Annotated in this window: 66 protein-coding genes and 1 riboswitch (2 of these 67 running past the window's edge); of the genes, 6 read left to right on the top strand and 60 right to left on the bottom strand. The window is 46.7% G+C overall.

Annotation, left to right across the window (positions count from 1 at the left end):
• From ribE to RCO25_RS13620, 22 genes are all read right to left on the bottom strand, one after another.
• Positions 1–647, bottom strand: the 5' portion of a protein-coding gene (ribE, locus tag RCO25_RS13515) for a riboflavin synthase (protein ID WP_308996671.1). 13 nt of this gene lie to the left of the window's left edge; 647 of the gene's 660 nt are visible here — the first part of the coding sequence; it begins with the start codon at positions 645–647; its stop codon lies off the left edge, out of view.
• A 186-nt stretch (positions 648–833) separates the two neighbouring features.
• The gene (gene ribD, locus RCO25_RS13520) at positions 834–1931 is read right to left on the bottom strand and encodes a bifunctional diaminohydroxyphosphoribosylaminopyrimidine deaminase/5-amino-6-(5-phosphoribosylamino)uracil reductase RibD (RefSeq protein ID WP_308996672.1); all 1098 of its coding nucleotides are present in this window, start codon (positions 1929–1931) and stop codon (positions 834–836) included.
• A gap of 222 nt (positions 1932–2153) precedes the next feature.
• Positions 2154–2362: riboswitch (FMN riboswitch) on the bottom strand.
• Positions 2363–2395: 33 nt separating this feature from the next.
• Positions 2396–2827, bottom strand: a complete 432-nt coding sequence (locus RCO25_RS13525; protein ID WP_308996673.1) for a peptidylprolyl isomerase — start codon at positions 2825–2827, stop codon at positions 2396–2398.
• Between the two features lie 53 nt (positions 2828–2880).
• The gene (lysA, locus tag RCO25_RS13530; RefSeq protein ID WP_308996674.1) at positions 2881–4212 is read right to left on the bottom strand and encodes a diaminopimelate decarboxylase; all 1332 of its coding nucleotides are present in this window, start codon (positions 4210–4212) and stop codon (positions 2881–2883) included.
• A gap of 130 nt (positions 4213–4342) precedes the next feature.
• Positions 4343–5998 (bottom strand): spore germination protein, encoded by a 1656-nt coding sequence (locus RCO25_RS13535; RefSeq protein WP_308996675.1) that lies wholly within the window; start codon positions 5996–5998, stop codon positions 4343–4345.
• Positions 5999–6023: 25 nt separating this feature from the next.
• Positions 6024–6452, bottom strand: a complete 429-nt coding sequence (locus RCO25_RS13540; RefSeq protein WP_308996676.1) for a stage V sporulation protein AB — start codon at positions 6450–6452, stop codon at positions 6024–6026.
• Positions 6445–7095: a stage V sporulation protein AA gene (locus RCO25_RS13545; RefSeq protein ID WP_308996677.1), complete on the bottom strand. Its 651-nt coding sequence runs from the start codon at positions 7093–7095 to the stop codon at positions 6445–6447. Before RCO25_RS13545 ends, RCO25_RS13540 begins: the two co-directional genes overlap by 8 nt.
• 114 nt (positions 7096–7209) lie before the next feature.
• Positions 7210–7965: an RNA polymerase sporulation sigma factor SigF gene (gene sigF / locus RCO25_RS13550; protein WP_308996678.1), complete on the bottom strand. Its 756-nt coding sequence runs from the start codon at positions 7963–7965 to the stop codon at positions 7210–7212.
• Positions 7966–7984: 19 nt separating this feature from the next.
• Positions 7985–8431 carry an anti-sigma F factor gene (gene spoIIAB, locus RCO25_RS13555; protein WP_308996679.1) on the bottom strand — a complete coding sequence of 149 codons (447 nt, stop codon included), beginning with the start codon at positions 8429–8431 and terminating at the stop codon, positions 7985–7987.
• Positions 8428–8781, bottom strand: a complete 354-nt coding sequence (spoIIAA, locus tag RCO25_RS13560; RefSeq protein WP_308996680.1) for an anti-sigma F factor antagonist — start codon at positions 8779–8781, stop codon at positions 8428–8430. The genes spoIIAB and spoIIAA overlap by 4 nt, the downstream gene beginning before the upstream one ends.
• Positions 8782–9042: 261 nt before the next feature.
• Positions 9043–10194, bottom strand: coding sequence for a D-alanyl-D-alanine carboxypeptidase family protein (locus RCO25_RS13565; protein ID WP_308996743.1), 1152 nt, complete (start codon positions 10192–10194; stop codon positions 9043–9045).
• 264 nt (positions 10195–10458) lie between these two features.
• Positions 10459–11787: a pyrimidine-nucleoside phosphorylase gene (locus tag RCO25_RS13570; protein WP_308996681.1), complete on the bottom strand. Its 1329-nt coding sequence runs from the start codon at positions 11785–11787 to the stop codon at positions 10459–10461.
• 32 nt (positions 11788–11819) lie between these two features.
• Positions 11820–11981, bottom strand: coding sequence for an aspartyl-phosphate phosphatase Spo0E family protein (locus tag RCO25_RS13575; RefSeq protein WP_308996682.1), 162 nt, complete (start codon positions 11979–11981; stop codon positions 11820–11822).
• A gap of 111 nt (positions 11982–12092) precedes the next feature.
• Positions 12093–12932, bottom strand: coding sequence for a purine-nucleoside phosphorylase (locus RCO25_RS13580; protein ID WP_308996683.1), 840 nt, complete (start codon positions 12930–12932; stop codon positions 12093–12095).
• Between the two features lie 56 nt (positions 12933–12988).
• Positions 12989–14182 (bottom strand): phosphopentomutase, encoded by a 1194-nt coding sequence (gene deoB / locus RCO25_RS13585; RefSeq protein ID WP_308996684.1) that lies wholly within the window; start codon positions 14180–14182, stop codon positions 12989–12991.
• Positions 14183–14229: 47 nt separating this feature from the next.
• On the bottom strand, positions 14230–15120 hold the full coding sequence (gene xerD / locus RCO25_RS13590; RefSeq protein ID WP_308996685.1) for a site-specific tyrosine recombinase XerD: 891 nt from the start codon (positions 15118–15120) through the stop codon (positions 14230–14232).
• Positions 15121–15239: 119 nt separating this feature from the next.
• Positions 15240–15473 carry a DUF4227 family protein gene (locus RCO25_RS13595; RefSeq protein WP_308996686.1) on the bottom strand — a complete coding sequence of 78 codons (234 nt, stop codon included), beginning with the start codon at positions 15471–15473 and terminating at the stop codon, positions 15240–15242.
• Positions 15474–15550: 77 nt separating this feature from the next.
• Complete coding sequence (gene ald / locus RCO25_RS13600) at positions 15551–16693, bottom strand: alanine dehydrogenase (RefSeq protein ID WP_308996687.1); 1143 nt, start codon at positions 16691–16693, stop codon at positions 15551–15553.
• Between the two features lie 301 nt (positions 16694–16994).
• Complete coding sequence (fur, locus tag RCO25_RS13605) at positions 16995–17468, bottom strand: ferric iron uptake transcriptional regulator (protein ID WP_308996688.1); 474 nt, start codon at positions 17466–17468, stop codon at positions 16995–16997.
• A gap of 92 nt (positions 17469–17560) precedes the next feature.
• The gene (gene spoIIM, locus RCO25_RS13610; RefSeq protein ID WP_308996689.1) at positions 17561–18181 is read right to left on the bottom strand and encodes a stage II sporulation protein M; all 621 of its coding nucleotides are present in this window, start codon (positions 18179–18181) and stop codon (positions 17561–17563) included.
• A gap of 14 nt (positions 18182–18195) precedes the next feature.
• Positions 18196–18405, bottom strand: a complete 210-nt coding sequence (locus RCO25_RS13615) for a hypothetical protein (RefSeq protein ID WP_308996690.1) — start codon at positions 18403–18405, stop codon at positions 18196–18198.
• Positions 18406–19085: 680 nt separating this feature from the next.
• On the bottom strand, positions 19086–19649 hold the full coding sequence (locus RCO25_RS13620) for an NUDIX hydrolase (RefSeq protein WP_308996691.1): 564 nt from the start codon (positions 19647–19649) through the stop codon (positions 19086–19088).
• A 96-nt stretch (positions 19650–19745) separates the two neighbouring features.
• Here RCO25_RS13620 and mciZ point away from each other — a divergent pair, with 96 nt between their 5' ends.
• Positions 19746–19910, top strand: a complete 165-nt coding sequence (gene mciZ, locus RCO25_RS13625) for a Z-ring formation inhibitor MciZ (RefSeq protein WP_308996692.1) — start codon at positions 19746–19748, stop codon at positions 19908–19910.
• Between the two features lie 138 nt (positions 19911–20048).
• Here mciZ and RCO25_RS13630 read toward each other — a convergent pair whose 3' ends face one another.
• From RCO25_RS13630 to lpdA, 6 genes are all read right to left on the bottom strand, one after another.
• The gene (locus RCO25_RS13630) at positions 20049–21182 is read right to left on the bottom strand and encodes a M20/M25/M40 family metallo-hydrolase (protein WP_308996693.1); all 1134 of its coding nucleotides are present in this window, start codon (positions 21180–21182) and stop codon (positions 20049–20051) included.
• Positions 21183–21365: 183 nt separating this feature from the next.
• Positions 21366–22073 (bottom strand): lipoyl(octanoyl) transferase LipB, encoded by a 708-nt coding sequence (lipB, locus tag RCO25_RS13635; protein WP_308996694.1) that lies wholly within the window; start codon positions 22071–22073, stop codon positions 21366–21368.
• Positions 22074–22090: 17 nt separating this feature from the next.
• Positions 22091–23413, bottom strand: coding sequence for a dihydrolipoamide acetyltransferase family protein (locus tag RCO25_RS13640; RefSeq protein WP_308996695.1), 1323 nt, complete (start codon positions 23411–23413; stop codon positions 22091–22093).
• A gap of 110 nt (positions 23414–23523) precedes the next feature.
• Positions 23524–24507, bottom strand: coding sequence for an alpha-ketoacid dehydrogenase subunit beta (locus RCO25_RS13645; RefSeq protein ID WP_308996696.1), 984 nt, complete (start codon positions 24505–24507; stop codon positions 23524–23526).
• Positions 24507–25541 (bottom strand): thiamine pyrophosphate-dependent dehydrogenase E1 component subunit alpha, encoded by a 1035-nt coding sequence (locus tag RCO25_RS13650; protein ID WP_308996697.1) that lies wholly within the window; start codon positions 25539–25541, stop codon positions 24507–24509. Before RCO25_RS13650 ends, RCO25_RS13645 begins: the two co-directional genes overlap by 1 nt.
• A 98-nt stretch (positions 25542–25639) precedes the next feature.
• A complete protein-coding gene (lpdA, locus tag RCO25_RS13655; protein WP_308996698.1) occupies positions 25640–27067 on the bottom strand; it encodes a dihydrolipoyl dehydrogenase in 1428 nt (475 codons plus the stop codon).
• A 216-nt stretch (positions 27068–27283) separates the two neighbouring features.
• Here lpdA and RCO25_RS13660 point away from each other — a divergent pair, with 216 nt between their 5' ends.
• On the top strand, positions 27284–27577 hold the full coding sequence (locus RCO25_RS13660) for a DUF2627 domain-containing protein (protein ID WP_308996699.1): 294 nt from the start codon (positions 27284–27286) through the stop codon (positions 27575–27577).
• 82 nt (positions 27578–27659) lie between these two features.
• On the opposite strand, the gene coaD is transcribed toward RCO25_RS13660, so the two are convergent.
• Complete coding sequence (coaD, locus tag RCO25_RS13665) at positions 27660–28136, bottom strand: pantetheine-phosphate adenylyltransferase (protein WP_308996700.1); 477 nt, start codon at positions 28134–28136, stop codon at positions 27660–27662.
• 136 nt (positions 28137–28272) lie between these two features.
• Between coaD and RCO25_RS13670 the strand changes: the two genes are divergently transcribed.
• Positions 28273–28440 carry a mechanosensitive ion channel protein MscL gene (locus tag RCO25_RS13670; RefSeq protein ID WP_308996701.1) on the top strand — a complete coding sequence of 56 codons (168 nt, stop codon included), beginning with the start codon at positions 28273–28275 and terminating at the stop codon, positions 28438–28440.
• Positions 28441–28596: 156 nt separating this feature from the next.
• Here RCO25_RS13670 and spo0A read toward each other — a convergent pair whose 3' ends face one another.
• The 26 genes from spo0A to RCO25_RS13800 all read right to left on the bottom strand — a co-directional run bounded on the left by spo0A (position 28597) and on the right by RCO25_RS13800 (position 50416).
• Positions 28597–29409, bottom strand: coding sequence for a sporulation transcription factor Spo0A (gene spo0A, locus RCO25_RS13675; RefSeq protein WP_308996702.1), 813 nt, complete (start codon positions 29407–29409; stop codon positions 28597–28599).
• A gap of 296 nt (positions 29410–29705) precedes the next feature.
• Positions 29706–31034 (bottom strand): SpoIVB peptidase, encoded by a 1329-nt coding sequence (spoIVB, locus tag RCO25_RS13680; protein WP_308996703.1) that lies wholly within the window; start codon positions 31032–31034, stop codon positions 29706–29708.
• A gap of 123 nt (positions 31035–31157) precedes the next feature.
• Positions 31158–32870 carry a DNA repair protein RecN gene (gene recN / locus RCO25_RS13685; protein ID WP_308996704.1) on the bottom strand — a complete coding sequence of 571 codons (1713 nt, stop codon included), beginning with the start codon at positions 32868–32870 and terminating at the stop codon, positions 31158–31160.
• A 15-nt stretch (positions 32871–32885) separates the two neighbouring features.
• Positions 32886–33338 carry a transcriptional regulator AhrC/ArgR gene (gene ahrC, locus RCO25_RS13690; protein WP_308996705.1) on the bottom strand — a complete coding sequence of 151 codons (453 nt, stop codon included), beginning with the start codon at positions 33336–33338 and terminating at the stop codon, positions 32886–32888.
• Between the two features lie 20 nt (positions 33339–33358).
• Positions 33359–33823 carry a hypothetical protein gene (locus RCO25_RS13695; RefSeq protein WP_308996706.1) on the bottom strand — a complete coding sequence of 155 codons (465 nt, stop codon included), beginning with the start codon at positions 33821–33823 and terminating at the stop codon, positions 33359–33361.
• A gap of 185 nt (positions 33824–34008) precedes the next feature.
• Positions 34009–34839 (bottom strand): TlyA family RNA methyltransferase, encoded by an 831-nt coding sequence (locus RCO25_RS13700; RefSeq protein ID WP_308996707.1) that lies wholly within the window; start codon positions 34837–34839, stop codon positions 34009–34011.
• A gap of 16 nt (positions 34840–34855) precedes the next feature.
• The gene (gene dxs, locus RCO25_RS13705; protein ID WP_374992109.1) at positions 34856–36805 is read right to left on the bottom strand and encodes a 1-deoxy-D-xylulose-5-phosphate synthase; all 1950 of its coding nucleotides are present in this window, start codon (positions 36803–36805) and stop codon (positions 34856–34858) included.
• 67 nt (positions 36806–36872) lie between these two features.
• Entirely contained in the window at positions 36873–37787 is a 915-nt protein-coding gene (locus tag RCO25_RS13710) for a polyprenyl synthetase family protein (RefSeq protein ID WP_308996708.1), read from the bottom strand.
• A 2-nt stretch (positions 37788–37789) separates the two neighbouring features.
• On the bottom strand, positions 37790–38044 hold the full coding sequence (gene xseB / locus RCO25_RS13715; RefSeq protein ID WP_308996709.1) for an exodeoxyribonuclease VII small subunit: 255 nt from the start codon (positions 38042–38044) through the stop codon (positions 37790–37792).
• Entirely contained in the window at positions 38022–39398 is a 1377-nt protein-coding gene (xseA, locus tag RCO25_RS13720) for an exodeoxyribonuclease VII large subunit (RefSeq protein ID WP_308996710.1), read from the bottom strand. The genes xseB and xseA overlap by 23 nt, the downstream gene beginning before the upstream one ends.
• An 8-nt stretch (positions 39399–39406) precedes the next feature.
• Positions 39407–40267, bottom strand: a complete 861-nt coding sequence (folD, locus tag RCO25_RS13725) for a bifunctional methylenetetrahydrofolate dehydrogenase/methenyltetrahydrofolate cyclohydrolase FolD (RefSeq protein ID WP_308996711.1) — start codon at positions 40265–40267, stop codon at positions 39407–39409.
• Between the two features lie 49 nt (positions 40268–40316).
• Complete coding sequence (nusB, locus tag RCO25_RS13730) at positions 40317–40760, bottom strand: transcription antitermination factor NusB (RefSeq protein ID WP_308996712.1); 444 nt, start codon at positions 40758–40760, stop codon at positions 40317–40319.
• 137 nt (positions 40761–40897) lie between these two features.
• On the bottom strand, positions 40898–41128 hold the full coding sequence (locus tag RCO25_RS13735) for a DUF2273 domain-containing protein (protein ID WP_308996713.1): 231 nt from the start codon (positions 41126–41128) through the stop codon (positions 40898–40900).
• 14 nt (positions 41129–41142) lie between these two features.
• Entirely contained in the window at positions 41143–41700 is a 558-nt protein-coding gene (gene amaP, locus RCO25_RS13740) for an alkaline shock response membrane anchor protein AmaP (RefSeq protein WP_308996714.1), read from the bottom strand.
• Positions 41701–41801: 101 nt separating this feature from the next.
• Positions 41802–42209 carry an Asp23/Gls24 family envelope stress response protein gene (locus RCO25_RS13745; protein ID WP_308996715.1) on the bottom strand — a complete coding sequence of 136 codons (408 nt, stop codon included), beginning with the start codon at positions 42207–42209 and terminating at the stop codon, positions 41802–41804.
• A 135-nt stretch (positions 42210–42344) separates the two neighbouring features.
• Complete coding sequence (accC, locus tag RCO25_RS13750) at positions 42345–43700, bottom strand: acetyl-CoA carboxylase biotin carboxylase subunit (RefSeq protein ID WP_308996716.1); 1356 nt, start codon at positions 43698–43700, stop codon at positions 42345–42347.
• A gap of 53 nt (positions 43701–43753) precedes the next feature.
• Positions 43754–44245, bottom strand: coding sequence for an acetyl-CoA carboxylase biotin carboxyl carrier protein (gene accB, locus RCO25_RS13755; RefSeq protein ID WP_308996717.1), 492 nt, complete (start codon positions 44243–44245; stop codon positions 43754–43756).
• Positions 44246–44485: 240 nt separating this feature from the next.
• Positions 44486–45103: a SpoIIIAH-like family protein gene (locus RCO25_RS13760; protein ID WP_308996718.1), complete on the bottom strand. Its 618-nt coding sequence runs from the start codon at positions 45101–45103 to the stop codon at positions 44486–44488.
• 31 nt (positions 45104–45134) lie between these two features.
• Entirely contained in the window at positions 45135–45767 is a 633-nt protein-coding gene (gene spoIIIAG / locus RCO25_RS13765) for a stage III sporulation protein AG (protein ID WP_308996719.1), read from the bottom strand.
• A 31-nt stretch (positions 45768–45798) separates the two neighbouring features.
• Positions 45799–46554: a stage III sporulation protein AF gene (spoIIIAF, locus tag RCO25_RS13770; RefSeq protein WP_308996720.1), complete on the bottom strand. Its 756-nt coding sequence runs from the start codon at positions 46552–46554 to the stop codon at positions 45799–45801.
• 17 nt (positions 46555–46571) lie between these two features.
• The gene (gene spoIIIAE, locus RCO25_RS13775) at positions 46572–47819 is read right to left on the bottom strand and encodes a stage III sporulation protein AE (RefSeq protein ID WP_308996721.1); all 1248 of its coding nucleotides are present in this window, start codon (positions 47817–47819) and stop codon (positions 46572–46574) included.
• A gap of 5 nt (positions 47820–47824) precedes the next feature.
• On the bottom strand, positions 47825–48220 hold the full coding sequence (spoIIIAD, locus tag RCO25_RS13780) for a stage III sporulation protein AD (protein WP_308996722.1): 396 nt from the start codon (positions 48218–48220) through the stop codon (positions 47825–47827).
• Between the two features lie 39 nt (positions 48221–48259).
• Complete coding sequence (gene spoIIIAC, locus RCO25_RS13785) at positions 48260–48463, bottom strand: stage III sporulation protein AC (RefSeq protein WP_308996723.1); 204 nt, start codon at positions 48461–48463, stop codon at positions 48260–48262.
• 15 nt (positions 48464–48478) lie between these two features.
• On the bottom strand, positions 48479–48997 hold the full coding sequence (gene spoIIIAB / locus RCO25_RS13790) for a stage III sporulation protein SpoIIIAB (protein WP_308996724.1): 519 nt from the start codon (positions 48995–48997) through the stop codon (positions 48479–48481).
• Positions 48994–50046 (bottom strand): stage III sporulation protein AA, encoded by a 1053-nt coding sequence (gene spoIIIAA / locus RCO25_RS13795; RefSeq protein ID WP_308996725.1) that lies wholly within the window; start codon positions 50044–50046, stop codon positions 48994–48996. The genes spoIIIAB and spoIIIAA overlap by 4 nt, the downstream gene beginning before the upstream one ends.
• A 103-nt stretch (positions 50047–50149) precedes the next feature.
• Positions 50150–50416 carry a YqhV family protein gene (locus tag RCO25_RS13800; RefSeq protein ID WP_169081913.1) on the bottom strand — a complete coding sequence of 89 codons (267 nt, stop codon included), beginning with the start codon at positions 50414–50416 and terminating at the stop codon, positions 50150–50152.
• 134 nt (positions 50417–50550) lie between these two features.
• On the opposite strand from RCO25_RS13800, the gene RCO25_RS13805 reads away from it, so the two are divergent.
• Positions 50551–51264 (top strand): 2-phosphosulfolactate phosphatase, encoded by a 714-nt coding sequence (locus tag RCO25_RS13805; RefSeq protein ID WP_308996726.1) that lies wholly within the window; start codon positions 50551–50553, stop codon positions 51262–51264.
• A gap of 169 nt (positions 51265–51433) precedes the next feature.
• Here RCO25_RS13805 and RCO25_RS13810 read toward each other — a convergent pair whose 3' ends face one another.
• From RCO25_RS13810 to RCO25_RS13830, 5 genes are all read right to left on the bottom strand, one after another.
• On the bottom strand, positions 51434–52687 hold the full coding sequence (locus tag RCO25_RS13810) for an aspartate kinase (RefSeq protein WP_308996727.1): 1254 nt from the start codon (positions 52685–52687) through the stop codon (positions 51434–51436).
• 129 nt (positions 52688–52816) lie between these two features.
• Positions 52817–53374, bottom strand: coding sequence for an elongation factor P (gene efp, locus RCO25_RS13815; protein WP_053376760.1), 558 nt, complete (start codon positions 53372–53374; stop codon positions 52817–52819).
• Between the two features lie 28 nt (positions 53375–53402).
• Positions 53403–54476 (bottom strand): M24 family metallopeptidase, encoded by a 1074-nt coding sequence (locus RCO25_RS13820; protein ID WP_308996728.1) that lies wholly within the window; start codon positions 54474–54476, stop codon positions 53403–53405.
• 25 nt (positions 54477–54501) lie between these two features.
• A complete protein-coding gene (gene aroQ, locus RCO25_RS13825) occupies positions 54502–54942 on the bottom strand; it encodes a type II 3-dehydroquinate dehydratase (protein WP_308996729.1) in 441 nt (146 codons plus the stop codon).
• Between the two features lie 89 nt (positions 54943–55031).
• Positions 55032–55541, bottom strand: a complete 510-nt coding sequence (locus RCO25_RS13830) for a YqhR family membrane protein (protein WP_308996730.1) — start codon at positions 55539–55541, stop codon at positions 55032–55034.
• Between the two features lie 215 nt (positions 55542–55756).
• Here RCO25_RS13830 and RCO25_RS13835 point away from each other — a divergent pair, with 215 nt between their 5' ends.
• A complete protein-coding gene (locus RCO25_RS13835) occupies positions 55757–56719 on the top strand; it encodes a DUF1385 domain-containing protein (protein WP_308996731.1) in 963 nt (320 codons plus the stop codon).
• Between the two features lie 32 nt (positions 56720–56751).
• Positions 56752–56931, top strand: partial view of a hypothetical protein gene (locus RCO25_RS13840; RefSeq protein WP_308996732.1) — the 5' portion only. It continues 138 nt past the right edge of the window; only the first 180 of its 318 coding nucleotides appear in the window; it begins with the start codon at positions 56752–56754; its stop codon lies off the right edge, out of view.

The raw sequence follows: 56931 nt of genomic DNA on the forward strand, positions 1-56931 counted from the left end.
TTCTCCAACAGGAATGCCGTGCTGAGCTTGGACTCGGCTTTGGCAGCCTCAGGCTTTTTGAAATGAAGCAGATGATCGACATATTTGCCGATCACATCGCATTCTATGTTGACGGTATCGCCTGCATGCTTGTGCTGTAAGGCAGTCTCGCCAAGCGTATGTGGAATGATCGACACTGATAAGGAATGTCCGGAAGTATCCACAACAGTTAAACTAATACCGTCGATGGTTATGGAGCCCATAGGAATGACATAGCGCAGCATGTCGGAATCCTCTAATTGAATCTTATACACGACCGCGTTCGCATCCGAATTTCGATTGACGATTTTGCCAGTGCCGTCTACATGGCCTTGAACAATATGACCGCCAAATCTTCCGCCAGCTTGCATTGCACGTTCTAGATTCACTCGTTCACCAGCACGAAGCTGGTGAAGACTGGACTTACGGTACGTCTCTGGCATGACGTCAGCAGAAAACGATGAAGAGTCAAAAGATGTAACGGTTAAACAAACACCGTTGACCGAGATGCTGTCCCCAAGCATGACACCATCCGTCACATGAGTTGCCCCGATTACCAGTCGCATCGCCTCGCCCTGCTTCGTAATTCCTTTCATTTTCCCCACTTCTTCCACTAATCCGGTAAACATGAGCGTCCTCCTCAAAGGTTTTGCGACTGCAAAACCTACTTCGTAAGCATGATTCAAAGTTTTGCAAATTTATGTCGCCTGGTTCAGCGAACGTAAGATCTATTCTTCAATTTTAAGCGGCGATGTGCGAAAAAACAGACTTATAAGCTATGAACATTATTAGGTTTAACCCGCATGCCTTAACTTTTAATAAACGGGATATCCGGAGACGCAAATATCTTCGCCTGCCATTTCTACACTCACACGTTCCAATTGAACGGCATCTGCCATTTTCTCAAAACCAGCAAAAGTGAAAGCGCCTGGCGCGTCAACTCCGCCAATAATTTTTGCTGCGTAATAAAGAACGATTTTATCGATTAGACCCGCTTCCAGCATTGCACCGTTTAGTTGTCCCCCGCCCTCAAGCAAGATCGAACCGATCTCAAGCTCACCTAGCTTTTTCATACCGGCAATAAGATCAACCTTCTCATCAGACCCGCAAGTCACGACTTCAATGCCCGCTGCTTCCAAAGCATGTCGGCGATCTTCACTTGCTTGGCCAGAGGTCAAAACGATGGTACGAACGGAGCGATCGACTACTACCCGAGCATCCAATGGCAGCCGCAGTGTAGAGTCCACAATTATGCGCACGGGATCAATAGCCGGGACTGCTGCTCTCGTATTTAAGAGCGGATCATCTGCGAGCACAGTACCGATACCAACCATAATGGCCTCATGCTGATGACGCAGCGTATGAACCTGTTCCCGAGCAGCCGTCCCCGTCACCCAGCGGCTATCGCCAGTTCGAGATGCTATTTTCCCATCAAGTGTGCTTGCAGTCTTAAGGGTTACAAAAGGAAGACGCGTCGTAATGTACTTATTGAATTTCTCGTTAAGCTGCTGAGACCGCTGCTCGAGCACCCCTACCGTAACGTCGATGCCTTCTTCACGAAGCCTTGCAATTCCTCTGCCGGATACCTCTGGGTTCGGATCGCCGCTTGCGACTACAACCCTCGCAGCTTTTGCATCGATAATGCGCTCACAGCATGGCGGCGTTTTACCGAAATGACTGCAGGGCTCAAGTGTCACATAAACAGTTGCGCCTTCCGCCTCAGCGCCTGCCATTTGCAGGGCATGCACTTCGGCATGACCTGTGCCGCGTTTCAGATGCGTTCCAATTCCGATAATTCGTCCATCCTTCACCACAACACAACCGACGACCGGATTAATTCCGGTTTGACCAGAAGACTTTGAAGCCATCTCTAGCGCTAACCCCATGTAATACTCATCATTTAAAATGTCCATGAACAACAAAACACCCCTATCGGCAAACAATCCGACAGGGGTGATGAAAGACAAACTGAGAACTACGACAAAACCGATCGACGTTGTCGGCTTTAATGGCCGAATAATCGTAAACCGCAAAAGCTGCGATAACGGTTTGTAAAATACGCTAAAAAAACAAACCAACTCTACATGTGAAATAAAACACACACGCAAACAAGCGGAATGTTATAGCTGTCGAAGCATCCCCTTCTCCCATCCAGACTGTACTGTCGGTCCCGGATTTTCACCAGGTCCACCGTTCTAATTAGCTTCTATCGAAATTATCCGAATAAAAAGCTGCTTAGACCGGGTCACGGACTGACGAGCATCACAGGAGTTCGGTTATCCGATGCTCCTGTGTTTACTCGATCACCGCCGGTTAGGAATTTCACCTGACCCCGAAGGAAAGCTGCACTTACATAATTATAGTTAGTATATTAACACTAAATCGTTTCAACTTCAACCTTTTCCATTTTGTCTCCGCCTTTGAAAGCATCAACAAACTCCATACCCTTAGAAACCTTACCGAAAACCGTGTGACCGCCATCCAAATGCGGCTGTGGAGCGTAACCGATATAAAATTGGCTGCCGCCTGTGTTACGGCCGGCATGTGCCATTGCAAGCGTACCGCGCTCATGCTTGTTAGGGTTGATTTCGCAATTGATTGTGTAACCAGGACCGCCTGTACCATTTCCTTTTGGACAGCCGCCTTGTGCAACGAAGCCCGGGATTACGCGGTGAAATGTAAGACCGTTGTAGAAACCTTCGCTAGCAAGTTTTTCAAAGTTTGCTACTGTGTTCGGAGCGTCTTGATCAAATAGATCAATTAGAACCTCTCCGCCGTTTGCTAATGTAATTTTTGCTTGTTTTGCCATTGCTGCATCTACCTTTCTTTTATCCGAATAAGACTACGTTACCAATTTCGCCCTTATTTCGCAAGCGATGATTTTTGAAGTCTAGCCGGAATGACGTCATTGCATACGATATTTTCAAGCGACTCACGTTTAACCGCTAGGTCTGCTTGACCATCTTTAACGAAAACGACAGCCGGACGACGAATACGGTTATAGTTACTCGCCATTGCATAATTATAAGCACCTGTACAGAAAACAGCAAGCAGGTCACCATTTTCAGCTTTAGGCAATTCCAAGTCCCAAATCAGCATATCACCGCTCTCGCAGCATTTGCCGGCAATCGAAACCGTTTCTTCAGCAGCGTCATTTGCACGATTTGCAAGTACTGCTTCATATTTGGACTGGTAAAGGGCTGGGCGAGGGTTGTCCGTCATACCGCCGTCAACCGCAATGTATTTACGTACGCCAGGGATATGTTTGCTTGTGCCTACCGTATACAAAGTCGTTCCTGCATCGCCAACCATACTGCGGCCTGGCTCTACCCAAATCTCAGGCAGCGGGAACTCAGCGTTTGTGAAGTTTGTAATAATCGCTCCTGTAATTGCTGCTACATATTCGCTTATTGGAAGCGGAGTATCGCCTTCCACGTAACGAATACCGAAGCCACCGCCAAGATTGATTACCTTAAATGTAAGTCCAAGCTCGTTACGGATTGCAACCGCGAAATCAGCAACTTTATCAACCGCCATACGGAAGCCCTCAACTTCGAAAATTTGCGAGCCGATATGGGAATGAACGCCCAAAATAACTAGGTTAGGCAAAGCAAGAGCTTCTTGAATCGCTTGTTTCGCAGCACCGTTTCCAAGGTCAAAGCCGAACTTGGAATCTTGTTGGCCCGTAGAAATATAATCATGGGTATGTGCTTCTACACCTGGAGTAATACGCAGCAAGATGTTTACTTTCTTGCCTTTATCGCCAGCTAGTGCGTTCAACAGCTGGAGCTCCATAAAGTTATCGACTACGAAACAGCCGATTCCAGCGTCAAGCGCCATATTGATTTCTTCAGGTGTTTTGTTGTTTCCGTGGAAGTGGATACGCTCTGCCGGAAATCCAGCTTGCATAGCCGTATAGAGCTCGCCATCAGACACAACATCAAGAGATAACCCTTCTTGCTCGGCAATTGCGCACATAGCCATTACGCTGAATGCTTTGCTTGCATAGGCAACTTGAAATCTTAAACCAGAAACTTTGAAAGCCTCGACATACTCGCTCGCGCGTTGACGCACTAGAGCCTCATCCACAATATATAGTGGCGTACCAAACTCCGCAGCCAAATCAGCTACATCGCAACCGCCAATTTCCAAATGACCTTTTTCGTTAATTTTACTAGTTCCATGCAGGTACATATTTTCCCCTCAGCTTTCTTCTAACTGCAAGCAGGTAGAATGGATAGAATTTGCATCAATAGAACCAGTATAACGCAATTTCCCCGCCCTGCGTAATGGATAAATCAACATTTCATTTGCATTTTATGAATCACTCTGTTTTGGGCATCTTATCGCGCTGCTGCGGCCTCAAGTTATTTGGACGGGTTCGGTTGTACAAAACGGGCTGGCGGACCATGATGCTCCAAACCGCTCTCACATCAAATGGTATAATTGGCCACATATAGGGACGATTGAAGGAACGTTCCATAGTAAGCATCAGCATAATGGCTGTCGTTGCTATGACGAAGCCAGGCACGCTGAAGGCGGCCACCGAAATGATGAGCACCAATCGAACAATTCGGTTTGCGAGCCCAAGCTCGTAGCTGGGCGTTGCAAACATGCCAATCGCCGCAACAGCCATATACAAGATGACTTCATTCACGAAAATTCCGGTTTGGACCGCAATATCACCAATTAGAATCGCAGCAACGAGTGACATCGCCGTTGCGAGCGAAGTTGGGGTATGTACGGATGCCATCCGCAGTAAATCCACTCCGATCTCGGCAAGCAGGAACTGGACGACTAACGGCAGTTTTGCCGTTTTATTCGGACCTAAAAATTCTAGCGCCGGCGGCTTCAATTCAGGATGCATTACAAATAACAGCCATAGCGGCAGCATGAACAAGGAGGCAAAAATACCAATAAATCGCACCCAGCGTAAATAAGTACCGATAAATGGCGTTTGCCGGTTCTCCTCTGCATGCTGCATAAGATCTGAATAGGTAGTCGGTAGGGTCATAACGCTTGGCGAAGTATCAACGAATACCGCGACGTACCCCTCAAGTAAGTGTGCGGCAACCGTATCGGGTCTTTCCGAGTAACGGACGAGCGGGAACGGACTCCAACCCCGCTTAACGGTTGACTCTTCGAGCTGCTTATCCGCTAGCGGCAAGCCATCGATCTTCACCATCGAAATTTTATCTTTAATCGATTTGAGCAGCTCTTTATCAACGATATCATCGATATAAGCTATACAAACATCCGTTTGCGTCCGCTCGCCCACACGAACGATCTCGTAACGCAGCTGCGGATCGCGGAGCCGTCTCCGAACGAGCGATACATTTACCATTAACGTTTCCACAAAGCCGTCTCTGCTGCCGCGTACGACTTTCTCCAGTGACGGTTCCTCTGGTCCGCGCGCAGGAAAAGCCTTAGCATCAATCATTACTACGCTCGACTCGCCGTCGATAAACAACGCGGTTCCGCCGGATAACACGCCCGTCAGCATATTATTCCAATTATCTTCTTTTGTTACCTGAGCAGCTGGAACGTACAAGTCTAAAAAAGAATGGAACGCATGAGCCGAAAGATCTTCCGGCTGCAGGAATGTCAAACGCTTGAGCACCTCGGTCAGCAGCGTATCCTTGACCAAACCATTCATGCATAACATAGCTGTTCGCCGCTCACCGAATGTCATTTCTCTCACGACGACATCGAAGCTCGTTTTATAACCGATCTCATGTTCCAATCGCGCCAGCACTTCGTCTAAATCAGATGGAATCGGTTCTTTGTCCGGCTTTTCATCATTTTTTCTTGTAGATTCGGAAATCGCGCTCCCAATCTTTTTTCGTTTGTTTGAGTGAACAAATGATGCTTCATCTACCGCAATGCCCGATTCCTCCTGCTGCTGCTCCGGAATATTTAAAATGGGAGGCACGATGTGCCGATCCTTTCCCTGTCCTTCGGAATTCTGATTATCCTTCATTCGCCTTCACCTCGTCCTTTATGTATCACCATTGAAATACAAGCCAATCAAACAAAGAGCCTAATGTTTTCCCAAGTACCATAGCCATAACTAGCGCGACCATGTAATCAGATAAATTCATTCTTTTTGCCAAAATGGGAAGTACGTTCATTACCTCTGTCAAAGCTGCCGCAAGCATCCCAACAAATATCCCGTCAAACAGCCCTGCTGTGCTCAAAAATAAACCTGAAGGCAATGACAGCTTCCAATTCATGAAATCGGCAAACGTCCAATACAATGATCCGCAAATGACGGCTGTCTCGAACCACACTGACATGCGATATGCATTCGCAATCTGAGCAAGCCGAGGAATAAGATCAAGAACAATAAGCAAGGCGACCAATCCGCTTCCTACAGCAAGGCCGCCCGCCAGCCCAAGCAGTGCAACAAAAATATTAGCAAGCGCGCTAATCATGCTCTTTATCCTTTGTCTGGTCGTAATCCGATTTTTTGCGCATTTCATCGGCAATGACATATGCATTTACATTTTCTTGATACATATAAAGCTCTACCTCAAGCGGATTCGGTTCCTCATTGAATCTTTTCCGGAAGATGTGGTTAAAGAACAACACCATTCCAAGCCCTATCCCAAGCGAATAAGGAATTTGAAACCAAAGCGGATGATCCGTTCGTTTACCGGTAATCAGCTCGACAATGCGTATATGAACCTCCTTCATGCTGACATCTGTATGAAAGTTCATGATCGCGAGGCCAGCTCCGAAAAAAAGCAGAAGCCAAGCTAGAATAAGGATAGGAATCCGTGGCTTTACCGGTTTTTCCGCTATCATCACTAGCACCTGAGGGTCTCCATAGGCTTCGACAGTTATTCCTGGCTCAAGCTCGCGAATAGCTTTGACGATCTGCAGCAAATCGATCACGACGCGATTGCCGTCCGCTTTCTTATGCTCGTAAAGCACAAGTGACTTCAATTTTTTTTCGAGATTATCGTCCTTAGCCAGAAGCCTGGCTGCCTGACCTAAAGTGACCTGCTGATTTGGTTTCGTGTAGATTCGTTTTTTTAGACGCAGATAGAGGACCGAATGGTTTGGTATTGCCATCTGTCAGCTTCCCTTCTGCTTAAACTTTGGAGTATGTTTCCCTTTTAGTATGAGAAAAGGACGATTCGGATACTCATTCAAAATGAGGTAAAAAATAGAAAAAACCAAATCGCCTTAAAGGGCGATTTGGTCTTTTATGGACTGTAATATTTTTTTCTCGAGACGTGAAACCTGAACCTGTGATATTCCCAGCCTGCTAGCCACCTCGGATTGCGTTTTGTCGCGGTAATAACGTAAGTATACGATTAATCTCTCGCGTTCGCTTAGACCTTCTATGGCTTCAACAAGCGCAAGCTTGTCAAACCATCGATCTTGGGATTCATCCGCTATTTGATCCATTAATGTGATGGGATCGCCGTCATTCTCAAACACAGTTTCGTGTATTGAAGTTGGCGGTTTATTTGCTTCTTGGGCGAAAACGACATCCTCAGGTGTAATACCCAGCCGCTCCGCAACCTCACTAATGGTGGGCAAACGACCTAACGTTTTGGAGAGCTCATCCTTCATTTTGCGCACCTTATTGGCGGTTTCTTTGAGGGATCTGCTTACCTTTAACGTACCATCATCGCGTAAAAACCGTTGAATTTCCCCAATAATCATGGGAACCGCATACGTGGAAAACTTCACATCATAGGACAAGTCGAATTTGTCTACTGACTTAAGCAATCCAATGCAGCCGATTTGGAACAAATCCTCGGGCTCATAACCGCGATTGATGAACCGCTGCACGACTGACCAAACTAGCCGTATGTTGCACTGTACGAGTGTATCCCTTGCAAGCGTATCGCCGGATTGACTTAACGCAATAAGCCGCTTTACTTCCGCGTCATCCAAATATGGCTGGGCCGTCTGCTTTAGATTGACATCCATGAGGTTCAACCCCTATACGCTAATTGTAAAGCGCTTTTTTCGATTCGATTCGTTTCAGCATGGCTACGCGCGTCCCGCCGTCTATCTTACTTGAAACTTCAAAACGGTCCATAAAGTTTTCCATTATCGTAAAGCCCATCCCAGAACGCTCAAGCTCAGGCTTCGATGTGTATAGCGGCTGCCGAGCAAGTTCCAAATCTTCAATGCCACGGCCATTATCCGACACGGTAATCGATACGGAATCACCTTCGATTTGGGCTTCAATTTTAACCTCGCAGGTGGGATCATTCTCGTAGCCGTGAATAATCGCATTCGTTACGGCTTCGGAAATCGCTGTCTTTAAATCATTCAGCTCCTCGAGCGTCGGATCGAGCTGCGACACAAATGCAGCGACTGCAATTCGTGCGAAGGCCTCGTTTTCCGATCGGGCGCTGAAGGAAAGCGTCATTTCATTAGATCCGTTCATGACACCACCTCCAAACTGGAAATTGCGTTTCGCTCATTATCATGTATCGTCAAAATCTTGAACAAGCCCGACATTTCGAATAAACGATGAACATTTGGATTCACATCACAGACGACCATCTTGCCACCCTTGCTCTTCACCTGCTTATACCGTCCCAAAATGACGCCAAGACCGGAGCTGTCCATAAACTGCAGCTCCTTCAAGCTGAGAATGACATGCTCGCTGCTCCCCCGGAGAATGGCTTCCTCCATCTTATAACGCACGACATCGGCTGTATGGTGATCCAACTCGCCCCGAAGCCTTACGATCAGCACATTACGGTATTGCTCCAATTCAGTTTGCAGACTCATTATGCTGTTCATCTCCTCTAGGTTTTTTCAAACATAAGAAAGAATAGGTCAATCCTGTATACCTTCCTTACATTCCACCGTGCAACACGGGCTGATCTGCGGTGAGTCAGAATCAGACAGTTACACTTGCCGAGATAGAACTAGCAATTCTCCAAATTGATGGCCTTTTCCTGCATGCCGACAAAACTAGAAGCATACCGCTAACAGCTGACAAAATGCGAGTTGTTTTCAGCATATATTCGCATGGATTACCGCATTATGTTACGAGAATAATCCCGAGACGGATCGCTTAAGTAATTTCCACCAGCCAGCACGCTCGACCGATAGCGGCGCGTCCACGTCAAATTCTTTAAGCACTTGATTGCCTTGGTAGACTACGAGCTTGCCGATTGGCTGACCAAGTTGGACCGGCGCTTTAAGCGGACCGTCGATTTTCAGCTCATACCGAATGTCCTTGGTTTGGCTGCCTTTCTTCAAAAGCACGCTGTAAGCATGTTTAGCAACGAGCGGCAGCTCAGGTGCCACACCCTTCTCTATTTGCAGTGTCCCCATGGATTCGCCCTCTTTAATAATCGAGTGATTCATATATTGCGCGAACGTATAATCAAACATTTGGGATACTTCAGCGTTGCGGGTCTTCGTGTCAGGCTCGCCCATTACAACAGCTATAACACGCATGTTATCACGCTTGGCAGTTGCCGATAGACAATACTTTGCTTCACTCGTAAAGCCTGTCTTCAAGCCGTCTGCTCCGCTGTAGAACCGCACGAGCTTATTCGTATTTACAAGCCAGAAAGGCTTCTCAGACGTTTTACGCAAGTAATCCTGGTAAAGACCTGTATATTTTGTAACCTCGGAATGCTTCAGAAGCTCTCTAGACATCACGGCGATGTCATGCGCTGACGAGAAATGGTTCGCTACGGGTAATCCGTTTGGATTAACAAACTGTGTATCGTTCATTCCAAGCTGTTGTGCCCGCTCATTCATCATCGCAACGAATTGCTGCTCTGTACCAGCAAGCTTCTCCGCCATCGCCACGGAAGCATCGTTCCCAGATGCCAAGGCAATACCTTTAATCATATCATCTACGGTCATTTCTTCTCCCGGTTCAAGGAAAATTTGCGAGCCGCCCATAGACGCAGCGTATTCACTCGTCTGGACCTTGTCAGAAAGCTTGATCTTCCCGTCATCCAACGCTTCCATGATCAGCAGCAGCGTCATGATTTTTGTAATGCTCGCCGGCGGCAGCTTATCATGACTATTTTTCTCGTAAATGACCGTGCCGCTATCGGCATCCATTAGAATGGCAGATCGCGCAGAAGGCGCCAGATTTGCGTTAGGTGCTTGATTGGAAGGCGCAGGTCCGGGAGCCGGCGTCGGCTCCACAGCAGCATAAGCAGCTGCTGGCAGCATGAGCGTGAATGCGAGAATAATTAAACATAGCTTGATAGAACGATTTTTCAACTAGATCTCCTCCTGAAAAGTTTTGTGAAGCAAAACTTACTTCGAAAGCATTCTCTTAAGTTTTGTGAAGCAAACGAAGATGCCACACAATTCGCTTATATTTCTCTTTTCAGTGTTGACTCATAATCTGGAAATTATTCCAAATAGCTAGAATGATTTGCACAACAAAAATCCGCCCCTATATAGGAGCGGATTACTTTTATGTTTCCAGAATTAATAACGTTGTACGCCCTCAGCTGTAATTACCGATAGTAGCAAAGCTCGCGGCTCAGGCTTCTCAGCTGACAGGGAATATGCCTGCCTTACTTTTACAGCTACTTCTTTTGTGGCTTCATCAGCGTTCCGAACATGAAGCAGCGCAAGGGTATCCCCAGTATTGACGGTGTCTCCTACCTTTTTTCGAAGCGTAACACCAACGGCATAATCAATTATTGCATCCTTCGTGGCTCGGCCTGCGCCTAAAAGCATTGCAGCCAAACCTAACTGTTCTGCTTCAATGGCGTTTACGAAGCCCGATCCTTCGGCTGTCACCTCGATGATGATAGGTGCCTGCGGCAGTCTAGATGGATCATCGACAATCGATGCGTCACCGCCTTGAGCGGCTATGAAAGCTTTAAATTTCTCTAAAGCGGCTCCGCTCTTAATCTGGTCGCGAAGGAGCTCCTTCGCAGACTCTACTGAATCCGACTTCCCGCCCAATACGACCATGTGAGCGCCTAATGTTAGACAAAGCTCCGTAAGATCATCTGGACCGTTTCCTTTGAGTGTTTCAATTGATTCCTGCACTTCAAGGGCGTTGCCGATCGCGAAGCCCAGCGGTTGATCCATATCACTAATGACAGCAGCCGTATTTCGCCCGACTTCCGTCCCGATATCTACCATCGCTTTCGCCAATTGCTCGGAATCCTCCAGCGTTTTCATAAACGCCCCGCTTCCCGTTTTTACATCAAGCACAATGGCGTCTGCCCCGGCGGCAATCTTCTTGCTCATGACTGAGCTTGCGATCAGCGGAATCGACTCCACCGTAGCGGTAACATCCCTAAGCGCATATAGTTTCTTGTCCGCAGGCGCGAGATTTCCGCTTTGACCAATAACAGATAATCCGATATCGTTCACCTGCGTCATAAACTTCTCACGGGAGAGCTCTGTACGAAAGCCTTCAATGGATTCAAGCTTATCTATGGTTCCGCCGGTGTGACCTAAGCCGCGACCGGACATCTTTGCAACAGGAATGCCTACTGATGCAACCAATGGCGCAAGGATTAAGGTAGTTTTGTCCCCAACGCCGCCTGTACTATGTTTATCCACTTTAATTCCGCTAATGGGACCGAGATCTACCTGATCTCCCGAATTAGCCATTGCCAGCGTGAGCGCAGCCGTTTCCTTCGCAGTCATTCCTCGGAAAAAGACAGCCATTGCCCATGCCGAGAGCTGATAATCAGGAATATCTCCGCGAGAATATCCGTCAATTAAAAAAGTTAACTCAGAAGCGGTCAGCTCGCCACCGTCTCTTTTCTTCTGTATTATGTCTACCGACCGCATATTTCCCTCTCCATTCGCCATTCCGTCGTTAACTAACTATAAGCGCGTCGCTCCCTCTGCACCTGGACAATAATCTCATCAAGTGATTGGCTAAGCATAATTACGTCCAAATGCTGAAGGCTTTCATTCAATAGAGCCGCTTCTACCATCTTTTTACGCAACTGCTCCATCTGTGTGATTAATTGCTTGTCCATATTCTTTGTCCACTCCATCTTCCTGTAATCAGGGACATTATACGACGAAACATAAAAAAAACACTGTCATATTGAGTCGACGGAATTATTACAATTGTGTTACAAAAAATATTACATAGCTGCTATCAACGCAGTAACAAGTCCCAAAAATTGGGACTTGACTCGTTCAGTCGTTTCCATTACTTCCGCATGTGACAACGGCTGATCCAAAATACCTGCGGCCATATTGCTTATACAAGAAATTCCGACGACCTCAATTCCCGAATGACGCGCAGCTATTACTTCCGCAACAGTCGACATTCCGACAGCATCGGCGCCAAGAACTCTCAACATTCGAATTTCTGCCGGCGTTTCGTATGTAGGACCAAGCAGTCCCGCATAAACTCCTTCACGCAGCGTGAAGCCTTGGGCTGTTGCAATATCGCGTGTAATTGCTCTTAATCGTTTGCTGTATGCTTCGGACATGTCAGGAAAACGTACGCCTAACTCATTATCGTTCGGTCCGATTAGCGGGTTTTTTCCCGTAAAATTAATATGATCGGAAATCAACATCAGGTTGCCTGCTTCATAATCGGTATTGATGCCGCCCGCTGCATTGGTTACAAGCAATGTCTGTACGCCCAATGCCTTCATGACGCGAACCGGGAAAGCTGTAAGCTCCGGACCATAGCCTTCATACATGTGAAAACGCCCGCGCATGAGCAGGACCGTTTTTCCCGAAAATGTTCCGATTAACAACTCGCCTGCATGACCCTCTACCGTCGAGATCGGAAAGTACGGAATGTCATGATATTGAATCGATACGGCATTTTCCAAGTGGTCACCTAATACGCCAAGCCCCGAGCCCATAATTAAGCCAATCTCCGGCCGCTGCTCTGTTTTTGCTTGGATATAGGCTGCCGCTTCTTTTATATGTGCTGCCGTTAGTCCTGGTGATGTAATTGTAGTCATTTCAATTCCTCCTAAAATAAATTCAGTAACTCATTAATATCCTAATCCGCTGTTTTTTAAGCTTGTTTTTCTACGATCAATTCCGAGAGGAAGCTTCTTCCATTCGGAGGTGCCTGAACACCGAAATTATCAGCTATCGTTGCGCCAAGATCCGAGAAGGTTGAACGAACTGGAAGTAGGCCCGGCTCATTAAACGCAGGGCTGTATAAAAGAATAGGTACATATTCACGGGTATGGTCCGTACCTGGATGCACAGGATCATTCCCGTGATCGGCTGTCACGATAAGAAGATCTCTCTCGCCCAATTGCTGCTCCAAAGCAGGTACCGCCTGATCAAATTCCTCTAATGCGGCAGCATACCCTTTTGGATCGCGGCGATGCCCGTAAAGGGAATCAAAATCAACAAGATTCGTGAACAAAAGACCTTTAAACGGCTGCTTAAGCTGCTCAAGCGTTTTTTCGATTCCATCGGCATTGCTTTTTGTAGGCGACGAAGCCGTTATGCCCTCTCCATCAAAGATATCATTAATTTTGCCAATCGCGATGGAGTCAAAGCCTGCATCCTTCAAAGCGTTTAATACGGTAGGCTGCGGTGGCTTCACTGCGTAATCATGTCGATTCGGTGTGCGCTTGAAAGCGCCAGGCTTGCCTATGTATGGCCTTGCAATGACACGGCCGACCGTAAAACGGTCATCCATGGTGAGCTCTCGGGCAATTTCACAAGCACGGTAAAGCTCTTCGAGAGGAATGACATCCTCATGGGCAGCAATTTGAAACACGCTATCTGCCGATGTATAGACGATCCAAGCGCCTGTTTCCATTTGCTCCGCTCCAAGCTCGTCCAAAATCTCTGTACCGCTAGCAGGCTTATTGCCGATCACTTTCCGTCCTGTGCGTTCCTCAAAGGGAATAAGCAGCTCTGGAGGGAAGCCTTCCGGGAAGGTTTGAAACGGAACCGTCAACTTCAGACCCATAAGTTCCCAGTGCCCAGTCATCGTATCCTTACCTACCGAAACTTCGGCCATTTTTCCATAATAAGCAGTTGAAGATTCGGTTGCTGGCTGCCAATCATGAATCGGAGCGATTCGGTCAAGTCCCCATTTTCTTAAATGCGGAAGCTTCGTAGTTTGTACACTCTCCACGATATGACCAAGCGTATGGGAGCCTAAATCCCCAAATGTCTCCGCATCAGGAAGCTCGCCAATCCCCACGCTATCCAACACAATTACCGTGATGCGATCAAATTTCATATGTATGATTTCCTCCTCTGTGTCTAATCCATCCTTGCTCCCCTGCCTTATGCGCGCGGATGAGCACGGTTATATGTATCCTTTATACGCGTTGTGGATACCTGCGTATACTTAAGCGTAGTCGAAATGTCGGCATGTCCGAGAAGCTCCTGGACCGCTCTAATATCCGCCCCGTTATCCAGTAAGTGCGCAGCTACAGAATGCCTAAGGGTATAAGGGGTAATATCCTCATTGATTCCCGCTTCCTTCGCATGCTTCTTTATCGTCTTCCAAAACCCTTGTCTTGTCAAACGCGTACCTAAATGATTTAAGAATAAAGCAGATTCCGATTCTCTTTCCGTCAATAATTCAGTTCTTCCCGAATCGAGATAATCAGATAATGCTTTTGCCGCTAACCGCCCAAAAGGAACGATTCGCTCCTTAAGGCCTGTGCCAATACATTGAATAAATTCCAGCTGCATGTTGATATGTTCAATATTCAGTGCCACAAGCTCAGACACCTTAATTCCCGTGGCGTAAATGAGCTCCAGCATCGCTTTATCACGTTTTCCTGCTGCGCTGGCACTGTCAGGCGTCTCAAGCAATGTGCTGGTGACAGCGACACTCAATATGCTTGGAGGCTTTTTTTCCTGTTTAGGCGCTTCCATATAGATTGACGGGTTAGACAAAAGATAGCCCTGAGCGACTAAGTAGTGAAAAAAAGCCCGGACAGAAACAATATGTCTTGAAAGCGTCGCAGCTTTTCTACCCTGCTCCTTCAAATGAAGCATATACCTTGAAATAAGATGTCTTTGTACGGCAGTTATGTCATTAATCCCTTGCTCCTGCACATAATGAATAAACTGATTCAAATCCCGTTCATAAGAAGATAGTGTATTTTCGGACAACCTTCGTTCCGTTCGCAAATAATGTATATAGTGATTTAAATGAGCTTTCATTGGACTCCCTTTCACTTAAGACACACGGCATGGTTAACCATGCTTTTCTACAAAAATATTCAACATTCGACTCTATTAATCCTGCTTGCATGGATTTTCTGTACAATCTGCACAACAAGCTACTCGCCATACCAATAAAACCATCGGAGCCGATCAGCAACATCTTTGCTATCAGGTGAATCCGGATCTGTGAGAAAAACCTTCATCGCATCCCCTTTCGGTTCACGATAAGGATGTACAGGCGATATTGCATCCGCAAGCCAGCGGTAGCCGCCGGTGACAACGAAAAGCAATACGGTGAAAACCACAATAAAAACGATACGGCTCGTCCATCTGCGGATCGAAAAAACCATACAAACCAGCCCCCTTAGCATGCCGATACGATTGTTCGTCCGTATCACCATATGTGGAGGCTGGCACGAATATGCCATTAATCCTGCAAACCTTCGTAAGGCACGCTGTCCAACCATTTCTCAAGCGGTACATACGGAAGACCGGTTGCTGCGGCAACAGGCTCGTAGGTCACTCTGCCCGCATGTGTATTCACACCTTTTTGCAAAGGTATGCTTTTTCGAACAGCTTCCATGCCATGGCTTGCCAAATCGAGCGCATAAGGTATCGTTACGTTCGTTAAAGCAAACGTAGATGTCCGTGGCACTGCTCCCGGGATATTAGCAACCGCATAATGGACTACGCCATGCTTGATGTAGATTGGGTCCTTGTGCGTTGTCGGCCGATCGACTGTCGCGATAGAGCCGCCTTGATCAACCGCAACGTCTACGATAACCGAGCCTTTCTTCATGGCTTGCACCATGGGCTCCGTTACCAAATGAGGCGCGCGCGCTCCCGGTATGAGAACCGCTCCAATGAGTAAATCAGCTTTGGAAACCGCTTCGGCAATATGGTAAGGACTCGACATCAGCGTATGAACTCTCCCGCCAAAAATGTCGTCCAAATATCTCATTCGGTCAGCGCTTCTTTCCAGAATGACGACATTGGCCCCCATGCCTAATGCGATTTTTGCAGCATTTGTTCCCACAATCCCGCCGCCTATAATTACAACCTCTGCTGGCGGTACACCAGGCACTCCTCCAAGCAGTACGCCTCTCCCTCCATTAAATGCTTCTAGGAATTGCGCCCCTACTTGAACGGACATTCTTCCCGCCACCTCACTCATTGGAGTTAAGAGCGGCAGACTGCCATTGGCCAGCTGAATCGTCTCATAAGCAATCCCCGTGACACCTTTATCAATCAGCGCCCTCGTTAATTCGGGCGCTGCTGCCAGATGCAAATACGTAAACAGCAACAGTCCCTCGCGAAAATAAGCAAACTCCTCCGCAAGCGGTTCCTTCACCTTCATAATCATTTCGGCACGATCCCAAACCTCCGCAGCGGACATGATAATCTCGGCACCCTCACGTAAATAATCACTATCTTCAAATCCGCTGCCGCTGCCCGCCCCAGATTCCACAAGCACTTTATGTCCGGCAGAAGAAAGTACGGTTACGCCTGCAGGGGTTAAAGCAACTCGGTACTCACTTTGTTTGATTTCCTTAGGGACTCCCACAATCATATCTAATACCTCCATCAGGTTTCTTCTAATCAAGCGGCATAAAATATCGCTTTCTATGTTGTATGAGAGTGCGAGACGGAATGATCGTCCATTTGGAGAAGAGCAATGGCAAAATGTTCGCTCAGCATTTGTTACGTTTCTATACTTTGTTATATTTCAAAAAATATGTGCGCTCGTGCAACAATCATATATGTGTAAAATGGCTAATCCCATTGACTATGTAAGAAAATGTTTGAATGTTGGTTCCTTATAAAATGCCAAAACGGCTTTGCCGTCCAGTTATGCTGGGCAGCCAAGCCGTTTAAGTTTGATTTTCATTAGGGTTAGCGATATCGTTTTTCTCTTTGCAACGACGACAAATGCCTTGAAAGTCAAGACGATGGTCGATGACAAAAAATCCGTACTCCTGCTCTAGCCGTTCTTCTAATGGCAAAAGCCAATCTTCCTTAATCTCATCCATTGATCCACATTGCACACATATTAGGTGATGGTGATGATGCTTGTTGCTGTCCGTACGCAGATCGTACCTGGCTACCCCATCGCCGAAATTCAATTTTTCGACAACATGCATTTCGCTTAGCAATTCCAATGTCCGATAAACCGTTGCAAGTCCGATTTCCGGGGCCTTATCCTTTACTAGCATAAATACATCTTCAGCGCTCAGGTGGTCGTCTTCGTTCTCTAACAAAACACGCACCGTTGCTTCGCGCTGCGGGGTTAATTTGTAGCCCTGCGACTGCAACTGTTGTTTAATTTTCTCAATCCGGGCTTCCATGATTTCCCCCCTACCACATGTCTGCGCCTATTTCAGGAAACGTTACCTCTCATTATAGGTGCTACCATGCAGTAAAGTCAAACATTTTGGTGTCAGATTGTGGCACTCGCAGACGAAAGCAGCGGTGAAACCCAGCTGATTAATGCAGGTGAAATATACGCTTCAAACAGGGCTGCGCCCGCAAAAAAAATTAGCATCAGTATGGCCGTAGACGTAAAGGAGCCCAGCTGGGGAGCAAGCTCCCCCTTCTGCATAAGAAGCCTATTTTTGATAACAAACATGGAGAACGAAATCGCAGCTGCACTCATAATGACCATTGCCGGAACAGCTATCATGTTTTGCGGGGCAATCGAGACCAATGAAAATAGTACGCCTTTCCATGCATATTGATTGATGAGTGTTCCTACCGAAAATCCGACCAGTGCTCCCTTCAAGAAGTTAAGGGCTAGCACCCCCGGTATGCCGACAACTGTGATGCCCAAAAGCCACAATAACAGCAGCCATTTGCTGTGGAAGAAAAAACGATCCCAAAAGGAATGGACCGCACCTGAACCAATGCCGTCATTCATGAGCTGTACATATTGATCGACGTCTTGTGCAAGCTCCTGCTGCTGCTCAAGCGTAAGAGCATTGACCATTAACGCTCCGAAAATAACGCCCACGACAAAAAGTACGGATACGAATACATACAATGACAATTGGTTTTTTATCATGGTCACCAAACCTTTCACGAATGTGGAACCCAGCCCTTTATAAAGGATTTCTCCCTGCCCTCAAGGGTTATTATTTTTAAGAGCTTTTCTAAGAGCTTTTCTAAGAGCTTTTCTAAGAGCTTTTCTAAGAGCTTTTCGAACCCACCCAAACCCTCCCTTCCAAGGGAGGGCCCCAAGGGTTGCACCCTCTGGACACCCGCAACTCGACTAACGTTGTTGTTCATCCGGCACGTGTAACCTTTGTTTGAGGCGGATCGCTTTCGTCCCTGCGGGACACGCTTAACGTTTGATGGACGAGATTGGGCTACTTTTACGGGTTGATTACAAAATACATCTAAAAGTTTCAACCTCACCCAAACTTCCCTTCCAAGGGAGGGCCCCAAGGGTTGCACCCTCTGGACACCCGCAACTCGACTAAAGTTGGTGTTCATCCGGCATGCGTAACTTTTGTTTGCGGTGGATCGCTTTCGTTCCTGGGGGACCGCTTAACGTTTGATGGACTATGCTGGATCTGCGGATGAAACCTTTCGTTATCAATGAACACGATTTACTAGATATAACGGGAATTTCTCCAGCTATTTCGCTGGTATCAGCTGAATTTATGCAATTAACTGGAAAAACTCCTTCTAAAATTAATCGGTTGATCCAATTTGGCATATTCCAGCTCATTTAGCTGCAATTTTCAAGTTATTTTCTAACGAACTACATCTGCTGTTCTCAAAATTGAAATTTATAGATAAAACTAAACTTGGAGTCTATTTTATTTTCATCTATTTCAATAATCAGCGATTTCCTCATATGGGTAAGACATCGAAATCACACAAAAAGGGGTTGTCTTTTTTATTGTATTGTATGAAGAGTTATAGCGGGGTATGACGGGTATGTAGATAGAAAAGAAGGTCGGCTACAGCCGACCAGTTAGATTATATAGTTTCCAAGCATAGACAGCCAAAATCGTTTTCGCATCACTGATGCGACCCTCTAGTATGTAGGCTTCGGCTTGCTCTAGCGTAATGGCTTCAACTCTGAGATCTTCATCGTCGTCCGGGTTTTGCACGCCTTGCTCTACCTTGTCCGTGAAATAGATATATAGTTTCTCATCCGCGAAACCTGGGGAGGTGTAAAACGCGCTCAATAGCTTCAGTTCGTTGGAGCGGTAACCCGTCTCCTCCTCAAGCTCGCGAGCTGCAGCTGTTAACGGATCTTCTCCAGGGTCTAGCTTGCCTGCAGGAATTTCGATTTGAAATTTTTCAAGCGGTTTGCGAAATTGCTCAACCACAAGGAGCTTTCCGTCTAATAATGCCATAACGGCAGCCGCACCGGGATGCTTCACGATTTCTCTTGTCGCTGTTCTGCCATCCGCAAGCGTTACGGTATCAACCTGCAGAGTTATCATTTTACCTTCAAATATAGGCTCAGTATGAATGGTTTCTTCACGCCATAGAACAGTCGGTTGTTGCTCTTCCAATCGTAATCTCTCCCTTAATTGTTGTGTGTTTACTACGCATAACTTGTCCTGCCGCTGCATAACTATCATTATATCAAATCGACAGGGGCGAATAATATGAAACAATACATTGCGTTGAATCATTTACGATTAGTTGGCAAAGGTTGGGAAATTAGGCATCAGCTGCGCAAACTTTCAGCTTCATCTTTATCCAAGACACCTATGTCCGAATATACAGGCGTTATCAGCGTGCGCCGTGTTCCTTTAGAAAAAACAAATTAAATACGTCTTATAAAGCCAAAAGACAAAAACCCTCCATCCGCGTTCAGCCTAAGCTGAGCCGTATGAATGAAGGGCTTTCTGTCATGTTCGGCAAGCTAATGCAATTCAGCAATCGGCGAAAAATATTTTTTCATTTAATTATTCAGCTTGCGCTGCCTGTTTAATGATTTCTACCACAAGCTCGGTCGTTTTAACTAAGTCTTCGACCTTAATTTGTTCTTTCGTTGTATGAATATGTTCATAGCCAACGGCCAGATTGACAGTAGGAATGCCTAAGCCGTTAAAAATATTCGCATCGCTGCCTCCGCCCGAGTGGAACGTGCGCGGTGTGCGACCGATAGCAATGATCGCTTTTTTCGCCAGCTGTACGACCGGATCCTCATCATCATACTGATATGCCGGGTAAATTACTTCACTCTCCAGCTCTCCCCGCGCCCCAAACTCTTCCGCTGCGCTTTCTACCGCTTTTCGCATCGCTTCGATTTGATTGTCCAGCTTATACTGTACGATACTTCTCGCTTCAGCATCCAGCTTTACATAATCACACACGATATTTGTAGCGCCTCCACCTTCAAAACGGCCAATGTTCGCAGTTGTCTCCTCATCGATACGGCCAAGAGGCATTCTTGCAATCGCTTTTGCCGCAACTTGAATAGCACTTATGCCATCCTCTGGATTGACTCCTGCATGGGCCGAACGACCATACATTTTAATCGTTACCTTCGCTTGTGTCGGTGCTGCTACAGCAATATCCCCTATCGCTCCGTTCGAATCCAGGGCATACCCAAACTTCGCTTCTAGCTTTGATGAATCCAGAGCGCGAGCGCCCAGTAGTCCTGATTCTTCACCGACTGTAATAACAAATTGAATGCGCCCATGCGGCAGCGATTGCTCCTGTACAACACGTATAGCCTCAAAAATCGCAGAAATACCGGCTTTATCATCCGCGCCTAAAATCGTCGTGCCATCGCTCCGTATGTAACCATCCGCATCCAATTGCGGCTTAATGCCAACGCCTGGCGTAACGGTATCCATATGACAGGTGAAAAATATAGTTGGCGCTGCTGCTTCCGTACCTTCAGCTTCCCATATGGCAATCATGTTTCCTGCTCCATGACCTGTCTTAGCTGCCGCATCATCTTCACTAACCTTTAAGCCCAGCGCCTCAAATTTTTGTTTAAGCACACGGCTGATTTTTTGTTCATTTTTCGTTTCGCTATCCACTTGTACTAATTCCATAAATTCATTCACTAATCGGTCTTTTGCAATCATTAACGTTTCCTCCGTCCATTACTTTCGTATACAATAGAGTAAATGACAAGCTCAGAACATTCGATGATGTTCCAAATCAAGAAAGGGGTTTTCCTAATGCGCAGACAACGTTTGATTAGACTCGTTGCCATTTTAGTCGTAACCGCACTCATTGTAACAACCTTGTTGGCCGGTATTGGCTCGCTATTTCTTTATTAAATCCAATTCACATTTAAATTCTCTGACAAAATGAGGGAGCAGCTGCTTGGCCGCTTCCTCTACCGATAGCTCGAGACCCGTTAAATCATTGAAGGAGGTTACACCGTATTGTTGGATTCCGCAGGGAATGATCCCGCTAAACCCCTCCTTAGCAATCCCCGATTTAATATTGAGCGCAAAACCATGACTTGTAATAAAGCCCCGCCGACGCCGGGCTTTATTAAATTTCACTCCGATGGCTGCAATCTTGAGATTGCCAACCCACACTCCTGTATATTCCGGCTTTCTGCCCGCTTCTATTCCATACTCGCTAAGCCAATTAATAATGACCTGCTCCAGGCTTCGCAAATACGCATGTAAATCAAGACCCTCAGCTTCCAAATACAGAAGCGGATAGCCCACCAGCTGTCCTGGACCATGATACGTAATATCTCCGCCGCGATCGATTTGGAACAACGTAATCCCGCGTTCCTTTAGCTGTTCCTCATCGAGGAGCAAATGTTCTGGATGCTTGTCGGAGCCCATCGTATAAGTAGGCGGATGCTGAAGAAGGAGCAGCGATTGTTCCCGCTCCTCCTGGTCTATTTGCTTTACGTATGCTTTTTGCAGCTCCCACGCCTGTGCGTAATCGAGCATGCCGATATAATGGGCATCCAGCCGTCTCAAGCTTATTGCGTCAGCCGCTTCAGCCATGATGGTGTTCCCCTTTTCTAGTACAATTTGCTTTCTAAATTAAAACTTTCCAAATTATCCTTAACGCGCTGCAAGAAACGTCCGCAAATGACACCGTCCAAAATCCGATGATCAAGAGATAAGCATAAATTAGCCATGGAACGAACCGCAATCATATCATTAATGACAACAGGACGCTTCACGATCGATTCAAACGTTAAGATTGCAGCCTGCGGGTAGTTGATGATCGGATAGGACAAAATCGAGCCAAACGAGCCTGTATTATTAACGGTAAAGGTACCGCCTTGCATATCAGACAAGGTCAGTTTACCTTCTCTTGTCTTACGGGCAAGCTCTTCGATTTCTTTAGCCAAACCTGCAACGTTTTTGTGGTCGGCATTTTTGATAACGGGCGTAAGCACGGAATCTTCCGTTCCTACAGCTAGCGCGATATTGATGTCACGCTTCACTATGATTTTGTCTACCGCCCACATCGAATTCATGATCGGCACATCTTTAATTGCATTTACGACTGCTTTGAGCAAGAATGCTAAATAAGTTAAATTAATGCCCTCACGCTTCATAAAGTCGTCCTTAAGCTTGTTTCTAAGCAAAACAAGATTAGTCACATCCACTTCAATCATCGTCCAAGCATGTGGAATTTCAGTCACGCTTTGTCTCATGTTGCGTGCAATCGTATTGCGAATAGGCGTTACATCGATAAAATTATCGCCGCGGCCTGTTCCGGACGCACCCTCCACCTCGATTTTCGGGAACCTTGGTGTTTCCGTCAAGTGAAGACCAGAGGATCGAACCTGTGCGGCTGCGTCTACCGTACGCGGCGCAGGCGCTGCGTTATTTCCGCCTGATGACTGACTTCCCTTGCCTGCACCTGCTTCAAGATACGCAAGAACATCCTTGCGTGTAATGCGCCCGCCTAAACCTGTCCCGGGAACATCGGTCAGACGGATTGCATGTTCGGCTGCCAGCTGCTGTACGGCAGGTGAGAAACGATTGCGCATAGGGGCGTCTTCTACTACAGCTTCGTTTGTTTGAGGTTGTGCTGCATGTTTCGATGGAACCGACTTGGTCTCCTGACCGGCACCATCTGCGGATCCTTCTGTTTCGATAATGCAAATAGCTGTGCCAACTGGAACAGTCTCGCCTTTGCTTACCAAAATTTCCACGAGCTTGCCTGCAACGGTAGAAGGCAATTCCGCATTTACTTTGTCTGTAATAATCTCGCAGACCGGTTCATAGATATCGACCCAGTCACCTGGCTGCTTCAGCCATTTATCAATTGTGGCCGATACGAGCGATTCCGCAAGCTGCGGAACGACGATTTCCGTCATAGTTTTCATAATTCACATCTCCCTACTGGCCCAAGCGTAAACGGCTACTGCCGTCCTCTGGCGGCGCAGCATACGTTTCGCGGTGACATATAAGCTTAAACCTTATATCTTCGAGAATTCTAATAAAGCGCTAGCTGACGCATCGCTTCTTTTACTTTTTCTTTATTGAGCATAAAAAATTTCTCACCTGGCGGGTTGATCGGCATCGCCGGTACATCTGGTCCGCATAGTCTCATAATCGGTGCATCCAGCTCGTATAGCAGCTCTTCGGCTATAATTGCGGACACCTCAGCACCAACGCCGCCTGTCTTATTATCTTCGTGGATAATGAGCACCTTGCCTGTTTTCCGAACCGCTTCCAGTATCCCCTCTTTATCGAGCGGCTGAAGCGTACGCAAATCAAGAATATGAGCGCTTATGCCTTCACCTTCGAGCTCAGCCGCAGCCTGCTCTACAAAATGAAGCGGCAGACTATAACCGATAACGGTAATGTCGTCACCTTCGCGAAGAACATTTGCTTTCCCGATTGGAACAATATAATCATCATCGGGAACCTCGCCTGTGATGAGTTTATAGCATTTTTTATTTTCAAAATAAAGCACCGGGTCAGGATCACGTACAGCAGCCTTCAGCAAGCCCTTTGCATCATAGGCCCGGTATGGAGCAACGATTTTGAGACCAGGCGTACCAAAAAACACGGACTCCGGACATTGCGAATGATACAATCCGCCAAAAACGCCGCCGCCGATTGGCGCGCGGATAACAAGCGGACAAGTCCAGTCATTATTAGAGCGGTACCGTATTTTGGCCGCTTCGCTAATAATTTGATTCGTCGCCGGAAACATGAAATCCGAATACTGCATTTCCGCAATTGGCTTCATGCCGTACATTGCCGCACCGATCGCAACGCCAGCAATAGCTGACTCTGCGAGCGGTGTATCAAGCGTGCGCAGCTCGCCGAATTGCTCCTGCAGACCTTTGGTCGTTGTGAATACGCCGCCCTTAAGTCCAACATCCTCCCCGAGTACGAAGACATCCTCATCGCGTTCCATTTCTTCCTTCATCGCTTGCCGAATGGCGTCAATATATTCGATTACTGCCATTATTCCTTACCTCCTTGCTCAGCATCATCCGCATAGACATGCAGCAATGTAGATTCCGGCGTCGGGAACGGCGCTTTGTCGCCATATTCAGTAGCCTCATCAAGCAGCTTGCGAATTTTGGCTTGAAGCTCAGTCTCAAGCTCCTCGTTCCAAATACCGCAATCTATTAAGTATTGTTTATATTTAGGTATGCCGTCTTTCGCCCGGTTGAGATCAACCTCTTCCTTCGTGCGATAAGCCAGATCATTATCTGAGGTTGAATGTGGAGAGATCCGGTACATTAACGCTTCAATTAGCGTCGGGCCTTCACCAGCAATGGCGCGCTCACGCGCATCCTTGACTACGCTGAAAACTTCAAGCGCATCGTTGCCGTCTACCTGGAAGCCGGGAAAGCCATAGCCGATCGCACGATCAGCGACCGTTCCTGCCAGCTGCTTATGTACAGGCACCGAAATGGCGTATTGATTATTTTCGCACATGAAAATAACGGGCAGCTTGTGTACGCCTGCAAAGTTGCAGCCTTCATGAAAGTCGCCTTGATTGCTTGAACCTTCACCAAAAGTTACAAAGCTGACCAGTGACTTATTTTTCATTTTCGCAGCAAGCGCTATGCCCACCGCATGCGGTACCTGCGTGGTTACTGGACTTGAACCTGTTACGATTCTGAGCTTCTTAGAACCGAAATGGCCCGGCATCTGGCGCCCGCCGCTGTTTGGATCTTCTGCTTTGGCAAATACTGATAACAATAAATCACGCAGCGTCATGCCAACAGAGAGCACAAAGCCATAGTCACGGTAATAAGGTAAAAAATAATCGTTTTCACGATCAAGCGCGTAAGCTGCGGCTACCTGAGCCACCTCTTGGCCTACTCCAGAAACGTGAAAATTAATTTTGCCGGCGCGCTGCAGCAGCAGCATGCGCTCATCAAACTTACGTGCGGTCACCATAGTTGCGTACATATCAATTGCTTGCTCATCGCTAAGCCCTAATTCCAAATGACGAACATTTTGCCCAGTGGAAGCAGATTGGGTCATAAGGTGTTCCTCCTTTTTTCAACTCTATTATAACCTGGTACTAAGACTTGATCATATATATTATAACTCCATTTGATTCAAAAAGAAAACAGTCTTCCTTAGAACGATATTGCATTGCCATCAACCGCAAGCATCGCTTCACCAAGCGCCTCTGCAAGCGTCGGGTGTGGATGGATCATTTGTCCGACCTCCCAAGGCGTCGCGTTTAGTACGCTTGCCAGCGCAGCCTCTGATATCAAATCAGTGGCATGGGCGCCTATCATATGAACGCCAACGATGTCATTCGTCTTCCGATCGGCAATTACTTTTACAAAGCCATCTTTCTCTCCTAATACGAGAGCTTTGCCGATCGCTTGGAACGGTATTTTTCCCGTTTTAATATCATGGCCCTTCGCCCGGGCTCCATCCTCTGTTAAACCGTAGGAAGCTATTTCAGGACGAGAGTAAATACATCTTGGAATGAGATGCGCCTCTACAGCTGCCGGCTTCTCACCGCATATATGCTCAACAGCAATTAGCCCCTCGTGTGCAGCAGCATGCGCGAGCTGAACGCCGCCTATGACATCACCGATCGCATAAATATGCGGCTCGCTCGTTTGACCGAACGCATTGACTTCAATCATTCCGTTTATTGTGCGAATATCCGTATTTTCAAGGCCGATTCCTTCCACATTCGCTTGACGGCCAACAGAAACCAGTAGTTTCTCGGCCGTTAGCACGACATCTCCATCCGTAGTAGCAGCTACGATAGAAACTTCGCCGTTCTCACCTTTATACTGGTCAGTTTGCAGCTGTACGCCTGTAAGTATGCGTACTCCCCGCTTGCTCAAAAGTCTAGTAAGCTCCGCAGACACCTCAGTGTCCTCACCTGGCAGCAAACGCGAACCCGCCTCCACCAACGTGACTTGTACACCGAAATCCTGCAGCATTGAAGCCCACTCAACGCCGATTACACCTCCGCCGACAATAATGATTGAGCTGGGCAGCTCGTCCATCACAAGCGCTTCGTCACTAGACATAATGTATTCACCATCCGGTATCAAACCTGGCAGTGAACGGGGTCTTGAGCCTGTCGCGATAATGAGATTGGTTGAAACAACCGATTCCATTTCTCCATCTGGCAGCTCAACCGCCAACGAACCGCTGCGAGGTGAGAAAATGGAAGGTCCGATTACTCTTCCTTTGCCTTGAATAATTTGAATCCCGTTTTTCTTCATCAAGCTTTGAAGTCCGCGGAACAGCTGATCTACCGTTTGCGCTTTGCGGTCCTGCACTTTCCCGAAATCCAATGAAATAGCTCCGTCAGCGACTTGTATGCCATATGAGCTTGCTTCAAGTAAGGTTGTATAAACCTCAGCACTGCGCAGCAGCGATTTACTTGGAATACATCCTTTATGTAGGCAAGTGCCTCCGAGTTTGTCCATTTCAATAATCGCAACCGATTTCCCTAATTGAGCAGCACGAATGGCCGCCGTGTATCCGCCAGGTCCGCCCCCGAGTACTGCTACGTCTACCTGTATTGCCATAATATCATTCCCTCCGTTATTACCTTCAATATATGCTGGTGTTGCCTATTCTTTTCATCCCCAGAAGTGCCCATTGGCATTGTAACATGACATTCATCCCTATTGTACCTGTTTTTACCGCTGAAGGCATCGTCGTTTATGAAATAGACACTCTTAGCTTAAAAAGGTATGATAGAGCTAACTGTATATTTTGACCGATAAGGAGACACTGTATTTATGAAATTAGTTGCTGCCCGATTTATTGCAATCCTCATGTTGGTAATTCCCGGCCTGCTTGCATGCTTTGGTTTTTTAAAAATGAAAGATTCTATATTCGTTTATTTTTCTGAATTTGGTGACACAACCATTACGCCTGATTTTGAATGGCTGAAATTTTTACTCGGCTTTATTATGTTCGCGGCAGGCGCAGGCTTTATCGCAGGCTGGACTTTTTTCCGGGATCGAAAACGCAATTATGTAGCTCCACGCTTCAAACAGAAGCGACCTCGCCCGCCAAAACCGCAAAGCTAATTTATTAATAACTTAAACCGCCAAACAAGGATCTAAATGATCCCTGTCTGGCGGTTTTTTTCATTTGCTTGCATGTTGATGGCTACTCCACGTAATCCAGCATCTGCAAATATGCTTTGGGTACCATATAGGAAGCAGCAAGTTCTGTCTTGTCTGACATCAAAAACATTCTGACTAGCGAGCTGCTTGTTTGCATGTAGTGCGTATAGGGCGATAAATAAATCGTATCCGCCATCGTCGTATTTCGGATATATTGCTCAAGCTGCAGCTCATATTCAAGATCCGTCGCATTCCGGATACCCCGAATGACTACGTTAATATCATGTTTATTAATATAATCCGCTACTATTCCCTCATAAGGAATAATTTGCAGCTTTTCGTCCTGTGGAATGGACAACGCAACAAGCTCTGTTCGCTGTTCAATTGTAAAATGATGTCTTTTTGAACGGTTGTTTGCAACTATAATGTGAACCTCGCTAAATAATTGAAAAGCTCTCTCGATAACAGATACATGGCCAAGCGTAATGGGATCAAAGCTCCCTGCATATACCGCTCTCATCCTGTCACCTCTATTCGATTAATTTACATTGCGATGATGATTATTAAATAAAATTACATTTGTCAGCATTCCATTTTATGATCTCTAAATACATCAGGATTATGATAAGACTATCCTAAGAAGAAGAGGTGCAAAGATGATCATCGTGTTCGACGTTACCGTAGATGGTAAAGTAAAAGAAACGATTCAGCCAAAGACACAACGCCTAAAAGAAATTCATAGCTTTATAAAAGCAGAATCTACAGGATTAATCAAGAAATATGGAAGCAATGTTTATTTAAACCGAAGAGTTGTTTACAACTAAGGCATACTGACAGGGCCTTTTTTTGTTTTTACGGAATCTATTTTCATATCGCATTAAACAGAAAAAACCGAGACAATAATTGTCCCGGCCTCCGTCGTGATATCAGTATCGTTCACCTTCAAGATCTGTAACCCCTTACAAATCCCCCTCTTACTCTCAGCTTACTTTATGCTCAATCCGCAGCTTATCAGCCACCATCGCAATGAATTCCGAGTTCGTAGGTTTTGATTTGCTAATATTGATTGTATAACCGAACAGGTGTGAAATACTGTCGATATTGCCGCGCGTCCAAGCGACTTCGATCGCGTGACGGATCGCACGTTCTACGCGGGATGGTGTTGTTTTGAACTTTTCGGCGATAGCAGGATAAAGTGTTTTGGTAATTGCGCCAAGGATTTCGATGTTGTTGTACACCATCGTAATGGCTTCACGCAAATATTGGTACCCTTTAATATGCGCTGGTACACCGATTTCATGAATGATGCTCGTAATATTTGCATCTAAATTTTTTCCTTTAGCAATGGGAACAACATTTGACTTCAGCGAAGAGGAGCTCGTCGTGAAGCTGCCTGTTGAGGAATACGTTGGATTCCCAGCCAACTGACGTATGCGATTAGCTAAAATATCCATATCAAATGGCTTTAAGATATAATATGAGGCACCAAGCTGTACCGCTTTTTGCGTAATATTTTCTTGACCAAAAGCAGTCAACATAATGATTTTTGGCATTGGGGATAAATTCATTTCTTTCAAACGCTCGAGAACACCCAGTCCGTCTAAATGAGGCATAATAATATCAAGGATAAGTACATCTGGAATCTTTCTTGTTTCCTCCAAATGTCTAAGAACCTCTTCTCCGTTGTACGCGACTCCACTCACACTCATATCACTTTGTTCTGATATGTATTCCGATAACAGGTTAGTAAATTCACGGTTGTCATCTGCTAATAATACTTCGATCTTATGCAAGTTGTGGTCCTCCTCTAAATGATATTGATGATTACGCTCACTAGTTGTCTGCTTAAAGTTTTCGACATGTGGAGTTGAATTCCTTCTGTCGAAAATTATTTTTCTTTATTTTTTTGTGGCGATTCGATATAATAAAAAATTTATTACATGGAATGATCCGATTCGTTCTTCTTCGACAAAATTCATGGCCATTCCGTTCATTCACGCGGTTTTTAATTTAGCTGGTTTTCTTCATAAAAAAACGTCTGCTTTAGCTTAGTATCAGCTTAAGCAGACGTTTTGTTATCAAACGTTAATTATGCAGCTTCACCGATATATCCATTTGCTGATTTCAACAGTACACCTGCATCTTGAAGCATCCACTCGATAAAGCAGCCATAACCAGAAGAGGGATCATTGACGAATACATGGGTTACAGCTCCAACTAACTTGCCATCTTGTATTATGGGGCTGCCCGACATTCCTTGAACAATACCACCGGTCTTACTCAACAGACGCTTGTCCGTTATTTTGATAACCATGCCTTTCGTTGCCGGACCAGATTGCTTGGATACGTGAACGATCTCGATATCAAAGCGTTCAACCTTCTGTCCATTCACAACAGTCAAAATTTGCGCCGAACCTTCTTTCACATCTTCGGCAAATGCGACGGGAACCGATTTCTCGCTGTAGCTATGCGTTGGAACTTCATTCATTTTGCCGAAGATACCAAATGGAGTATTACGCTCCACATTGCCTAATATTTTGCTTTCTTTCACAAAATGTGCTCTTTTTTCTCCCGGCTCGCCATTTTGGCTTTTGTTAATAGACGTAACGCTGGACTGTAAGATCTGGCCTTCTCCAACATCGATAGGGGTTTGCGTGTCCATGTCTGTAATTACATGCCCGAGTGCTCCGTAAACTCCTTGATCAGGAGCATAAAAAGTCAGCGTGCCTACTCCCGCAGCCGAATCACGGATATACAAGCCTAATCTCCAAGCCTTATCCTCCGCATCAAAAACGGGGTTCAGGAGCGTTTTGTTTAACTGCCCGTCTCGCTTGTAAGTGACCTCAAGCGGCCGCTTATCATTGCCAGCCTTCTCACTTAGCTCTGCAACCCTGTGAACTTGATTAATGCTTGTTCCATTGATCTTCACAATCAAATCACCTAGACGGAGTCCTGCGGCCTCGCCTGGGGATTGTTTCATCCCGTCACTTCCAGCCACTTGATGATGACCTACAACTAAAATGCCGGATGATTTGACTTTGACGCCAATCGTTTGACCTCCTGGAATAACACGTAAATCAGGTACCACATTAACTTTTACAGTTTTAAATGGAATTTTACCAAATAATTTCACTTTCATCTTGGTTTGACCGCTTTGACTCGATTGAAGTGACAGTGGTTCGTTCAAATTTACGGATAAAGAATGACTGGTTGATCCGTTAATCTGAAGCATTTGTGGGTCGACCGTTACTTCTGCATGAACGGGCACTCCGTATTGTAATCGTTTCAGCTGCCCGGAGAATAAACGAAGTTCATTCGGGATTGCGGCAAAATGTTGAAACGGTGTGGAGCTTCCGATCACGCAAATGAAGAAAACGAGAACTAGGCCAAACCATCGCTTCCTTTGACTGGAGTTCAATGATTTCACGCTCCCTGTAATTCCATCGCATGACGAAAAAGGTTAAGTCGCCATTGGCGTACCTTTAAGTTACCCTCACCCGCATGTTTTATGTCCGCAAAAAGATTCCCGAATTGGCTTCCATTACGCCCCCTTCTGTCTATGAGCCAAATCAAGCATTTCTTGTGCATGATGCCTTGTTTTTTCCGTAACTTCCACACCGCCGAGCATACGGGCAAGTTCATCAATGCGTACTGTATCAATCAGCTCGCTAACGGAAGTCGAAGTTCTTGCTCCAATAACCTGTTTGCGAATTTCATAATGATGATCGGCCATGCATGCCACTTGAGGCAAGTGAGTAATCGAGAAAACCTGGCACTTTAATGCGAGCTTAGACATTTTCTCTGCAATGGCTTGTGCTGCCCGTCCGCTAACTCCGGTATCAACCTCATCGAAAATAAGCACAGGGACTTGATCGATTTCCGCAAAAATACTCTTAAGGGCGAGCATAATTCGTGACATTTCTCCACCGGAAGCAATCTTGCTTAGCTGCTTCATCGGTTCGCCCGGATTAGTGGAGAGCATGAATATCGCTTCGTCCATGCCATTCGAATGAAGACGAATTTGCTTCGTCTCACCGGAGCCTCCGACAGTGGTATCAATTTGGACACAGAACTTCGCTGATGGCATTTGGAGCTGTCTCAGCTCATTCTCAATCGCCTCAGACAGCTTTGTAGCAGCATGTTCTCGCAGCTGAGATAATTCCTGAGCTAATACCAAAGCCTGATCGTACAGTTTTGTTTCTTCTAGACGAAGCTCCTCAAGCAGCTGGTCTCTATTTTCTATTTTGTCGCGATCAATTATTGTCCGATCTAAATAAGCCAAAATATCTGGAATCGTCTCGCCGTATTTACGCTTCAAACCATTGATCAAATCAAGCCTGTCTTCCACTTGGGAAAGCTGATCAGGATCAGAATCAATTCCATCTCTATAGTCGCGCAGTTGGAATGCAGCATCCTCTGCTTGATAAAAAGCAGATTGCAGCTGTTCTAGCAACGGGTTTAATTTAGCAGGATCATAGGTTTGTATATCGATCAGTTTCGCAACTGCCTTACTAACCATATCAAGCCCTTTGCCTCCATAAAGCAAATCATAGGCTTCAGAAACCGAATCCATTCTTTTCCCCGCGTACATTAGCTTGCGCCGTTCTTCAGCTAGCAATTCATCCTCTTGCGGCTTTAGCTGTGCGTTCGTGATCTCCTCTATCTGAAACCGATAAAGATCAAGCATTTGTACATTATGTCTGGTCGAGTTTTCTAAATCCCGTAGCGAAGCCCTTGCCTGTTGCAAACTACTGAATACGCTGCGATAAATCTGTTTGCGTTCGATGAGCAAATCGCCGGCAAACAGATCAAGCCACTCCAAATGCTGCTCTGTACGAAGCAGCGATTGATGCTCATGCTGGCCATGTATGTTTACAAGACATTCGCCGATTTCCCTTAGCATGGTCATTGTAACGAGCTGCCCATTCACTCTGCTGCTGCTCTTCCCGTGTGCTGAAAGCTCTCGTCTAATGACCAGCATCTCTTCACATGAAGCATGTACGCCCAGTTTGTTAAGCACGCCCCATACCGGATGGTTGCCTTGAAGATCGAATAAGGCCTCCATCTCGGCCTTGTCACAACCATATCGAACCATGTCTGCGGAGCCTCTGCCGCCTACAAGCAAGCTAAGTGCATCAATTAATATCGATTTGCCTGCACCTGTTTCTCCTGTCAACACATGAAAGCCATGATGAAAAGTAACGTTCACTTCTTCAATTACCGCTAAATTCCTTATAGACAACTCACGCAGCATGGTTAAATACCTCCCTTAGTTCAACAGCTCAAGTATTCGTTCTACGACTTCGCCGCTTTGCGTCTTCGTCCGGCAAATCATCAAAATTGTATCATCTCCGCATATTGTACCCATAACCTCTGACCACTCCATGTTATCAACTAATGCGCAAATCGCATTCGCAGACCCAGGCAGACACTTCATCACTACGAGGTTATCTGTATAGTCGATATGTACAAAATGATCAAACAAAGCACGCTTTAGCTTATGGATCGGATTTTGTTTCTGATGCTCATGAGGAATGGAGTACTTGTACCTTCCTTCACCTGCAGGAACTTTGATGAGCATTAATTCCTTCATATCACGAGAAACGGTTGCCTGAGTCACTTGCATACCTGAACCGCGAAGTGCCTCCACCAGCTCCTCCTGCGTCTCAATTATGCTATTGGTAATAATTTCTTTGATTCGATACTGACGAATCCCTTTCATGCAAAAACCTCCGTGAATTATTATTCTGAGATGTGAAACGTGATTTTTCGAATGAGCTTTTCTTTCGCATCCACGAACAAAACACCGTCGCATTCCGGGAGAAGGAGCGAATACACGAGTAATCGGTCTCTCACTCCGCTTGGCGTCCAATCGATCGGCATGCGATCACGCGCAGTCTTCACGATGAACGTGCGATTATCCATTTCCGCAATATAGTCAATATATAACCGACTTCCCTTCCCAAGCGGAATATCATTCAGCTTGATCGGTATCGGCACTAAATGCTTGCCTGAGCTTACCTTATATCCTGCTTGCTCCAACAATATAATATTTTCATCATCTGCCGCAAGCGCGCCGCCTTTGCCTAGCTTTAAACGATTAACGCTCGCAGGTTCATGCAGCCAACGGTGAAAGACCCTAAACAGCCAGACCAAAAATAAACCGCCTGCAAACAGCATAATTATTAAATCCCCGTACGTCCCCATAAGCATCCCCCATTCGTAAATGGATTGTTATCTTAATCGTTCGCTATGCTGGGGGCTTTTTCCTTTATGCGGAGACTACCGAACGTTTGTTTGCTTTTCTATAGTTTATCAAAAGGTGCATACTGCTGTAAAGTAAAAAAGATGCCGGCAGCTAAAACACTGCTCGACACCTTCCTAGTTAACTATTATTTATTCGTAGTAAAGGTTTCATTCGCTTGTTTGACTAAATCAGCCAACGATTCATCGTTTGGAATTGCGGCATTCGGCTCAGCTGACCAAGTCCAATAAGCCAAAAACTCGATATTGCCTTCTCCTCCAGTAATTGGAGAGAAGGTGATATTCTGCAAAGAATAACCAAGCTCCGCTGCAGTAGTCAAAACCGTTCGGAGCACATCTCTATGCACGCCGGAATCGCGAACGACGCCCGATTTACCGACTTTCTCACGGCCGGCTTCAAATTGCGGCTTAATTAGCGCGACAATGCCGGAACCAACCGACAATAATGTAGATAATGCAGGCAATATATGCTTTAACGAAATAAAGGATACATCAATGCTTGCAAACGTTGGCTGCGGACCTAACAAGTCAGCAGGCTGTGTATACCGGAAGTTGGTACGTTCCATAACGTGGACGCGTTCATCTTGTCTAAGCGACCAATCAAGCTGATTATAGCCGACATCAATCGCATAAACATAGGATGCCCCGTTCTGGAGTGCACAATCCGTAAAACCGCCTGTCGAAGCACCAATATCAAGCATTACGCGGCCGTTCAACTCAATCCCGAATACCCGTATGGCTTTCTCAAGCTTCAAGCCCCCACGGCTAACATAAGGATGAAGTGCGCCTTTAACCTTTATGTCCGCTGTTCTAGGTACTTTCATCCCGCTTTTGTCAACAGGCTCATCATTTACAAGAACAAGACCCGCCATCAAAGCGGCTTTTGCCTTTTCCCTGCTTTCATAGAAGCCGCGCTCAACCAGCAGCACGTCTATCCGTTCTTTCGCTGTTGTTGTCATCTTTCTCCCTCAGTCGTCACTGTTGTCCAGTAACCCGCTTCATACGCCTTGGATGCATTGTTTTCAATTCGGTAGCCACTCGCTCAGCAGTTAACCCGATTTCTTTTCTTTGTTCCTGGATGGTTCCATGCTCGACAAATATATCAGGTACGCCTATGATCCGAATTGACAATCCGTAAATGCCTTTGAGTGAATAAAATTCCAGCACCGAGCTTCCAAAACCGCCAAGCTCAGCATTCTCTTCCAATACGATCATATGCTTGCCCTCAGCTGCCAGGGCTAGAAGCATTTGTTCGTCAAGCGGCTTAATAAATCGTGCATTTACAATTTGAACGTTAATGCCTTCACGCTTGAGAAGTCCTGCAGCTTCTTCGGCAACTTGAAGCATAGGTCCGATGGCTAATATTACGCCTGAATCACCTTCGCGTACCGTTTCCCATTTTCCGATAGGAAGTGCTTGGGGATTAGGATCCATCTCTACGCCTAAACCCGCGATTCGAGGATAACGTACAGCGATCGGTCCGTCGTCGTAATCGACGGCTGTCTTAAGCATCTGTCTAAGCTCATTCTCATCCTTAGGCATCATAATGACCAAATTGGGAATATGTCTCAAAAAAGATATGTCGTAAACGCCATGATGCGTTTCGCCGTCCGGTCCAACAAACCCCGCACGGTCAATCGCAAAAATAACATTGAGATTCTGACGGCAAATATCGTGAACGACCTGATCGTATGCACGCTGCAAGAATGTCGAGTATACAGCAAACACAGGCTTCATGCCTTCCATGGCAAGCGCCGCGGACATTGTTGCCGCATGCTGCTCAGCAATTCCGACATCTATCATCCGGTTCGGGAATTTTGCCGCAAAAGGAAGCAAGCCAGATCCGCCCGGCATAGCCGGCGTAACAGCTACGATCCGATCATCCTTCTCAGCGAGCTCGATTAGCATTTGACCGAATACGTCCGTATATACCGGCGGGCCTACAGCCTTAACGACTTGGCCGGACTCAATTTTGTATGGAGTAATGCCATGCCATTTGAAAGAATCGGCTTCGGCAGGCGAATACCCTTTACCTTTAACCGTTAATACATGAACCAGTACAGGTCCAGGCATCGAATCGGCTTGTTTCATAATATCGATCACTTGCTCAATATCGTGACCGTCAACTGGTCCAAGGTATGTGAATCCAAACTGCTCAAACAAAATGCCGCTGACAAGCAAATATTTCAAGCTGTCTTTGAACCTTTCAGCCGTCTTGGCCAGCTTGCCGCCAATTGCCGGAATTTTGTTCAATAACTGCTGAAGCTCGTCTTTCGCTTTATGATAATGACGATCTGTTCGTATTTTCCCTAGGTAATGATGCAAAGCACCGACATTCGGCGCAATGGACATTTCATTGTCGTTCAAGATAACGATCAAATCTTTTTTCTCATGACCGATATGATTAAGCGCCTCTAAAGCCATACCGCCAGTAAGGGCGCCATCGCCGATTACGGCAACTACGCGATTGCTTTCACCTTTCAAATCACGAGCTAGCGCCATTCCCATTGCCGCAGACAATGACGTGCTGCTGTGGCCGGCCTCCCAAACATCATGTTCGCTTTCAGCACGTTTGACGAAACCGCATAACCCTTTATATTTACGCAGCGTATCAAACCGGTCCATTCGACCAGTTAAAATTTTGTGCACATATGATTGATGTCCAACATCAAATATGAATTTATCTTCAGGACTGTTAAATAAATAATGCATGGCTAGGGTCAGCTCTACAACTCCTAAATTCGGAGCGAGATGACCACCCGTAACGGAAAGCTTCTCAATAAGGAACTGACGGATTTCAGCGGCCAGTTGCTCTAGTTGAGCGGTTGACAAAGCTTTCAAATCTTGAGGTCCGTTAATCTGGTCAAGCAGCACGTTACTTTCCTCGCTTTCGCGGACAGCTAATATATACCGTCCCATGAACATCTACATTTTTCCTATTATAGCATACTGCGATTTTTTTCCCAACCAAAATGGAAAAAGCACTTCATTCTCAATGGTCCCGTTGAACGAGATAGTCCGCAATTTCAAGAAGTCGGTCTGGCATTTTAAACTCTGCTTCCAGTATGGACGACTTTGCTTCTTGGGTTAATCGCTCAACCTGAGCTTTGCTCTCTTCTATTCCGATAAGGAAAGGATAGGTTACCTTATTTTGTGCAACATCGCTATTCGTTTTTTTACCAAGCTTTTGCTCGTCTCCAATCAGATCGAGAATATCATCCTGAATTTGGAATGCAAGCCCGATATTGCGCCCATAACGAGCAAGAAGCTCAAGCTGTTTCTCCGTCGCCCCTCCGATACGGCCCCCTGCCGTTACCGAGAAAGCGATCAAATCGCTTGTTTTGTGAAGATGAATATACTCCAGTTCTTCAATGGAAGTAATACCTTGCTCGCCAAGCATATCGGCTACCTGTCCGCCAACCATGCCGGGTGCGCCAGCAAGCTTGGCTAAGTCCTCAACAATGGCAAGAGCAGTATCAGCGCCGATGCCTCCTTGACGTGCAGCCTGAGGAATAAGATGGAATGCGTGAGTAAGCAGCGCATCTCCTGCCAATATCGCCATGGCCTCGCCAAACACCTTATGGTTCGTCAGCTTGCCCCTGCGATAATCATCATTATCCATTGCAGGCAAATCATCATGTACGAGAGAATAAGTATGAATAAATTCAACCGCACAGGCAACAGGCATCGCAGCGTCAATGATTGTCGCTTTGCCATGTACCGCTTCGGCAGCCGAGAGAACGAGGGCTGGTCTAAGACGTTTGCCGCCAGCTTCTAACGAATAAATCATCGCTTTCCTTAGTCGCTCGGGAACATCCCATGAGCTAGGCAACGATTGTTTAAGCGAAGCTTCAATTTGCTGCGCGCATTGCGATAAATACGTTTTTATTGCGACCTTCTCGTTCAAGCTTATTCCCCTTTATCCTCGTTCACGTCTGTAAACGGTTTTTTCTGAAAACCTTGCTCCGTCTCTATCAACAATTCAATCTTACGTTCAACTTGCTCAAGCTTGCCCCCACAAAGCTGCGATAGCTTCATGCCTTCTTGAAACAGCTCGATTGCGGTCTCAAGAGGAACGTCGCCGTTCTCAAGTTTAGATACAATAGAATCTAATCTTTCCATCGCTTGCTCAAAAGTAAGCTCACTCTGATTCTTTGCTGCCATCCATCCGAGCTCCCCTCAATGAGTCTACATGACAATCCAGCTGGCCGTCTGCTACCTTCACCTTAACGATATCGCCAGGCTTCACATCTTGAATCGATTTAATCAATCGTTGTTCCTGCTCGTCATAAACAAGACTATATCCTCGTGACATAACCTTTAATGGACTTAAAGCGTCAAGCTGCTTCATCGTGCTGAAAAGCTTATGCTTGTTCTCCTTAACGGATATGCTCATGGCATGCTCCAACTGTTTATGTGCTGTCTGCCACCTTTTCGAGGCAAAAGCCACCCTGTCGCCGGGATGATGACCTGCAAGCGTCGTTTGTAATCTGGCGAGCCTTGTATGTCCACGATCGGTTATTCGCTTTGTACGCTGCTCCAGACGTTCTGTCAAACGATCCAGTCGTTCGGCCTGCTCCAATAAATACTTCCGCGGATATAAGAAAAAAGGTGAACGACGAATGCGCTGTAGTTTTTCCTTTTCGTCTTGAACACGATAACGAATACCTTGCACGAGCCGCTGCTGCTGACGGCGAAGCTGCTGCTGCAATTCTGCCGTACTCGGTACAGCAAGTTCTGCCGCAGCTGTCGGAGTCGCAGCTCGCAAATCCGCAACAAAATCCGCTATCGTAAAATCCGTCTCATGCCCCACAGCGCTGATTACCGGAATCACGGAAGCCGCAATGCTTCGTGCGACAGCTTCCTCATTGAAAGCCCAAAGCTCTTCCAGTGATCCGCCGCCTCGCCCAACTATTAATACGTCAGCCTCGCCAAAACGGTTCATTGCTTCTATCGCTTTAACGATAGCAGGCGCAGCCTGCGTCCCTTGCACCAACACGGGGTAGACAAAGATTGGTATTAAAGGATAGCGTCGTTGTAAGGTTATTATGATGTCTCTAACCGCCGCCCCTGTCGGAGAAGTAATGATCCCGATTGCACGTGGAAAAAGAGGAATTGGCCGTTTTCGAGATTGCGCGAAAAGCCCCTCATTACTCAGCTTGCTTTTCAGCTGCTCGAAAGCAAGATACAAGCTTCCAATTCCGTCCGGCTGCATGGAATTGACATAAAACTGATAATTGCCATCGCGTTCGTAGACGGAAATGTTACCTCTGGCAATTACCTTGGTCCCTTCTTTAGGGATAAAGGGAAGCCGCTGGTTTTGCGAGGCAAACATAATTGATTTTATTCGGCTGTCGCTGTCCTTCAGCGTAAAATACATATGACCGCTGGAGTGATGCGTGAAATTAGAGATCTCACCGCGCAGCCACACATCGCCTAGAAGCAAATCCGACTCCATTTTCATCTTAATGTAGCGGTTAAGCTCTTTTATGGAATAAATTCGAGGCTGATCTGCCATGCCTGCCATCACTCCTTGATTCCGTTAGCCCTTTTTGCTGCTGTAATTGTATTTTTCATTAGCAGGGTAATGGTCATTGGACCCACTCCGCCAGGTACCGGCGTGATATAGCCCGCTGTTTCCAAGCAATCCTCAAAATCAACATCGCCAGCCAACTTCCCGTCAGGTAAACGGTTAATGCCTACGTCAATGACAATCGCGCCTGGTTTAACGAAATTACTTCCGATTGCCTTAGCTTTACCTATCGCAACGACGAGAATATCTGCTTGCTTAGCAATCTCTTCCATGTTAGCCGTACGGGAATGACAAATCGTCACTGTGGCATTCTCGCGAAGAAGCAGCATGGCTACTGGTTTGCCGACAATATTGCTTCTGCCGATTACAACGGCATGTTTTCCAGCTATGTCAACGCCGCTGCGCTTAATTAGCTCGATCACGCCTGCTGGCGTGCAAGGCAGCAAGCTGTCATCGCCAATAACTAGATTGCCTACGCTTTCCGGATGGAAGCCATCTACATCTTTATCCACGCGAATGGCATCAATAACGGCCTTCTCGTTAATATGCTTAGGCAGCGGCAGTTGAACGAGAATCCCGTTTATTGAGTCTTGATTGTTAAGTCGGTCAATAACTGCAAGCAGTTCTTCTTCGCTGGTATCAGCGGATAAACGATGGACCTCGGAGTAAAAACCGAGCTGCTGACATGCTTTTTCCTTCGAACCTACATAAACCTTAGAAGCAGGATCCACCCCAACGAGTACAACCGCTAACCCGGGAATAATACCTTTTTCTTTCAAGGCTGCAGTTTCCGTAATCATTTCCTCACGGATAAGGTCGGAAATTTTCTTTCCTTCAATGATTTGTGCGCACATAGCTCCAGTCTCCTTTAGCATCGATGAATGTGTGGATTTTGTATCTCAATTAAGATTTCAGTTCTTCAATCTCCAGAAGCAGTTTACCAAGCACTCCGTTTACGAACTTGCCCGATTCCTCTGTGCCAAAATGCTTAGCAAGCTCAATCGCTTCGTTAATCGTAGCCTTCGGCGGTACATCATCCCGGAATACCATCTCATAGCAAGCAAGTCTCAGCACTTGACGGTCAACACGCGATAAACGGTCGATCTGCCAGCCTGTCAAATACTGCTGCAGCATCCCGTCAATGGCTTGTCTGTGTTCCATTACGCCAGATACGAGCTCACGCGAGAACTCGTCCGTGCTGCTTGCCTCGGAAGGGTCTGCGCCGATTTCATTTTCATGACGAAGCTCATCCATCAGCATATCGACCGCATCCGATGCCGAAACCTCGTTCATTTCCATTTGATACAAGCTTGAAATTGCTATTTCTCGTGCTAATCTTCGTTTCATGTTACCTCCGCGGCAGCTTAATGCCGATAAAATGATTTTATTCTTTTATACTCTTTATTCCAAAAAAAACCTATGATCTCCTCCCTGCCCCGAATTAGCGGCTTTCCGAAATCCGGAGTACGGAGGAGACCACAGGATCATCTAAACGGCCGAAATCTTTCTAACAACGAATACCAAAGCCGCTGCCATGGAAAGATAGGTCCGCTGCTTGTTTCCTTCTGAACGCCGATCCAATAACCAATTGAGACAAGAAGCCCTACAAAAAGCATGTCCCAAAAACCGACAAACAAATAAAGCAACCCGAAAAACAGCCCTATCGCGGCGCCAGCTGCGCGTTTTCCATAGATGGCCCAGAAATCTCTCCACATCAGCAAACTCACCTCTATTCCACGCGACTCTTAAATGTGCCTGTTTGAATGATGTTTGCAACATATACCGCTACGTTTGTTACAGGTATACCCGCTATATCCTCCACATGCTCTTTCACCGTGCGTTGAATCTCTTCCGTAAGCACCGGTATTGAGCTTTCGCCATCTACGACAGCACGTATTACGATATCAAGTCCGGCATCCGTTGCCCGAATGCGTGCGCGTAAATCCTTAACGCCGCGTTGACGTGATGCTGCCTTCAATGCCAGGTTCTCAATGGTTTCAATAGAAATTCGAATGTCCCCGAAGTCGGTTCTTTGGTCGATCGAAGGAGCGGAAGCCGAACCGCGATGCAGCGATACCATAAAAAATCTAAGGCTGAGTACAAAGAGGATGACACCTGTTGCGATCAAAGTGATTTTCAGTGAATCGAGCCGGTAGAGCTCATCTATCCAATCATTCAAGAGTCCACTGGACAACCAACCGAAACCAATGCACACCAGAACAACGGAAATACAGCCAATTACAATGCTATACAAAAACAAAAGCAGCTTGTCCACGACCTTAACCAAGCGTAGCGCCTCCTCCTGCCAAGCCGAATGAAAACCCCCTTGCGCCGAGCGGCATGCCCATTCACGAGGGGGTTGTACGGGATTTATTAAACCAGCTTTATTTATTTAACTCTGTGTAGAAAGTCTTCTTCTTCCGGTTTATCAGGCGTCTTGAAATGTACATCGTGAATATGTACGTTCACTTCAACAACGTGGAGTCCCGTCATCATTTCGATCGAACGTTTCACATTCCGCTGAATTTCCGAAGCGATTTCCGGAATCCGATTGCCATACTCAACGATAATAGATACATCAACCGCAGCTTCACGCTGACCCACTTCAACTTTTACACCTTTGGATAAATTTTTACGACCAAGAAGCTCAACAATGCCTCCAGCAAACCCGCCGCTCATTCCCGCGACGCCATCCACTTCAATCGTAGCTAATCCAGCGATAACTTCAATAACTTCAGGTGCAATTTGAATCGTGCCAATGTCCGTTTTCTCATACTCCGCAGCGATCGTACTCATGATGGCTGTACACCTCCTTAAAGTTGCGCGTACTCGGCGAAAAGCCAAGCAATTAACCGCATCTTGTTAATATACTATAACATTCGGCAAGAAATATGACAAACTATACTACTTGTTCACATTTTTGTCGTAACCTCACTCGGTAGCGTTAATATCATGCTCCTCGAGGAACTTAATGTCGAAGTTTCCGCTCACGAATTTTGGATGATTCAAGAGCTTTAAATGGAAAGGAATCGTTGTCCGAATGCCTTCGATGGCAAATTCGGATAATGCCCTTTTCATTCTTGCAATGGCTTCTTCACGTGTCGCGCCCCACACAATTAGTTTCGCGATCATCGAGTCGTAATGCGGTGAAATCGTGTAGCCGGGATATACTGCGCTATCCACTCGCACACCCGCGCCACCCGGCGGCAAGTAAAAAGGAATTAATCCTGCAGACGGCATGAAATTTCTTTCAGAATCCTCTGCATTCACCCGGCATTCGATGGACCAGCCATTGATTTTCAAATCGCTTTGAGCGAACGAAAGCGGATTTCCTTCTGCTACGGATATCATTTCTTTAATCAAATCTACGTTAGTGATCATCTCGGTTACGGGATGTTCAACCTGTATGCGCGTATTCATTTCCATGAAATAGAAATTACCATCCGGTCCAAGCAAAAATTCAAGCGTTCCGGCTCCGGAATAGTTAACAGCTAGCGCAGCGCGAACTGCTGCCTGTCCCATCCGTTCCCGAAGCTCGGGCGACAGCACGGAACACGGTGCTTCCTCGACGAGCTTTTGACGTCTGCGCTGAACGGAACAGTCACGCTCGAACAAATGAACGGCGTTGCCGTGCTTATCAGCCATAATCTGAATTTCAACATGCTTCATGCCCGTTAAATATTTCTCCAGATATACGCCAGCGTTACCGAAGGCCTTCTGTGCCTCCTGCTGTGCAGTTGATATTTGTGCAACAAGCGTCGTCTCGTCATCTGCAATTCGAATGCCTTTGCCGCCGCCGCCCGCCGTTGCTTTAATAATCACGGGATATCCGATTTCACGTGCAACGCGGATGGCTTCCTCCATGTTCTCAACAAGTCCGTCTGAACCTGGAATGATCGGCACATCAGCCGTTCTCATTGTCAGCTTGGCGACAGCTTTGTCACCCATCTTATTGATCGCTTCCGGGGATGGCCCGATAAATGTGATGTTGCATGACTCGCAGATCTCCGCAAAATCAGCGTTCTCAGCAAGGAAACCATAACCGGGATGAATCGCATCACATTCGGTAATCGTTGCAACGCTCATAATGTTCGTTAAGTTTAAATAGCTGTCTTTCGATGCCGTAGGCCCGATGCAGTAAGCTTCATCGGCTAACCGGACATGAAGCGAATCACGATCCGCTTCCGAATAAACGGCAACAGTGCTAATACCAAGCTCGCGACAAGCGCGTATAATTCGAACCGCAATCTCACCGCGATTTGCAATTAATATTTTGTGAAATTTCACGTAGGAACCCCTTTCAAACGACAGTTTCCCTGTTCGGACGTTAACTCACTTCATTACTCTGGCTTTACAAGGAACAATGGCTGACCATACTCAACAAGCTGGCCATTTGATACCAAAACTTCAACGATTTCTCCGCGAACCTCTGCTTCCAGCTCATTCATCAGCTTCATCGCTTCCAAGATGCAAACGACACTCTTGTCACTGACGCGATCGCCGATTTTGACGAAAGCTGCTGCGTCCGGAGTCGGCGAGCTGTAGAATGTGCCTACCATCGGGGAAACAATTTGATGCAAATGATCTGTTGAAGGAAGGACTGCCGCAGCCTCTTGCACGGCTTGAGCCTGTGCAGCAGGAGCTGCTTGCTGAGTTTGTAAAGGTGCAGGCGCGTATGTATGCGTAACTGGAGCCGCTTGCACATTCACCACTTCTGTTTTCCCTGGCTTGCGGATGAGCAGGCGAGTCCCTTCGTTTTCAATTTCCAGCTCATGAACGGAAGTTTGATCAACCAATTTGATCAACTCTTTGATCTCGCTCAATTTGAACATGAATATTTTCACTCCTTAAATTTGCGATAGCTAAATGCTTCTACAGCACGCAACCCAATAAGGTTACCATGCCAATATAACCAATTCTTTCACATAACGTTTAACATTATATCATAAACAAGGCTGAACACGAATCATTTTTTGTTCGCTAGAAGATAACCACGAAAAAAAAGACCTTGGCATCACCAGCACATATGCTGGAACGCTAAGGCCTTTTCTCTATTGTGAAGCGTAAAATCTTTATGGAATATAGCGGACGGACACTTGATCCGCGCCGACCTCCATCGTGGTCATCACCAGTTTGATAATATCAGCAGCTTGCTTTTTCTCAAGTTTATCGCTGGAAACGACAACATGGTATTTATCGCTTTGCTCGTCGATTACGACATTTTCATAAAGCTTCAACAGCTCCGATTCAATGCCCGTCAGTTTAGAATTTTTTTCTTCAAGCAGTTCAAGCTCCGCGATCGCGGCGGATGCTTCTTCCGGTTTTTTCTGCGTGTCGTTAATTGCGGCCATGATTCTGTTATCTTCTTCGGTGTACTTGAGCTCCCGTTTTGCAAGCAGCTCGCTGAACAAGCCGCCCGCCGCCAACCCTTGCTCTTCAATCTGGTTCAATACCTCTTTGTCCGCATCGCTTAAGATTTCTTCACCAGCTGGCTGTTCCACTTCATTAACCACCAGGTCGTTTCCGCTAGCTGCCGCCTCAGTAGCATTGTTGGCAGCTTGCTCCGTTTGCGAGCCGTCTGTAAGTACGTCTGGTGACTCCACATCCTGCGTGAATAAGTAATAAGCCGATAGAACCACCATTAAGCTAAGCATCGATACAAGCCATACCGTTTGTCTTTTCGTGTTCATGAGAACACCCTCCCCAACATTTCAATTTGGTTTATTGCTTGCTTGGCACAACAGAAATTCGATTAATCGGCACGCTAATGCCTTTCTCCACCGCATTTGTGATGAGACGCCTGACCGTTGCATTTTCAGCGCCTTTAGCGACTATGAGAATTCCGCGTATACGCGGGTTAATCGTTTTTTTTACAATGGGCTTTTGGTCACCGGAAACCTCATACAAAACAACCTGTCCTTCTTTCGTAATGGAGGTTATATGCCGTTTCCCCCCGTTTGGGTCATTCTCATCTGTAACCTGCTGAGATTCCTGCGTATTTTGCACGATCTCTATTTCTTCCGTGGAATCGACGGTAACAAGCACATCCACGGTTCCTACTCCAACGATTTTCTCCAGTATATCTTTCAGCCTGGTCTCCATAGAGTGCTCGATTGCTGTAAACAAAGATCCAGCTGATGAATCCGAACTACTCCAAACCGTCTCGGATTGAGGCGGCGGATTTGGATCCTGCACCGAGGGCTCAACTCCCTTATATGGCAAAAATGAATTTAAAATCATTAGCGCTGCGCCAATCCCCCCAACGATTAGCAATATTCGCAGCGTCCGTACTCGCTTCGGGCCGCCTGGACCGCCGCCAACCGCTGATTCTAAGCTTTCCAGCCATTTGGCCACCGCGCCTTACCTCCTCTCCATTCCCAGCCTATTACTTAGGCAACCGCTGCTCTGCTGGCTGCCTAATGATGATTTGATCCTCAGCCAATCCCCAGCCTTTCGTAATCAAGCTGCTTATTTGGGATACCGATGCAGGGTCTGCTCTTGACCATTTCCCATCTGCCTGCTCCGTCTCCTTAGATCGACCGTTCACAGCTTCTGTTTCTTGGCTGCTAGGAAACGAGCCGTCAGCATCTACTGGCTCGATATCTACATCGACGATGACAGGCTGAACCTCGTCCACTGGATCACCTTCCTTAACCAGGCTTTTATTCTGCTTTTTCGTTTGGAGCGTCACGGTTACTTGACTGATGTAAGGCGTCTGATGGCCGGATACGTTGACCCACTTGAGCGTTGCATCCACATCAGCTATCCCTTCGTCCGTTCGCTCGACCAACTCATTTAAAATAGAGGCCTCAAGCGTTCTTTCCGTTAATTTGGCGGCTTCTATGCTGCGTTTCTCGCTCATCGCTTCGGCATCTCGATTGATTTGACTTAGACCGGCCATCTGATTCTCGCCAGCCATCGCTGATTTACTCCAATTCTCCATGCCTTCATCCAACTTTCCTCCAATATCGCTTTGAATTAGCTTAAGGATCGGCGAGAGAATGGTCAGGAGGATAAATAAGCCGATAACGAGCCGCGCATAACGCTGCATCGCTCGATTTGGGAGCAGCAGTTCAACGAATACCGCCAGCAGAATGACTGCTATGATATCTCTCAGCCAGTCGCTTAACCAAGCAACCACAACCCTCGTCCCCTTCCTTACCTCACCATCAATGCCGCATTGCCTGCAGTCAAAATGATCGTTACCGCAAGAAAAAACATGAGACTGACTGCAGCCAGTGCTGCGAATACATAGATCATCGTCTTGCCTATCGTTTCCAGGCAGGTTACGATCGGCGAATCTCCAAGCGGCTGCATGACGGCAGCGGCAATATTATAGATAAGCGCCAGCGTCAATATTTTGATTGCAGGGAACGCGCTGATGAATAGCAGTACAATTACGCCAGCCAAACCTATGGCGTTTTTGGCGAGCATCGATGCTGAGATTACGGTATCCGCCGCATCGGAAAACATCCTCCCCACTACGGGCACGAAGTTTCCAGTGACGAATTTTGCCGTTCTCAGCGTAACCCCGTCTGTAACCGCGCCCGTTACGCCTTGTACCGAAATAACGCCAAGAAATACGGTTAACAGCACACCCATAATGCCGACGCTGATGTTCCTAAGCAGGTTAGCCAGCTGCGTAACCTTAAACTTCTCGGAAAGTGCGCTCGTGATATGAAGCACAGCAGAGAAGAAAAGCAGCGGGAATACCAAAGTATAAATGAGCGTGCCTACTGCATGGATCATAAAAATAATGAGCGGATGAAGCACAGAAACCGTCACGACGTTTCCCATTGAAGCAAGGAGCGTTAGAAGCAGCGGAACCATCGCCAGCATGAATTGAATCATGCTCTCGATTGCCCCCTTCGCATAACCCATTGCGACATGGAAGCTGTTCACCGCGATGATGATGAGAACCATGTAAGTAATCGAATAGGCAACCTTGCTTACCGCATTTCGTTCAAATGCGTTCTGAAGTGTCTCCAAAACCATGCTGAATACCGTTAGCATGACGATCGTTACGAGCAGCTTTCCGTTATAAAGCACCTCGTGCCACAAATACTTTACAAGCCCTTGCAGCATGTCCGTTAATTTAAGTCCGTCGCCTCCAGGCAAAATCATTTCCATAAAGCTAGGCACATGCTGATCCGGAAAGTAACCGCCATACTCACTTGAAAGCTTATTCCAGTACGACTCTACGGCCTCTGTTTCAAGATTTCCCAGCTGCTCGTTTGCCAGCTCTTGCGAAAGCTTATCAGCCTCCGCTTGATTGCCGGTAGGAAGCGCCGCGCTCTCATTGCTCATCGCATATCCAATGTGAGGTACAAAAGAAAATAAGAAAGTCGCAATTAATATAAATAGCAACAGCTTGGCTCTTTCTCGGGCAGGAGCGAGCTTTATCATTGGCATCAACTCCCATCCGGCAGCAGACCGATCACCGTCTCGACGATAACGCTGATAATGGGAACGGCCATTACGAGAATAAACACCTTGCCTGCAAACTCGATTTTGGATGCGATGCTTTCTTGACCTGCGTCTCTGACGATCTGGGCACCAAACTCCGCGATATACGCGATTCCGATGATTTTCAAGACCGTCTTCAAGTAAATGGAAGGGATACCTGATCGATTAGCCAGATCCTCAAGCACGGAAATGACAATTTCGATTTTGCCGATCAAATACAGGAATATGAACAATCCCGTAAATGCGGCGAGCAGAAAAGCGAACATCGGCTTTTGCTCCCGAAGGACAAGTATGAGTACCGTAGCCATCAGACCAAGTCCGACGATTTGAATCATTTCCACTTCGCTCACCTGCTTGCATGAACGTCCTTTAGAAGACGTCTACTGAAACAAAAATATCGATTTAATTTCCTGGAACAATTCATTGAGGAGCCGGACAACCATAAACAGAACGACTATAAAACCAATAACGGTAACCCATTGCGCCATATCTTCCTTCCCCATTTGCTTCAATACAGAATGTACCATTGCGATAACAATTCCGATCCCGGCAATTTGGAAAATGGCGCTCACATCCATGTTCATCTATGCGGCACCCCACTACACCATCAAAATGACGACCAGCACAGCAATCAAAATCCCGAGACTTTTCCACATCTTCTCGTAACGCCCCTGATCGTCTCTCGCTGCGTCCTCCTCAGCCTTCAGTTGCAATAACGCAAGATGGATATGCTTCATTTGATCTTCTTTATCGCTGATCCCAAGCGTTGAGCCAAGACGAATAAGGACAGCCTGCTCGTTTTTTTTCATCGAAGTCATATCCCACTGCGTTTTGATTGCCTGCTCCCAACTATCGCGGAAGCTAAAGCTCTCCGTTTCCCACACACCGCTGGCCGCTTTCCGGAATATTCCTGCGAGCGGTTCCGGCGTTGCTGATGCCGTTCTCTCCAGCGCTTCCGGCAGCGGTGTATGTCCGTAGCCGATTTCAGTCTCCAGACGCTGTAGGGCATGTGCGAGCTGCCGCAGCTGCCTTGGCCGTTCAGCGAATTTCGCAGCCTGCTGAAAGCCGATCATCGTCCCTGCAAACAAGAGCAGAACCGCGCCAATCAGCTTTATCACGGGTCATCAGCTCGATGTCTGCCTGTCAGAGCATGTACAGCATCCAGCGGTACAGAGCGGCTTAAGGTTGAGTGCTCGCGCGTGGATAGCCGTGCCGCGATCGCTTCTGCCGGTACTACACGGTGCATGATGCCCTGCTCCGTACGCTTTAGCTCAACCACATACGTGAATGCCCCTTCTTCCAGCAGCTTAAGCAATACCGGCCTGCCTCTTGCGTCCTGTAAATCATAGGCATGCGCGGTGGCGACTACGCTGATGCCCGCATGGCTGGCTTCCCGGATCGCTTCGCCGTCCTCAGGTCTGCCGATTTCGTCTATAATCAGCACCTCGGGCGACATGGAACGAACCAACATCATCATGCCTTCTGCCTTGGGACAAGCATCCATCACATCGGTTCTTGGACCAACATCAAAGGTGGGCACGCCGCGAACGCATGCCGCGATTTCCGAGCGTTCATCCACGATGCCGACCTTTCTTCCTTGCCAGCCGCTTGCTTCTAAAGTGGGCCATAAGCCATAGCTGACGGATCTGGCAATGTCCCGCACTAGCGTTGTCTTACCCTGTTGTGGTGGAGCTAAGATTAACGTAGAGTGCAGCGTCTTCCTTGTTCGGTCAATAAGCTTAGGCAAAAGATGGGCACTTGCGCCAATCACCTCTCTAGCTACCCTTATATTGAATGCGCCGATATCACGGATACCGCGTACCGAACCGCCGTCCAATATCGTTCTGCCCGCAAGGCCGATGCGATGGCCTCCTGATACGGTTATAAAGCCCCTTCGCAGCTCCTCCTCCATCGCGTATAAGGAATAATTGGTAATGCGTTCAAGCAGCTTGCGGCAGGTATCTGCCGAGGGCTTGTATGCTCCATCGGCAGCCTGACGCAGCGAACCGTCAATCATCATAAATCGAGACTGTCCTCGAAAGCCTATTTCAAGCGGCCGTCCCTCTCGAATCCGAATTTCCTCCAGCTGTTCCTGCATTGGTTCAGGAAGGCGCTCCAGCAGCGTCTTCAGCTCCAATGGCAATAAATGCGCTACGCGTGCCAGCATGTGATTATCACTCCCGGGTGTTTGTCCTTCGTAGTTCCTATTTGTATGCGTGCATCTCGAAAATATGTCTGCTTCGTTTGGGAATTGCTAGAGTTGAAATCTATTATTTTTTTAAAATACCGATCATTAAACAAATCACGCCTGCTCCAACCCATAAAAACTTGGACGGAGACAGCTTGTCAGACATCCCGACAAGCCCCACCGTTGTCGTTGCAATTAGAATGAGTGGACCTACTAGAGCAAGCGATGAATTTACGACAAGCGCTTTGTCGATTTGGTTTAATCTAAGCATCAACAGCGCGGCGCAAATTTCAATCGTTCCGGAAGTGAGCCGCAGCGAGGCCATCGTCAATACGATTTTATTTAACATGAACGCGAACCTCCTTTCTTAATCCAGATGTTCCTTATTCATATGCAGGCTTGTCTGGCTTTCATACCGGACACCTGCCCAGAGGCAAACGCATATCATAAGGTATTGAGCTTAAGAAGGGCGGAATACACAACATGCATGTGCAGGTCATTTCCAGTGTTAACGAGGCAAGCTCCGCAAGATTTCATCACAAAACGGCAATCATTATCGATGTATTGCGAGCTACAAGCACCATCATAGCCGCTTTATCAGCAGGTGCTTCCTGTGTAATCCCTGCTGAAACCGTTATGGAGGCCAGGGCACTCCAGCGCCCTGGCGATTTGCTTGGAGGCGAACGTTTTTGCCGTAAGATCGCAGGTTTTGATTTGGGGAACTCGCCTGAGGAATATACCGAACAGATTGTTGCTGGTAAAAGAATTGTGCTGACGACCACAAACGGTACGAGGGCCATACACAAATCGATGAGAGCGGATTATGTGCTGACAGCGTCTCTTCTAAATGCGGAAGCTTGTGCGCGGGCCGCGATTGATCTTCGCAGGGATGTTGTCATTTTATGTGCGGGAAGCCACGATGAATTTGCTATTGAGGATGGCCTATGTGCAGGACTCGTGCTGGATAAGCTTCACTCCATAAGCCAGGTCTCGATTGAGATGGATGATTTTGGATCAGCCATGCTCGCGCTTTACCGGAACCGGTCGCAAAACGTGAAAGAAACGATTATGAATGGCATGACGGGGAAAAAGCTTTTGAAGCTTGGCATGAAAAAAGATATCGAGGCTTGCTCCGCGATCGATATTTATCACGATGTTCCTAGACTAAACGGCGATCAGCTAACGAGGAACGGTTAATGTCTCAGCGCACAAGCCTAAACGGTTGTTGCCGTCCTAAGTCGGAAAAGCATACGTTTTGTGAAGCAATATAGGCACATTTATATGTGAAATCATAAATGCTTATATATTAAAAAAAGGCATGCCCCGGTATTCCGGAGCATGCCTTTTTGATAGAGATTCTTTTTTATTAACGACGATCCTGAGGACCGCCTACGAAAGCCTGCTCTGCTGTATCTAGACCGTATGCGGTATGAAGCGCACGTACAACATCACTCAAAGGTTCAGCGCTAATCACGCAAGAACATTTGATTTCAGAGGTACTAACCATCTTGATGCTTACGCCAAGGGATGAGATCGTTGCGAACATTTTTGCCGCTACCCCTGGGTTGCTAACCATGCCTGCACCTACGATCGATACTTTAACAAGATCCGATTCCGATGTAGTTTCACGGAAAGGAACCGTGCTGCGAATTCCCTCGATTACCGAGATCGCTTTATCCTTATCATCGCCAGATACGGTGAAGGAGAAATCAGCTTTGCCGTCCTGCACACCGCTTTGAACGATAATGTCGACATCGATGCCGTTCGCAGCCAATGCGCCAAACACATTTGCAAGCACACCCGGTACATCCTCAACACCCAATATGCTTATTCTTGCTACATTTTTGTCAAACGCGATGCCGCGAACGACCACGCCTTGCTCCATGACCGCTTCCTCCTTCACACTAGTACCTTCGTTTTGGGTAAAGCTCGAACGCACAACCAGCTTAACATTGTTGTGCTTTGCATACTCCACCGCTCGCGGATGCAATACGGCAGCGCCCAAGTTAGCGAGCTCAAGCATCTCATCATACGAGATTTCAGATAGTTTGCGTGCATTCTTCACAACGCGGGGATCGGTTGAATAAATGCCGTCAACATCCGTATAAATCTCGCAAACGTCTGCATTCATCGCAGCTGCCATCGCAACTGCAGTCGTGTCAGAGCCGCCGCGGCCGAGTGTCGTAATTTCCCCGTCCTCTGTCATCCCTTGGAAACCGGCAATAATGGCTACGTTGCCTTGCTCCAGCGCTTTAAAAACACGCTCAGGATTAATATTGGTCATCTTTGCCTTGCCATGCACCGATTCTGTGCGAATGCCTGCTTGCCAGCCCGTAAAGGACACGGCTTTAGCTCCTAATTGATGAACGGTCATCGACAATAATGCTATCGATATTTGTTCACCAACGGTTAACAGCATATCCATTTCCCGCGCCGGCGGATTTGGATTAAGCAATTTCGACTGATCGATTAAATCGTCCGTCGTATCTCCCATGGCAGAAACGACGACAACGATATCGTTGCCCTCTTGCTGCCTTTCAATTATTCGCTTCGCTACGCGCTGCATCCGCTCCGGCGTTCCCACGGAGCTGCCGCCAAACTTCATCACTATCAACGACAAAGCTGATTCACTCCCAACCCTGACATGTACATACAAGTCAATATTATACCACAACGAGCGCCACTATGGGTATATCCACCTACAAAAAAACCGTCCGATACGATCCGGACGGTTTTTTGAAGCTGCTTACTAAGCGCGCGAGATGTATTTACCTTCGCGTGTATCGATAAGCAAAACGTCGCCTTCGTTAATGAACAATGGCACTTGAACATTAAGACCAGTCTCAACCTTAGCTGTTTTTGTTGCGCCTTGTGCTGTATTACCTTTAACGCCTGGCTCTGTTTCAATAACTTTCAGCTCAACGCTGTTTTGCATTTGGATACCAAGTATCTCACCTTGGTAGCTTGAGATGTTTACGTTCATGTTTTCTTTCAAGAAGTTAAGCTCCCATTCAAGCTGCTTCTTGTCCAAATTGAATTGGTCGAAAGTTTCATTATCCATAAACGTGTACTCCGAGCCGGAGTTGTACAGGTATTGCACTTCACGGTTTTCGATAATTGCGCGGCCGATGCTCTCGCCCGCACGGAAGGTTTTCTCAACAACGTTTCCGTTGCGGAGATTTTTCAGCTTGGAGCGAACGAATGCCGCGCCTTTACCTGGCTTAACGTGCTGAAAGTCAAGAACGGTGAAAATATCTGTGTCTACTTGCACGGTCAAGCCTGTTTTAAAATCGTTTACTGAAATCATTGCTGATTCCCTCCTGAATGAATAGTCCTTAGCCCAGAGTGATCAAGTCCTTCGGGGATGAGGTTAATATTTTAATACCGGTTTCAGTAATAACGATGTCATCCTCAATGCGCACGCCGCCGAAGCTTGGTACGTAAATGCCGGGTTCTACCGTAACCGTCATGCCGGGGGTTAAAATCGTTTCGCTTAGTTTGGACAATCTCGGCGCTTCGTGAATTTCCATGCCGAGTCCATGACCCGTTCCATGTCCGAAGAGATCGCCATAACCGTATTTCGTGATGATATCGCGAGTTAGCGCATCCGCTTCACGACCAGTCATGCCCGGTTTAATATGTTCTAGAGCGTGTAGTTGTGCTTCGAGAACGATATTATAAATCTCCAAATGCTTGGCTGTTGGCGTTCCGACAACCACGGTCCGAGTCAAATCGGAACAGTAGCCGTTATAGTAGGCGCCAAAGTCTAGCTTCACAAACTCATTATTACCGATAATGCGGTCGCTGGCTACTCCATGAGGTAATGCAGAACGTTCGCCGGATGCTACGATGGTGTCAAAGGAAGAAGATGTAGCGCCGTGACTGCGCATATACACTTCCATTTCCAGAGCAATATCCGTTTCACGCACGCCTGGACGAATCAGCTTCAGAATATGATTGAAGGTGCTGTCAGCAAGATCAGCTGCCTCCTGCATAATTTGCAGTTCGGCTGCGTCCTTGATCTGGCGCAGCTGCTCGACTAATCCTGACGCCGGCTCCAGCGTAATGCCGCTGAGCGTTTTGGTCCATGACGTAAATTCACTATACACGACATGATCCTGCTCGAAAGCAAGCTTTGATAACTTCTGCTGTGTTAGAATCTCCAGCACATCAACAAGCGGGCTGGCCCCATGCTCGACAATCTGAAAACCGACTGCTTGCTGCGGCGCTTGCGTACGATAACGGAAATCCGTAAGCAAAAAGCTTTCGCTAAGCGTAATCAGCACCATACCTGACGAACCCGTGAAGCCGCTTATGTAGCGTCGGTTATACTCGCTACCAATTAGTATCGCTTCAAAGCGATGTTTTTCCATCAGCTGGCGAAGTCGCTTTACTCTTTCGTTTGGCATAACCGTTCCACCCTTTCATGACTTCTTACAATTTGTCCAAGTGACGCACGAGTGCAGTTAATCCGAGCTCATAGCTGTGTGAGCCAAAGCCGGCAATTTGTCCGACTGCAATTGCCGCAACAACAGATACATGACGGAACGATTCCCGTTTATGGATGTTCGACATATGTACCTCGATGATCGGGACCCCAATGGAACTAAGCGCATCACGAAGCGCATAGCTGTAATGCGTCCAAGCGCCGGGATTAATCACAATACCGTCCGCTTTGCCAAACGCGCTATGTATTCGATCAATCATTTCGCCCTCATGATTCGTTTGGAAAAATTCAACGGAGACGCCCAGCATCTCGGCTTTATCCTTCAAGAGCGATTCGATGTCTGCCAGCGTTTCTGACCCGTATACATCAGGCTCACGAATCCCGAGCATGTTTAAGTTCGGTCCGTTCAATATAACGATTTTGTGCATGAATGCACCTCCCAAGCAACCGAATCCATCATAGGTTCAAAGATCAATAGCCATTTTACCACAAATGTCTGCTGCTTGAGAAGTAGAACTCATGACTGCACTTTAATTGGCTCCCTTGAAGCTTCATCCGTGAACTCGAATGCTATCGAATATCCAATGAATACACCCCAAAGAAGAAAGACGCAAAGCTCGGTAAACAGCGTATTCCAGCCGACTTGTCTTATTCCTCCCATGATTCCAAGCATCGGACCGACAACAATAAATAAAATAGCCCACCAGACGGCACCGTATAATACTCCCGGCCATGGTCCCCGCAATTTGCCCAGCGCTATTTTGTAAAGAAAAGCAGCAGCTATTGAAAAGAGAATGAAAAATGCGATTCCCAGTACCTCCCCCCATCCCGTCTTTAAAAATGATTCCTTAAAAAACGGATCGGCAGCAAACCCCGGAAGTATCGTCGTAAATTTCATCTCATAGAACATCCAGCGTACAATACCCCAAATAAGCCCTGCAAAAAAACCGATTTGGAGTGAGTAAAGCCATGGGTTCGTATGATGCTCCTGCTCATGATGTCTGTTATTTTGCTTCTTGTTTGCCATTTTGAAATCCTCCGCTCCTGTTTCCTTTGTAATCCGAATTAGTATGTGAAAAAATTCCGATTCATAACCGTCCGTACGCTTTCTCTTAACTTGCGCTTCCCATATGCTTACGTTGGCAATTAGCTAATAGATCAAGTACAATAGACTTACAAAGTTCAAGGTACATTCGTTGTATCAGCTAAGACGATATTCCACTCAAGGAAGGTGACAAGCACTTGCCGCAAGACTCCCGAAACATATATGGCGGACAAGCGGTTATCGAAGGCGTAATGTTTGCTGGCAAACACGTTAACGTAACCGCTGTAAGGCGCAAGAATGATGAAATCGTATTTTATGAAGTTCCTCGTACAACCAAGACATGGATTCAAGCTCTAAAAAAAATCCCGCTCGTTCGAGGCGTGGTTGGCATACTTGAATCAAGCGCCAAAGGCTCGCAGCATTTGAACTTCTCAATGGAGGCTTATGCGGAGGATGAGGCGGGCGAAGAAAAAGAAACAAATTCGGCTGGGCAAGCCCCGATCGTAAAAGAAGAGAAAAAACAAGGCTGGAGCCTTAGTATGGTTGTTGGTGTGGCTGTTGCGGGTGTGCTGTCCTTTATCTTCGGAAAGCTCATTTTTACTGCAGCTCCTGCAGCACTTGAAGAATTGCTTTTCTCCGGGGTATTTGTTAACAAAATCGGTCATAATTTATTAGAAGGACTTATCAAAATCATTTTATTGCTCGCTTATTTGTATTTCATTTCAATGACACCGTTAATTAAGCGTTTGTTCCAATATCACGGCGCAGAGCATAAAGTAATTAGCGCTTATGAAGCCGGCGAAGAGCTAACGATCCAGAATGTACAGAAATACAGCCGTCTCCATTACCGCTGCGGTTCCAGCTTTATCGTATTCACGGTGATCGTCGGCGTCGTTGTCTACTCACTGCCGTTCTTTACGTGGGATTCCATTTGGGAGCGCGTATACATCCGAATTTTATTGCTGCCTTTGGTACTTGGTCTCTCCTACGAAGTTTTGCGATGGACCAACGCATTGCGTGATATACCCGTATTGCGCTATCTCGGTTATCCCGGCCTATGGCTGCAGCTGCTAACGACGAAAGAGCCTCGCGATGAGCAGGTTGCCGTATCCATTGCTTCTTTCAGCCGCATGCTCGAGCTGGACAAACAAATAAAATAGTTTTTCGAATGTAAGGAAAGGCGGTATTTAAAATGAGCAGAACATCAGGCAAATGGAATATTTGGTCCATTACATTTTTGGCGCTGCTAGTAATCGGACTCGTTTACAGCGTTATCTTAAGTCCACTAACATTTATCATTCCTATTGTGGTGCTTGGCGGAATCTTCTGGTTATATAAATATCCGCCTTCTTTTTTAAGAGGATACAATTCG

It is taken from the genome of Paenibacillus sp. LHD-38 (genome assembly GCF_031157315.1).
Taxonomy (GTDB): Bacteria; Bacillota; Bacilli; order Paenibacillales; family Paenibacillaceae; genus Pristimantibacillus.

Coding starts and splice junctions, on each gene's coding strand:
- ribD (WP_308996672.1), bottom strand. CDS start 1,931: ATGGACATTTTAAATGATGAGTATTACATGGGGTTAGCGCTAGAGATG.
- RCO25_RS13525 (WP_308996673.1), bottom strand. CDS start 2,827: ATGGCAAAACAAGCAAAAATTACATTAGCAAACGGCGGAGAGGTTCTA.
- lysA (WP_308996674.1), bottom strand. CDS start 4,212: ATGTACCTGCATGGAACTAGTAAAATTAACGAAAAAGGTCATTTGGAA.
- RCO25_RS13535 (WP_308996675.1), bottom strand. CDS start 5,998: ATGAAGGATAATCAGAATTCCGAAGGACAGGGAAAGGATCGGCACATC.
- RCO25_RS13540 (WP_308996676.1), bottom strand. CDS start 6,452: ATGATTAGCGCGCTTGCTAATATTTTTGTTGCACTGCTTGGGCTGGCG.
- RCO25_RS13545 (WP_308996677.1), bottom strand. CDS start 7,095: ATGGCAATACCAAACCATTCGGTCCTCTATCTGCGTCTAAAAAAACGA.
- sigF (WP_308996678.1), bottom strand. CDS start 7,965: ATGGATGTCAATCTAAAGCAGACGGCCCAGCCATATTTGGATGACGCG.
- spoIIAB (WP_308996679.1), bottom strand. CDS start 8,431: ATGAACGGATCTAATGAAATGACGCTTTCCTTCAGCGCCCGATCGGAA.
- spoIIAA (WP_308996680.1), bottom strand. CDS start 8,781: ATGAGTCTGCAAACTGAATTGGAGCAATACCGTAATGTGCTGATCGTA.
- RCO25_RS13565 (WP_308996743.1), bottom strand. CDS start 10,194: ATGCTGCCAGCAGCTGCTTATGCTGCTGTGGAGCCGACGCCGGCTCCC.
- RCO25_RS13570 (WP_308996681.1), bottom strand. CDS start 11,787: ATGCGGTCGGTAGACATAATACAGAAGAAAAGAGACGGTGGCGAGCTG.
- RCO25_RS13575 (WP_308996682.1), bottom strand. CDS start 11,981: ATGGACAAGCAATTAATCACACAGATGGAGCAGTTGCGTAAAAAGATG.
- RCO25_RS13580 (WP_308996683.1), bottom strand. CDS start 12,932: ATGACTACAATTACATCACCAGGACTAACGGCAGCACATATAAAAGAA.
- deoB (WP_308996684.1), bottom strand. CDS start 14,182: ATGAAATTTGATCGCATCACGGTAATTGTGTTGGATAGCGTGGGGATT.
- xerD (WP_308996685.1), bottom strand. CDS start 15,120: ATGAAAGCTCATTTAAATCACTATATACATTATTTGCGAACGGAACGA.
- RCO25_RS13595 (WP_308996686.1), bottom strand. CDS start 15,473: ATGGTTTTTTCGATCCGCAGATGGACGAGCCGTATCGTTTTTATTGTG.
- ald (WP_308996687.1), bottom strand. CDS start 16,693: ATGATTGTGGGAGTCCCTAAGGAAATCAAACAAAGTGAGTACCGAGTT.
- fur (WP_308996688.1), bottom strand. CDS start 17,468: ATGGAAGCCCGGATTGAGAAAATTAAACAACAGTTGCAGTCGCAGGGC.
- spoIIM (WP_308996689.1), bottom strand. CDS start 18,181: ATGATAAAAAACCAATTGTCATTGTATGTATTCGTATCCGTACTTTTT.
- RCO25_RS13615 (WP_308996690.1), bottom strand. CDS start 18,405: ATGAACAACAACGTTAGTCGAGTTGCGGGTGTCCAGAGGGTGCAACCC.
- mciZ (WP_308996692.1), top strand. CDS start 19,746: ATGAAACAATACATTGCGTTGAATCATTTACGATTAGTTGGCAAAGGT.
- RCO25_RS13630 (WP_308996693.1), bottom strand. CDS start 21,182: ATGATTGCAAAAGACCGATTAGTGAATGAATTTATGGAATTAGTACAA.
- lipB (WP_308996694.1), bottom strand. CDS start 22,073: ATGGCTGAAGCGGCTGACGCAATAAGCTTGAGACGGCTGGATGCCCAT.
- RCO25_RS13640 (WP_308996695.1), bottom strand. CDS start 23,413: ATGAAAACTATGACGGAAATCGTCGTTCCGCAGCTTGCGGAATCGCTC.
- RCO25_RS13645 (WP_308996696.1), bottom strand. CDS start 24,507: ATGGCAGTAATCGAATATATTGACGCCATTCGGCAAGCGATGAAGGAA.
- RCO25_RS13650 (WP_308996697.1), bottom strand. CDS start 25,541: ATGACCCAATCTGCTTCCACTGGGCAAAATGTTCGTCATTTGGAATTA.
- lpdA (WP_308996698.1), bottom strand. CDS start 27,067: ATGGCAATACAGGTAGACGTAGCAGTACTCGGGGGCGGACCTGGCGGA.
- RCO25_RS13660 (WP_308996699.1), top strand. CDS start 27,284: ATGAAATTAGTTGCTGCCCGATTTATTGCAATCCTCATGTTGGTAATT.
- coaD (WP_308996700.1), bottom strand. CDS start 28,136: ATGAGAGCGGTATATGCAGGGAGCTTTGATCCCATTACGCTTGGCCAT.
- RCO25_RS13670 (WP_308996701.1), top strand. CDS start 28,273: ATGATCATCGTGTTCGACGTTACCGTAGATGGTAAAGTAAAAGAAACG.
- recN (WP_308996704.1), bottom strand. CDS start 32,870: ATGCTGCGTGAGTTGTCTATAAGGAATTTAGCGGTAATTGAAGAAGTG.
- ahrC (WP_308996705.1), bottom strand. CDS start 33,338: ATGAAAGGGATTCGTCAGTATCGAATCAAAGAAATTATTACCAATAGC.
- RCO25_RS13695 (WP_308996706.1), bottom strand. CDS start 33,823: ATGGGGACGTACGGGGATTTAATAATTATGCTGTTTGCAGGCGGTTTA.
- RCO25_RS13700 (WP_308996707.1), bottom strand. CDS start 34,839: ATGACAACAACAGCGAAAGAACGGATAGACGTGCTGCTGGTTGAGCGC.
- dxs (WP_374992109.1), bottom strand. CDS start 36,805: ATGTTCATGGGACGGTATATATTAGCTGTCCGCGAAAGCGAGGAAAGT.
- xseB (WP_308996709.1), bottom strand. CDS start 38,044: ATGGCAGCAAAGAATCAGAGTGAGCTTACTTTTGAGCAAGCGATGGAA.
- xseA (WP_308996710.1), bottom strand. CDS start 39,398: ATGGCAGATCAGCCTCGAATTTATTCCATAAAAGAGCTTAACCGCTAC.
- folD (WP_308996711.1), bottom strand. CDS start 40,267: ATGTGCGCACAAATCATTGAAGGAAAGAAAATTTCCGACCTTATCCGT.
- nusB (WP_308996712.1), bottom strand. CDS start 40,760: ATGAAACGAAGATTAGCACGAGAAATAGCAATTTCAAGCTTGTATCAA.
- RCO25_RS13735 (WP_308996713.1), bottom strand. CDS start 41,128: ATGTGGAGAGATTTCTGGGCCATCTATGGAAAACGCGCAGCTGGCGCC.
- RCO25_RS13745 (WP_308996715.1), bottom strand. CDS start 42,209: ATGAGTACGATCGCTGCGGAGTATGAGAAAACGGACATTGGCACGATT.
- accB (WP_308996717.1), bottom strand. CDS start 44,245: ATGTTCAAATTGAGCGAGATCAAAGAGTTGATCAAATTGGTTGATCAA.
- RCO25_RS13760 (WP_308996718.1), bottom strand. CDS start 45,103: ATGAACACGAAAAGACAAACGGTATGGCTTGTATCGATGCTTAGCTTA.
- spoIIIAE (WP_308996721.1), bottom strand. CDS start 47,819: ATGATAAAGCTCGCTCCTGCCCGAGAAAGAGCCAAGCTGTTGCTATTT.
- spoIIIAC (WP_308996723.1), bottom strand. CDS start 48,463: ATGAACATGGATGTGAGCGCCATTTTCCAAATTGCCGGGATCGGAATT.
- spoIIIAA (WP_308996725.1), bottom strand. CDS start 50,046: ATGCTGGCACGCGTAGCGCATTTATTGCCATTGGAGCTGAAGACGCTG.
- RCO25_RS13800 (WP_169081913.1), bottom strand. CDS start 50,416: ATGTTAAATAAAATCGTATTGACGATGGCCTCGCTGCGGCTCACTTCC.
- RCO25_RS13805 (WP_308996726.1), top strand. CDS start 50,551: ATGCATGTGCAGGTCATTTCCAGTGTTAACGAGGCAAGCTCCGCAAGA.
- efp (WP_053376760.1), bottom strand. CDS start 53,374: ATGATTTCAGTAAACGATTTTAAAACAGGCTTGACCGTGCAAGTAGAC.
- RCO25_RS13820 (WP_308996728.1), bottom strand. CDS start 54,476: ATGCCAAACGAAAGAGTAAAGCGACTTCGCCAGCTGATGGAAAAACAT.
- aroQ (WP_308996729.1), bottom strand. CDS start 54,942: ATGCACAAAATCGTTATATTGAACGGACCGAACTTAAACATGCTCGGG.
- RCO25_RS13830 (WP_308996730.1), bottom strand. CDS start 55,541: ATGGCAAACAAGAAGCAAAATAACAGACATCATGAGCAGGAGCATCAT.